At 70.8% G+C, this 56037-nt stretch carries 56 protein-coding genes (2 of these 56 running past the window's edge); 26 read left to right on the top strand and 30 right to left on the bottom strand.

Translation table 11 applies throughout. The features are described 5' to 3' along the window. The 7 genes from Q0Z83_RS31085 to Q0Z83_RS31055 all read left to right on the top strand — a co-directional run. On the top strand, positions 1-298 hold the end of the coding sequence (locus tag Q0Z83_RS31085; RefSeq protein WP_317786793.1) for a hypothetical protein. Its footprint begins 1349 nt before the window's first position; the window shows 298 of its 1647 coding nt (coding positions 1350-1647); the start codon falls outside the window, past its left edge; the stop codon is at positions 296-298. Between the two features lie 74 nt (positions 299-372). Continuing rightward, positions 373-1344: a WxL protein peptidoglycan domain-containing protein gene (locus tag Q0Z83_RS31080; protein WP_317786792.1), complete on the top strand. Its 972-nt coding sequence runs from the start codon at positions 373-375 to the stop codon at positions 1342-1344. Beyond that, positions 1341-2417, top strand: coding sequence for a hypothetical protein (locus Q0Z83_RS31075; protein WP_317786791.1), 1077 nt, complete (start codon positions 1341-1343; stop codon positions 2415-2417). Before Q0Z83_RS31080 ends, Q0Z83_RS31075 begins: the two co-directional genes overlap by 4 nt. Continuing rightward, a complete protein-coding gene (locus Q0Z83_RS31070; RefSeq protein ID WP_317786790.1) occupies positions 2414-3751 on the top strand; it encodes an ABC transporter substrate-binding protein in 1338 nt (445 codons plus the stop codon). Before Q0Z83_RS31075 ends, Q0Z83_RS31070 begins: the two co-directional genes overlap by 4 nt. Continuing rightward, the gene (locus tag Q0Z83_RS31065; protein WP_317786789.1) at positions 3741-4472 is read left to right on the top strand and encodes an ABC transporter ATP-binding protein; all 732 of its coding nucleotides are present in this window, start codon (positions 3741-3743) and stop codon (positions 4470-4472) included. Before Q0Z83_RS31070 ends, Q0Z83_RS31065 begins: the two co-directional genes overlap by 11 nt. Then, positions 4472-7510: an ABC transporter permease subunit gene (locus tag Q0Z83_RS31060; protein WP_317786788.1), complete on the top strand. Its 3039-nt coding sequence runs from the start codon at positions 4472-4474 to the stop codon at positions 7508-7510. The genes Q0Z83_RS31065 and Q0Z83_RS31060 overlap by 1 nt, the downstream gene beginning before the upstream one ends. A 16-nt stretch (positions 7511-7526) precedes the next feature. Continuing rightward, positions 7527-8189: a neocarzinostatin apoprotein domain-containing protein gene (locus tag Q0Z83_RS31055; protein ID WP_317786787.1), complete on the top strand. Its 663-nt coding sequence runs from the start codon at positions 7527-7529 to the stop codon at positions 8187-8189. 87 nt (positions 8190-8276) lie between these two features. On the opposite strand, the gene Q0Z83_RS31050 is transcribed toward Q0Z83_RS31055, so the two are convergent. From Q0Z83_RS31050 to Q0Z83_RS30995, 12 genes are all read right to left on the bottom strand, one after another. Next, positions 8277-9020, bottom strand: coding sequence for a hypothetical protein (locus Q0Z83_RS31050; RefSeq protein ID WP_317786786.1), 744 nt, complete (start codon positions 9018-9020; stop codon positions 8277-8279). Between the two features lie 64 nt (positions 9021-9084). Next, on the bottom strand, positions 9085-9828 hold the full coding sequence (locus Q0Z83_RS31045; RefSeq protein WP_317786785.1) for a hypothetical protein: 744 nt from the start codon (positions 9826-9828) through the stop codon (positions 9085-9087). Between the two features lie 158 nt (positions 9829-9986). Continuing rightward, complete coding sequence (locus Q0Z83_RS31040; RefSeq protein WP_317786784.1) at positions 9987-10748, bottom strand: hypothetical protein; 762 nt, start codon at positions 10746-10748, stop codon at positions 9987-9989. A gap of 37 nt (positions 10749-10785) precedes the next feature. Further along, a complete protein-coding gene (locus Q0Z83_RS31035) occupies positions 10786-11529 on the bottom strand; it encodes a maleate cis-trans isomerase family protein (protein WP_317786783.1) in 744 nt (247 codons plus the stop codon). Next, positions 11526-12167, bottom strand: a complete 642-nt coding sequence (locus Q0Z83_RS31030) for a hypothetical protein (RefSeq protein WP_317786782.1) — start codon at positions 12165-12167, stop codon at positions 11526-11528. Before Q0Z83_RS31030 ends, Q0Z83_RS31035 begins: the two co-directional genes overlap by 4 nt. Beyond that, positions 12167-12979 carry an SDR family oxidoreductase gene (locus tag Q0Z83_RS31025; RefSeq protein ID WP_317786781.1) on the bottom strand — a complete coding sequence of 271 codons (813 nt, stop codon included), beginning with the start codon at positions 12977-12979 and terminating at the stop codon, positions 12167-12169. The genes Q0Z83_RS31030 and Q0Z83_RS31025 overlap by 1 nt, the downstream gene beginning before the upstream one ends. Then, a complete protein-coding gene (locus tag Q0Z83_RS31020; RefSeq protein WP_317786780.1) occupies positions 12976-13896 on the bottom strand; it encodes a hypothetical protein in 921 nt (306 codons plus the stop codon). The genes Q0Z83_RS31025 and Q0Z83_RS31020 overlap by 4 nt, the downstream gene beginning before the upstream one ends. After that, positions 13889-14575 (bottom strand): hypothetical protein, encoded by a 687-nt coding sequence (locus tag Q0Z83_RS31015; RefSeq protein ID WP_317786779.1) that lies wholly within the window; start codon positions 14573-14575, stop codon positions 13889-13891. Before Q0Z83_RS31015 ends, Q0Z83_RS31020 begins: the two co-directional genes overlap by 8 nt. Continuing rightward, entirely contained in the window at positions 14572-15771 is a 1200-nt protein-coding gene (locus Q0Z83_RS31010) for an aromatic ring-hydroxylating dioxygenase subunit alpha (protein WP_317786778.1), read from the bottom strand. Before Q0Z83_RS31010 ends, Q0Z83_RS31015 begins: the two co-directional genes overlap by 4 nt. A gap of 5 nt (positions 15772-15776) precedes the next feature. Next, a complete protein-coding gene (locus Q0Z83_RS31005) occupies positions 15777-16736 on the bottom strand; it encodes an alpha/beta hydrolase family protein (RefSeq protein WP_317786777.1) in 960 nt (319 codons plus the stop codon). Then, positions 16736-17545, bottom strand: a complete 810-nt coding sequence (locus tag Q0Z83_RS31000; RefSeq protein WP_317786776.1) for an oxidoreductase — start codon at positions 17543-17545, stop codon at positions 16736-16738. Before Q0Z83_RS31000 ends, Q0Z83_RS31005 begins: the two co-directional genes overlap by 1 nt. Before the next feature lie 15 nt (positions 17546-17560). Next, positions 17561-19126: a nitrilase-related carbon-nitrogen hydrolase gene (locus tag Q0Z83_RS30995; protein ID WP_317786775.1), complete on the bottom strand. Its 1566-nt coding sequence runs from the start codon at positions 19124-19126 to the stop codon at positions 17561-17563. A gap of 44 nt (positions 19127-19170) precedes the next feature. Here Q0Z83_RS30995 and Q0Z83_RS30990 point away from each other — a divergent pair, with 44 nt between their 5' ends. After that, a complete protein-coding gene (locus Q0Z83_RS30990; protein ID WP_317786774.1) occupies positions 19171-19512 on the top strand; it encodes a Dabb family protein in 342 nt (113 codons plus the stop codon). Positions 19513-19556: 44 nt separating this feature from the next. Here Q0Z83_RS30990 and Q0Z83_RS30985 read toward each other — a convergent pair whose 3' ends face one another. From Q0Z83_RS30985 to Q0Z83_RS30950, 8 genes are all read right to left on the bottom strand, one after another. Further along, positions 19557-20330 (bottom strand): hypothetical protein, encoded by a 774-nt coding sequence (locus tag Q0Z83_RS30985; protein WP_317786773.1) that lies wholly within the window; start codon positions 20328-20330, stop codon positions 19557-19559. 102 nt (positions 20331-20432) lie between these two features. Beyond that, positions 20433-20999, bottom strand: a complete 567-nt coding sequence (locus Q0Z83_RS30980; RefSeq protein ID WP_317786772.1) for a hypothetical protein — start codon at positions 20997-20999, stop codon at positions 20433-20435. A gap of 154 nt (positions 21000-21153) precedes the next feature. After that, a complete protein-coding gene (locus Q0Z83_RS30975; protein WP_317786771.1) occupies positions 21154-22620 on the bottom strand; it encodes an aldehyde dehydrogenase family protein in 1467 nt (488 codons plus the stop codon). 144 nt (positions 22621-22764) lie between these two features. Continuing rightward, positions 22765-23919 carry an FAD-dependent oxidoreductase gene (locus Q0Z83_RS30970; protein ID WP_317786770.1) on the bottom strand — a complete coding sequence of 385 codons (1155 nt, stop codon included), beginning with the start codon at positions 23917-23919 and terminating at the stop codon, positions 22765-22767. Further along, positions 23916-24788: an isocitrate lyase/PEP mutase family protein gene (locus tag Q0Z83_RS30965; RefSeq protein ID WP_317786769.1), complete on the bottom strand. Its 873-nt coding sequence runs from the start codon at positions 24786-24788 to the stop codon at positions 23916-23918. Before Q0Z83_RS30965 ends, Q0Z83_RS30970 begins: the two co-directional genes overlap by 4 nt. Further along, on the bottom strand, positions 24785-26215 hold the full coding sequence (locus Q0Z83_RS30960) for an aldehyde dehydrogenase family protein (protein ID WP_317786768.1): 1431 nt from the start codon (positions 26213-26215) through the stop codon (positions 24785-24787). Before Q0Z83_RS30960 ends, Q0Z83_RS30965 begins: the two co-directional genes overlap by 4 nt. After that, positions 26212-27498, bottom strand: coding sequence for an acyl-CoA dehydrogenase family protein (locus tag Q0Z83_RS30955; RefSeq protein WP_317786767.1), 1287 nt, complete (start codon positions 27496-27498; stop codon positions 26212-26214). The genes Q0Z83_RS30960 and Q0Z83_RS30955 overlap by 4 nt, the downstream gene beginning before the upstream one ends. 4 nt (positions 27499-27502) lie before the next feature. Continuing rightward, positions 27503-28483 carry a flavin reductase gene (locus Q0Z83_RS30950; protein ID WP_317786766.1) on the bottom strand — a complete coding sequence of 327 codons (981 nt, stop codon included), beginning with the start codon at positions 28481-28483 and terminating at the stop codon, positions 27503-27505. Between the two features lie 172 nt (positions 28484-28655). On the opposite strand from Q0Z83_RS30950, the gene Q0Z83_RS30945 reads away from it, so the two are divergent. Beyond that, positions 28656-29462 carry an IclR family transcriptional regulator gene (locus Q0Z83_RS30945; RefSeq protein ID WP_317786765.1) on the top strand — a complete coding sequence of 269 codons (807 nt, stop codon included), beginning with the start codon at positions 28656-28658 and terminating at the stop codon, positions 29460-29462. On the opposite strand, the gene Q0Z83_RS30940 is transcribed toward Q0Z83_RS30945, so the two are convergent. Then, a complete protein-coding gene (locus Q0Z83_RS30940; RefSeq protein WP_317786764.1) occupies positions 29459-30157 on the bottom strand; it encodes a hypothetical protein in 699 nt (232 codons plus the stop codon). The two genes, Q0Z83_RS30945 and Q0Z83_RS30940, sit on opposite strands and share 4 nt — an antisense overlap. Before the next feature lie 53 nt (positions 30158-30210). Between Q0Z83_RS30940 and Q0Z83_RS30935 the strand changes: the two genes are divergently transcribed. Genes Q0Z83_RS30935 through Q0Z83_RS30880 form a run of 12 tightly spaced genes read left to right on the top strand, consistent with a single transcriptional unit; the run spans position 30211 to position 39951 of the window. Continuing rightward, positions 30211-30675 (top strand): MaoC family dehydratase, encoded by a 465-nt coding sequence (locus Q0Z83_RS30935; protein ID WP_317786763.1) that lies wholly within the window; start codon positions 30211-30213, stop codon positions 30673-30675. After that, the gene (locus Q0Z83_RS30930) at positions 30675-31691 is read left to right on the top strand and encodes an LLM class flavin-dependent oxidoreductase (RefSeq protein WP_317786762.1); all 1017 of its coding nucleotides are present in this window, start codon (positions 30675-30677) and stop codon (positions 31689-31691) included. Before Q0Z83_RS30935 ends, Q0Z83_RS30930 begins: the two co-directional genes overlap by 1 nt. Beyond that, on the top strand, positions 31691-32890 hold the full coding sequence (locus Q0Z83_RS30925; RefSeq protein ID WP_317786761.1) for a CaiB/BaiF CoA transferase family protein: 1200 nt from the start codon (positions 31691-31693) through the stop codon (positions 32888-32890). The genes Q0Z83_RS30930 and Q0Z83_RS30925 overlap by 1 nt, the downstream gene beginning before the upstream one ends. Then, a complete protein-coding gene (locus Q0Z83_RS30920) occupies positions 32887-34158 on the top strand; it encodes an MmgE/PrpD family protein (protein WP_317786760.1) in 1272 nt (423 codons plus the stop codon). Before Q0Z83_RS30925 ends, Q0Z83_RS30920 begins: the two co-directional genes overlap by 4 nt. Next, entirely contained in the window at positions 34155-35120 is a 966-nt protein-coding gene (locus Q0Z83_RS30915) for a RidA family protein (protein WP_317786759.1), read from the top strand. Before Q0Z83_RS30920 ends, Q0Z83_RS30915 begins: the two co-directional genes overlap by 4 nt. Then, entirely contained in the window at positions 35117-35575 is a 459-nt protein-coding gene (locus Q0Z83_RS30910) for an FAS1-like dehydratase domain-containing protein (RefSeq protein ID WP_317786758.1), read from the top strand. Before Q0Z83_RS30915 ends, Q0Z83_RS30910 begins: the two co-directional genes overlap by 4 nt. Continuing rightward, positions 35562-35942 carry a MaoC/PaaZ C-terminal domain-containing protein gene (locus tag Q0Z83_RS30905; protein ID WP_317786757.1) on the top strand — a complete coding sequence of 127 codons (381 nt, stop codon included), beginning with the start codon at positions 35562-35564 and terminating at the stop codon, positions 35940-35942. Before Q0Z83_RS30910 ends, Q0Z83_RS30905 begins: the two co-directional genes overlap by 14 nt. After that, a complete protein-coding gene (locus tag Q0Z83_RS30900; protein WP_317786756.1) occupies positions 35939-37054 on the top strand; it encodes a thiolase C-terminal domain-containing protein in 1116 nt (371 codons plus the stop codon). The genes Q0Z83_RS30905 and Q0Z83_RS30900 overlap by 4 nt, the downstream gene beginning before the upstream one ends. After that, positions 37051-37335, top strand: a complete 285-nt coding sequence (locus Q0Z83_RS30895) for a Zn-ribbon domain-containing OB-fold protein (protein WP_317786755.1) — start codon at positions 37051-37053, stop codon at positions 37333-37335. The genes Q0Z83_RS30900 and Q0Z83_RS30895 overlap by 4 nt, the downstream gene beginning before the upstream one ends. 2 nt (positions 37336-37337) lie before the next feature. Further along, positions 37338-38501 (top strand): acyl-CoA dehydrogenase family protein, encoded by a 1164-nt coding sequence (locus tag Q0Z83_RS30890; protein ID WP_317786754.1) that lies wholly within the window; start codon positions 37338-37340, stop codon positions 38499-38501. Beyond that, positions 38498-39322 (top strand): HpcH/HpaI aldolase/citrate lyase family protein, encoded by an 825-nt coding sequence (locus Q0Z83_RS30885; protein ID WP_317786753.1) that lies wholly within the window; start codon positions 38498-38500, stop codon positions 39320-39322. The genes Q0Z83_RS30890 and Q0Z83_RS30885 overlap by 4 nt, the downstream gene beginning before the upstream one ends. Continuing rightward, complete coding sequence (locus Q0Z83_RS30880) at positions 39319-39951, top strand: DUF2461 domain-containing protein (RefSeq protein ID WP_317786752.1); 633 nt, start codon at positions 39319-39321, stop codon at positions 39949-39951. Before Q0Z83_RS30885 ends, Q0Z83_RS30880 begins: the two co-directional genes overlap by 4 nt. A 124-nt stretch (positions 39952-40075) precedes the next feature. On the opposite strand, the gene Q0Z83_RS30875 is transcribed toward Q0Z83_RS30880, so the two are convergent. The 4 genes from Q0Z83_RS30875 to Q0Z83_RS30860 all read right to left on the bottom strand — a co-directional run bounded on the left by Q0Z83_RS30875 (position 40076) and on the right by Q0Z83_RS30860 (position 47802). Continuing rightward, the gene (locus Q0Z83_RS30875) at positions 40076-40963 is read right to left on the bottom strand and encodes a serine hydrolase domain-containing protein (RefSeq protein WP_317786751.1); all 888 of its coding nucleotides are present in this window, start codon (positions 40961-40963) and stop codon (positions 40076-40078) included. A 188-nt stretch (positions 40964-41151) separates the two neighbouring features. Further along, complete coding sequence (locus tag Q0Z83_RS30870; protein ID WP_317786750.1) at positions 41152-43812, bottom strand: M14 family zinc carboxypeptidase; 2661 nt, start codon at positions 43810-43812, stop codon at positions 41152-41154. A gap of 289 nt (positions 43813-44101) precedes the next feature. Beyond that, entirely contained in the window at positions 44102-46033 is a 1932-nt protein-coding gene (locus Q0Z83_RS30865; protein WP_317797166.1) for an ABC transporter ATP-binding protein, read from the bottom strand. A 2-nt stretch (positions 46034-46035) separates the two neighbouring features. After that, positions 46036-47802 carry an ABC transporter ATP-binding protein gene (locus Q0Z83_RS30860; RefSeq protein ID WP_317786749.1) on the bottom strand — a complete coding sequence of 589 codons (1767 nt, stop codon included), beginning with the start codon at positions 47800-47802 and terminating at the stop codon, positions 46036-46038. Between the two features lie 86 nt (positions 47803-47888). On the opposite strand from Q0Z83_RS30860, the gene Q0Z83_RS30855 reads away from it, so the two are divergent. Further along, a complete protein-coding gene (locus Q0Z83_RS30855; RefSeq protein WP_317786748.1) occupies positions 47889-48839 on the top strand; it encodes a lamin tail domain-containing protein in 951 nt (316 codons plus the stop codon). Here Q0Z83_RS30855 and Q0Z83_RS30850 read toward each other — a convergent pair. The 4 genes from Q0Z83_RS30850 to Q0Z83_RS30835 form a co-directional block, all read right to left on the bottom strand. Next, positions 48836-49486 (bottom strand): thymidine kinase, encoded by a 651-nt coding sequence (locus Q0Z83_RS30850; RefSeq protein WP_317786747.1) that lies wholly within the window; start codon positions 49484-49486, stop codon positions 48836-48838. The two genes, Q0Z83_RS30855 and Q0Z83_RS30850, sit on opposite strands and share 4 nt — an antisense overlap. A 39-nt stretch (positions 49487-49525) precedes the next feature. Continuing rightward, positions 49526-50878 carry an NAD(P)/FAD-dependent oxidoreductase gene (locus Q0Z83_RS30845; RefSeq protein WP_317786746.1) on the bottom strand — a complete coding sequence of 451 codons (1353 nt, stop codon included), beginning with the start codon at positions 50876-50878 and terminating at the stop codon, positions 49526-49528. Positions 50879-50952: 74 nt separating this feature from the next. Then, a complete protein-coding gene (locus Q0Z83_RS30840) occupies positions 50953-51369 on the bottom strand; it encodes a MarR family winged helix-turn-helix transcriptional regulator (RefSeq protein WP_317786745.1) in 417 nt (138 codons plus the stop codon). Then, a complete protein-coding gene (locus Q0Z83_RS30835; protein ID WP_317786744.1) occupies positions 51366-52241 on the bottom strand; it encodes an alpha/beta hydrolase family protein in 876 nt (291 codons plus the stop codon). The genes Q0Z83_RS30840 and Q0Z83_RS30835 overlap by 4 nt, the downstream gene beginning before the upstream one ends. Positions 52242-52329: 88 nt before the next feature. Between Q0Z83_RS30835 and Q0Z83_RS30830 the strand changes: the two genes are divergently transcribed. After that, complete coding sequence (locus Q0Z83_RS30830; protein WP_317786743.1) at positions 52330-52668, top strand: L-rhamnose mutarotase; 339 nt, start codon at positions 52330-52332, stop codon at positions 52666-52668. A 9-nt stretch (positions 52669-52677) separates the two neighbouring features. On the opposite strand, the gene Q0Z83_RS30825 is transcribed toward Q0Z83_RS30830, so the two are convergent. Beyond that, on the bottom strand, positions 52678-53118 hold the full coding sequence (locus Q0Z83_RS30825) for a DUF1877 family protein (RefSeq protein WP_317786742.1): 441 nt from the start codon (positions 53116-53118) through the stop codon (positions 52678-52680). A 193-nt stretch (positions 53119-53311) separates the two neighbouring features. Between Q0Z83_RS30825 and Q0Z83_RS30820 the strand changes: the two genes are divergently transcribed. The 3 genes in view from Q0Z83_RS30820 to Q0Z83_RS30810 are tightly spaced (at most 47 nt apart) and all read left to right on the top strand, a layout consistent with a single transcriptional unit that may run on beyond the window. Next, a complete protein-coding gene (locus Q0Z83_RS30820) occupies positions 53312-53572 on the top strand; it encodes a hypothetical protein (RefSeq protein WP_317786741.1) in 261 nt (86 codons plus the stop codon). A 47-nt stretch (positions 53573-53619) separates the two neighbouring features. Continuing rightward, positions 53620-54834, top strand: coding sequence for a histidine kinase dimerization/phospho-acceptor domain-containing protein (locus Q0Z83_RS30815; RefSeq protein ID WP_317786740.1), 1215 nt, complete (start codon positions 53620-53622; stop codon positions 54832-54834). A 19-nt stretch (positions 54835-54853) separates the two neighbouring features. After that, positions 54854-56037 carry the 5' portion of a GAF domain-containing sensor histidine kinase gene (locus Q0Z83_RS30810; protein WP_317786739.1) on the top strand. The gene runs 448 nt beyond the window's last position, so the window shows 1184 of its 1632 coding nt (coding positions 1-1184); the start codon lies at positions 54854-54856; its stop codon lies off the right edge, out of view.

Here is a 56037-nt window from a genome sequence, read left to right as displayed (position 1 = left end):
CGGGTGGGACCTGACCGCCGAGGTCACCGACTTCACCGGGGTACCGGCCGGCACCATCCCGGCCGACGCCCTCACCTGGACGCCCGCCTGCGTCGCGCATCCCGGGGCCACCAACCTCGTGACCGCGACCGCCGGCGCCGCCGGGGAGAAGGTCAACGCCGCAACGCTCTGCAAGGGCCCGGAGAACACCGCCGGCACCGGTGGTTCCTTCGACGCCTCGGCCGAGCTGGCTCTCACGGTGCCCGGGCTGCAGCTCGCCGGCACCTACACGGCGACGCTCACGCTCACGCTGAGCTGACCCGTTCCACGGGTGGGGACGGCCGCCACCGTCCCCACCCTCCCCCCTGGACCGTTCCGCCTGAAGGGACGATCATGCGGATTGCCGCAGCTGCCCTTGCGCTGGCCGCGCTGTTGTTCGTCCCGGCCACCCCGGCCCGGGCCACCGGCAACGGCGAGTGGGCGGTGACACCCACTCCGGCGAAGAACCCCGGCCCCACCCCGCGCCTCTACTTCTTCCTCGACGCGAGCCCCGGCCAGACCATCCAGGAGTCGGTCCGGGTCACCAATCTGGGCAAGGAACCCCGATCGTTCGTGATCTACGGTGCCGACGCGTACAACACGGTCAAGGACGGCGGCTTCGCGCTGCGCACCAAGGACCGCGCCCAGGTCGACCTGGGCGCCTGGGTCAGCTCGGTGGTCGGCAACGTCACCGTGCCGGCCGGGGCCGGCGCCGACATCCCGTTCACCATCACCGTGCCCGCCCAGGCCACCCCCGGCGACCACGTCGGCGGAGTCGTCGCCATGGAGTCCGAGCCGAGCGCGACCGCCGACGCCTCCGGGGCGACCGTGCGCATCCAACGGGCCGTCGGTGCCCGCGTCTACCTGCGGGTCGCCGGCACCGTCGTACCGGGCCTCTCGGTGTCCGGACTGGACGTCGACATCGACTCGCCGCTGCTGCCGGTCCCGGCGCGCGGCGACCTCACCTACCGCGTCGCCAACGTCGGCAACGTGCACCTGATGCCGGCCGCCACGGTCCGGGTGACCGGCCTCTTCGGCCACCAGATCACGACCACCGGCACGCTCCCGTCCAGCGACATGGTGCCCGGTGCCGAAGGACGGTTCAGCATGCGGGCCGAGGGCGTGTGGCCGTTCGACGTGGTCACCACGTCGGTCGTGGTGAAGGCCGACGGCGGTGTCTACGCCCGTAGGAGCGTCCGCTCGTTCGTCTGGTCCTGGACCGGGGTGGCCCTGCTCGTGCTGCTGGTCGGCGGGGTCTGGTGGAGCGCCCGCCGCCGGATCCGCAGCCGCGAGGCCCGGCCGCGCGGTCTGGTGGCCGCCGGATGAGACGCGCTGTCGTGCCGGCCGCGGTGACGCTGCTGGCGCTGCTCGGTTCCGGCGTCCCGGTCCAGGCCGGTGGCCTGGTCGCCCGGCTGTCGGCCACCGAGGCCGCGCCCGGCGAGAAGATCCGGGTCACCGGTGAGGGCTGGGAACCGGGCCGGTTGCTCCAGTTCGTCACCTGCGGCGAGGGCGGCGTGACCGGCTCGGTGGCCTGCGACACCCGTGGCGCGCTGGCCACCCCGGTCGGTGAGGACGGCGCATTCGTCGTCGACCTGACCGTCGGCGAACCGCCCAAGGCCTGCCCCTGCGTCATCCACGTGGCGGCGGTCCAGGGCGACGCCGACGCCGTGGTCGATCTGCCGATCACCCTGACCGGCCACGCCGTCGGCCAGGTGCCGAAGAGCGCCGACCCGGTCCGTCAGCTGATCGTGCAGGACGTGCGGCTTACCGGCGGCACGGTGGCCGCCTGGTTCGGCGCGCCGGACGAACTCACCCTGATCTACACGATCCGCAACCCGACCACGTCGACGCTGGTCAACGCCACCGTGCAGGCCCGGCTCGGCGGGGGCGGCGACGACAACGTCTTCTACCGGGAGACGATCACCGACCTCGGGCCGGGGCAGAGCCGCACCCTCCAGGTGCCGGTCGAGCTTCCGTTCGCCGCATTCGGCCGATACGTGATCCAGGTCGACGTCAGCGGCCTCGCACAGGCACGGGTCACGCTTCAGGCGTACCCCTGGGGCCTTCTCCTGATCAATGTCTTCGGTCTGGTGCTGATCGCCTGGGGTGTGCTGCGGCGGCTCCGCCGGCGCGGCACCGAACCGGCGTGGGCCGACCCCACCCGCACCATGCTGCCGTCCGTGGTCCGGCTCGGCGGCCTCGGCGCCTTCCTGGTCTTCGACGACGCACCCGGCGCCCGGCGGCTGCGCCGGATGGCCGGCGCCCAGCTCAGCCTCGACCACCTGCGGCACATGCTCGGCTCGGATCACGGGCCGGGCGGCGGCGACTCGGTGCTCGACCTGAACGCGCTCGGGCACGTGATGGCCCGCCGCTACCCGCATCCTCCGGAGGAGCAATGACGACCCGGCGCATCGACTGGCCGCTATTCGTCCGGATCGGGGCCGTGCTGACGGTCGCGGTCCTCGCGTACACCAGCTGCGGCACCCTGATGCCCGGCGCCGGCAGTGCCGTCTCCCCGTCCGGCGGGGTCGGTCCCGGCGTCACCGACGACAGCGTCAAGGTCGTCTTCATCGGGACCGATCTGACCGCGACCGCGTCGATGACCGGGTTCAAGAACGCCGACGTCGGCAAACCCGAGGAGCAGGTCGAAGCCCTGGCGGCGTACGTCAACGCGAACGGTGGCATAGCCGGCCGCAAACTCGACGCGGTCTACCGGGAGTACGAGGCCAGCAAGGACTCCCCGGCCACCGAGACGGCGCTGTGCAGCCAGATCACCCAGGACGACAGGGCCTTCGCGGTGGTGCTGACCGGCCAGCTGCAGTCCAACGCCCGGCCCTGCTACGCCCAGCGCCGCACGCTGATGCTCGACGCCACCCTGATCGCCGACGACCGGGCCACGTTCACCCAGCTCGACCCCTACCTGTGGACCGCCACCTACCCGGAGTACGACAGGTTCGCCACGTCGTTCCTGGCCGTGCTGATCCGGGAGAAGTTCTTCGAGGGCCGGACCGAGGCGGGGCTGATCGCGGCGGACACCCCGGCCAACAAGTCGATCTTCGACAAGCTGGTGGTGCCGTCGCTGCGGGAGATCGGGGTCACCGTCGACGTCTCGTGGATCGACACGACCAGCCTGGGCACCCTCAACAGCGGGCTCTCCCAGGCCGCGGTCGACCTGCGCGGCAAGCGGATCGACCGGGTGTTCTTCCTCGGTGGGGCCCGGATCGCGCCGTTCTTCATGACCAGCGCCAAAGCCCAGAGCTTCACCGCCACCTACGGCGTCTCCACCTTCGACAGCCCGATCTTCATGGTGAACAACCCGGGAACGGTGCCGCCGGAATCGCTCAAGGGCATGATCGGCATCGGGTTCGCGCCGGCCGGTGACGTGCCGGACAGCCGGTTGGAGTTCCCGGCCACCGACGCCGAACGCCAGTGCCTGGACATCTTCCGCCAAGCCGGCATCTCGTTCCCGAAACGGGAGAACGCCCGGGTCGCCTTCACCTACTGCGACGCCACACTCCTGCTCCAGAAGGCCGCCTCCGGTCTCGGCCCGAACCTCAACGCCGCCGCCTGGGGCGAGGCCGCACGGCAGGTCGACTTCACCACCGCGGGCGGGTTCGGCGGGAAGATCGGCGCCGACGGGTACGCCGCGGGCACCGGATACCGGGTGCTCAAGTACGACACCGGCTGCTCCTGCTTCACCTACCAGGGCGAGGTGACTCCCCTTGGCGAGTGACGACGTACTCCTGCAGGTCGACGGCCTGTCCGGCGGATACGGCTCGATCCAGGTGCTCTTCGACGTCGGGCTGACCGTCCACCGCGGCGAGACCGTGGCGCTGTGCGGGCCCAACGGGGCCGGCAAGTCCACCCTGGTCCGGATGATCGCCGGGCTGAACCGGCCGAGCACCGGAACAGTCGTCCTCAACGGCCGCGACATCACCGGTGTGCCGGGCGCCGAACGGCCGAGGCTCGGCCTGTCGACGGTCATCGGGCAGCAGGCGTTCGGGTCGCTGTCGGTCCGCGACAACCTGCGCATGCACTGCTATCCGGTGCCCGGCCACGAGGAGAGACCGGACACCGCGGTCGACGGGGCGCTCGCCGTCTTCCCCCGGCTACGGGCCCGCGCCGACCAGCCGGCGTCCACCCTCTCCGGTGGGGAACGGCAGATGCTGGTGCTCGCCAAGACCCTCATTCAGCGGCCGGACGTGCTGCTCATCGACGAGTTCTCGCTCGGGCTGGCGCCGGTCGTGGTCGGCGGCCTCCTCGAACTGATCCGGCGGCTGGCCGCGGTCGGGGTGGCGACGCTGCTGATCGAACAGTCGGTGAACGTGGCGATGTCGGTCGCCGACCGGCTGCTCTTCATGGAGCACGGCACGATCATCGCCGAGCACACCCCGGCCGAGCTGCGCGCCTCGCCCGACCTGGCCCGCCGCCTCGTGCTCGGAGGGCATGCGTGATGAACCTCGGGGGATTCGACTTCGGATTCGACCGGCTCACCGTCGGGCTGTTCACCGGACTCACCTACGGGCTGCTCGCGATCGGGCTGGTGCTGGTCTACCGGTCCAGCCGGTTCGTCAACTTCGCGCACGGCGCCATCGGCGTCTTCGGAGCGGCGGTCCTCGCCCGGTTCGCCACCGGGATGCCGTACTGGCTGGCCTTCCCGATCGCCGTCGCGGTCGCCGGCGGGCTCGCCGCGGGCACCGAGATCGTCGTCGTCCGCCGCCTGTACCGGCGGCCCCGGGTGATCGGCATGATCGCCACCCTCGGCCTGTCCCAGTTCATCCTGGTCCTGGCGCTGCTGGTGTCCCGGGACAGCTTCTCCGGCACCACCTACCCGAAACCGCCGGGCCTGCCCGCCTTCAGCATCGGCACCACCGCCGTCGGCTCCTCGCTGACCGCGATGCTGCTGCTCACCCCGGTGCTGCTGGGCGCGCTCGCGTACTTCCTGCGGCGCACCAGATACGGCATCGGCATCCGTGCCGCCGCCGACCACCCGGACGCCGCCACCGTCAACGGCGTGCCCGCGCCCCGGATGGCCACCCTGGCCTGGGCCGTCGCCGGTGGCATCGCCGCGTTCTCGGCCATCCTGCTCACCCCCACCCAGGGAGTCCAGTCGATCGAGTCGCTCGGCCCCCAGCTGCTGCTGCGCGGCCTGGCCGGTGCGGTGATCGCCCGGATGACGTCGCTGCCGATCGCGTTCGGCGCGTCCCTCGGCGTCGGCGTCCTGGAACAGATCCTGCTCTCCCGCGAGGGCGCCGGTCTCGTCGACGTCGTCCTCGGCCTGGCCATCCTGATCGCACTGCTCAGGCAACGGCCGGGCGGCCGCCGCGACGAGCAGTCCGCCCCCTGGCCCCGGCAGGAACGCCGGGCCCCCACCACCGCCGCGAAGATCGGACCGGCCGTACTCGCGGCGTGCGGCGTCGGTCTCGCCTACGTGGTCAGCAACGCCACCGCGACGATCCTCACCACCATCTGCGGATACACCCTGGTCGCCCTGTCGGTGATCCTGGTGACCGGCATCGCCGGTGAACTCTCCCTCGGCCAGTTCGGCTTCGCCGGCATCGGCGCCGCCGTCTCCGTCCAGATCGCCGTGCTCACCGGCGACATGTTCCTCGGTGTGGTCGCCGGATGCGCCGCCGGAGCCGTCGCGGCGGTCCTCGTCGGCGTCCCGGCGCTGCGGCTGCGCGGCGTCGCCCTCGGCGTCACCACGCTCGCGTTCGCACTCGCCACCAGCGGCTGGCTGCTGCGCCTGCCGTGGCTGCTCGGCGACGGGCTGGACGTCCCCTATCCGGTGTGGCACGACTACCCGGTCAGCGTCGCCACCGACTACTACCTGTTCGCGCTGCTGCTGCTCGGTCTCGGCTGGTGGGTCACCGCGCGCCTCGGCGGCGGCGGCTTCGGCCGCCTTCTCCTCGCCCTGCGCGACAACGAAGAGGCGGGCCGGGCCCTCACGGTCACCGCACCACTGCGCAAACTCCAGGTGTACGCGGTAGCCGGCGCCCTGGCCGGACTCGGCGGAGTCGTGATCGGTTTCAGCCAGTCCCAGCTCAGCATCAACAACTTCCCGGCCGCCGCCAGCATCGACGTGGTCGCCATCGCCGTGGTGGGCGGTCTGGCCCGCACCGGTGGCGCGCTGCTCGGTTCGGCGCTGATCGTCGGCCTGCCGTTGCTCTTTCCGCTGGGGATTCCCGGCCAGGCCGTGTTGACGCTGGGCTGGCTCCTGGTGGTTCTGCTGCTGCCGGACGGGCTGGGCGGCCTCCTCACCGACGGCATCCCACGCCTGTGGCGCCGCCTGACCGCCCGCCTCCGCCTCCGCGCCCGTGCCACCACCCGCCTCCGCCCCGGAGCCCGAGCCACCAGCGCCGTCGCCAGTGGTGAGGCCGGCGCCGGCGCCGCCACCACACCGGCCCGCATCGGTGTCGAGACCGCGAGCCCGTTGCCGGCTTCGATCGGCCGGACCGCAGACCGGTCGACGCCCGCGGACGACGACGCTGAGCGACAGCTCGACGACCCGGCCGCCGTGCTTTCCGCGGTACCCGGCGACGGTTCCGCCGAGGACGTTCCGGACAGCACCGGGGGCGGGGTGGCGGCCTCATCGGCTGGGCGGGAGACGACGGCCGTACCGCCGCGTGGGGTTGATCTTGATCCTCCCCGTCTGTGGAACATCGGGCGGTTGCCGGCCGAACCGCTGGTGCCGGGGGAGTTCTCCGCGCCGTTGCTGGAGGTCGGTGGGGTGCGGCGGTCGTTCGGTGGGGTGCGGGCCGTGCAGGATGCCACGTTCACCGTCACCGAAGGGGAGATCGTCGGGATCATCGGGCCGAACGGCGCCGGCAAGACCACGCTCTTCGAGATCCTCGCCGGATTCACCGCGGCCGACGGTGGGGTGATCCGCTACCAGGGGAGACAGGTCACCTCGTGGACGCCCGAGCGGCGGGCCCGATCGGGCCTGGTGCGGTCGTTCCAGGACGCGCGGCTGTTCCCGGCGATGACGGTCCGGGAGAACGTGATGGTCGCCGCCGAATGCGGGTCGCCGGTCCACCTCGGACTCGACGTGATCGGCGACGACAGATCAGAAACGGTCAAGGCGGCGAGTGCCGACGCCGCCCTGCGCGCGATGGGCCTGGACTGGCTGGCCGATCGGCCGGTCGGGGAGCTCTCCACCGGCACCCGCCGCGTCGTCGAACTGTGCTGCCTGCTCACCCTGCGTCCCCGGCTCCTGCTGCTCGACGAGCCGTCGTCGGGTCTCACCCAGGCCGACGGGAAGGCGCTCGGCGACCTGATGCTGCGGGTCCGGGCCGAACTCGGCACCACGATCCTCGTCATCGAACACGACCTGCCGCTGCTGTCCCGGGTCGCCGACCGGCTGATCGCCATGGACGCCGGAGCGGTGATCGCGCAGGGACCACCGGACGAGGTCCGCAACCATCCCGCGGTCGTCCTGTCCTACCTCGGCACCGACGAGGCTGCCGTGGCCCGGTCCGGCGACCTTTCCTGATATGGAGGTTCCATCGATGGTCCTTGACACGTTTGTGAGACGGGCGGCCGCGGCGGTCGCCGCCGGCCTGATCTGTGCGGCCGCCGTGGTGTTCGTGCAGCCGAGCCCGGCGCTGGCCGCGGCGAAACTGCACGTCTCCAAGACCAGCGGGATCGCCGACGGCGAGAAGATCACCGTCTACGGCACCGGGTTCACCCCCGGCCTCACCGATCTGGCGCTCGGCCAGTGTGTCAAGAACCCGGCGACCGCCACCGACTGCAACCTGACCGGCGGCGCCGAGTTCGTCTCCACCGACACGTCCGGCAAGACGAAGACACTCACCCTGACGATCCAGAAGTCGTTCAGCGGCAAGAGCTGCGACAACGGCTGTGTGGTGGCGGCACAGCTGCTGCCGTCCAGTCACTCCGCGGCCGAGGTCGCCGCGAACAAGGTCCAGGTCACGATCACCTTCGGCTCCGGTACGTCCACGACCACGGCCACCGCGACGGCGACCGCGACCAGGTCGACGACGGCGGCGGCCACCGGGACCACCGAGGAGGACCCGGGCGCCCTGCCGAAGACCGGTCCCGGTCAGGAGTGGGCGACCGTCGTGCTGGTCGGCAGTGCTCTGCTGCTCCCCGGTGCGGGTCTGCTGCTTCTGCTTCCGGCCCGGCGGCGCCGCATCGCCGGTTTCCGGTAGCCGCGTTCCGCCCGCGTCGACGGGCGGAACGGTTCAGGGGTGTGGGCCGGCTTGCGCGGGGCGGGCCCCACACCTCCGATCCGTGCCCTAACTGCCCTGGCGGGGCGGGACGACGACCTGGTCGGCGGGCGGGGCCACGATCGCGTCGAAGGTCGCGCCGAAGTCGCTGAGATCGATGTCCCCGTCGCCCGACGCCGAGTGGAACCTCATCGGGTACGGCTTGCCGGTCGTCGCCACGTACAGGTGCATGTCGGTGAGACTGTCGGTGACGATGACCGCCGGTGTGCCGCCGACCTGCGTGAACGCGCCCTTGCCGAGGAGACCCTCGGGTTTCAGCAGTTGTTCCTTGATGTCGCCCAGGGCGAACAGGCCGCTCATCGCGTCGTCGTCCGGGGCCCGCATCCACCGGCCGCCGGCCACCGCGATGATGGTCCGTGCCTTCTCGGCGCCGACGAAGGTGGTCCAGGCGGCATCGTTGGCCTTGATGTACTTCTTGCCGCCGACGGCGAGGATCTCCAGAACGGCGTCCTTGTTGATCGTGATCCGTCCGCTGAAGTCACCGCCGGAGACCATGATGTCCATGCTCATCGTCTCGTCGACGTCGGTCTTGAAGTCGGTGGCGGTGATGCGGTAGGAGCCGGCCCAGGCGAGGGCGTCGGTGGCCTTGGCCATGATCTCGTCGGCGGTCAGGGCGGTCACCCCGTTGTCGGCCGGCGCCGAGGACGCCGGCACGCCTGACGGCTGGGTGCTGCGGGGGGTACCGCAACCGGAGAGCAACACGGTCGCTGCGGTCAGGGCGGCGAGGCCGGCCCGAAGGATCCTGGTGTTCATCGCGCGGGATTGTATCGATGAACGTGCGGTCCGGGGGCGTGGTGTCCCCGGACCGCCGCGCGACCTACTTGCCCAGCGAGGCCTGGTCGACGACCTGGTCCGCGGCCGGGGCAGCGATGCCGTCGAACTTGGCGCCGAACTCGCTGAACGTGATGCCCTCGCCGGTGGCGGACGGGCCGATGCGCACCGGGTACGGCTCGCCGGTGGTCGCCACGAACAGCTGGGACTCGGCGTCACCGGCGTCCTTCAGGGTGATCACCGCCTGCTCGCCGACCTTGGTCGCCTCACCCTTGGACAGGGCGCCGGTCGGCTTCAGCAGCTCGTTCACGTCGGCCGCCGCGAACAGGCCGCTGACCGAGTCCTTCGCCGGCACCAGAACCCACTTGCCGCCGGTCGCCGTGACCATCGTCTTGGCCTGCTCGGGACCCGCCAGCATCGCCCAGAAGCCCTCGGACGGCTTCATGTACTGCTTGCCGCCGACCGACAGGATCTCGACGTCGGCGTCCTTGCCCATCGACATCTTGCCGGCGAAGTCCTTGCCGGAGACCTTGAAGTCCAGCGACATGGTCTCGCCGTCGGTGGTGGCCGAACCGGCCATGTGGAACGAACCGACCTTGGTCAGGGCCTCCTTGGCCTTCGCCAGGATCTCGTCGGCGGTCAGCGCCGCCACCCCGTTGTCGGCGGCGGCCTGCGCGGCCGTCGTCGTCCCGCCCTTCGGCTCGGTGCTGTCGGAACCGCCGCAGCCGGAGAGCAGCATGCCGGCGGCGGCCAGGGCAGCGAGGCCGGCCCGGAAGGCAATCTTAGTCATCGATCTTCTCTCATCACCGCGGCGTGGACCCCCGCGCCGCGCGGAATCATTACTGAGCTGCGCAAACCTATCGGTACCGGGCAACGAATCGATTACCTTTATGCGGCGAATACGAGCCATATCACACGGTCGCCGCTACGTTACGCACGGTTTCGGCTTCAGGAGGACAGCTCGTCGAAGGTGACGACGTCGGCCTTCGCCGGCGGCTTGATCGCCGGGAACGCGGTGTCGAACTCGGTGATGGTGGCGTTCGAGTTCGCGGTGGCCCAGAACCGGGGGTACCGCTTGCCGGTGGTGAGGATGCCGACCCGCCACTTCCGGTCGGTCCCGCTGGTCAGGTTGACCCAGGAATCGTCACCCGTGCCGGAGATCCGGCCCCGGACGAGTGGTCCGGCCGGCCGGAGATCGGCGAGCAGGACCGGGACGCCGAAGCCCCGACTCACGGTCGAGTCGTAGTCGCTCATCCGGACCCAGCGTCCGGCCGCCTCCCGTTCGGCCGCCGCCGCGCGTTCGAAGCCGATCATGACCGGCCAGAAGTCCTTGCTCGGCCGCAGGTACAGCGCCTTGCCGATGGTCCGGAACTTCGTCGTCCGGCCCTGCATCTGCAACGTGCCGGTCGTGTTACCGCCGACCATGCGGAAGTCGGCGGTCACCTTGATGGCGCCCATTCGGCGGGAGCCGTGGAAGACGTACGACCGGGCCTCCTGCAGCGCGGTCCGGGCGGCGGCCAGGGCCTGCTGCTCCTCGCTCACCGCCGGGGCGGCAGCCGTGCTGGGCGTCGAGCCGGCGGCGGTGCTCGGGGCGGTGGACGGGGCGGGCCGCGGTTGCTCCGCGGCCTCGCATCCCGCCAGCAGCAGCGCGGAGACCGCCAGCGCGGCACCGGTCCGTGTCGGCACGATCGTCATGTCTTCCCCCGTCATGATCATTAAAGTGGCATGACTCTATCGATGGGGGTGATCAGTATTCGCGCAGCAGGGAGCCCGCCCCGTACACCTTGTCCTTGATGCCGTTCTCGCGCAGCGCCATCCACCAGGTCGCCGCGTTGATCGCGATGACCGGTTTGCCGAGCCAGCGTTCCGCCTCGTCGGCGAGGCGGACCATGGACAGGTTGGTGCCACACTGGACGATCGCGTCGACGTCGGGGGCGTTGACGTTGAGGATCGCGGCGCGCAGTTCGTCCTCGGTGACGTGTGCGATGGACACCGCGGTCGGGCACTTCAGGCCCTCGATGGCGGTCACCTCGAAACCGATCTCGCCGAAGAAGCGGACCACGTTGGCGTCGCCGACCGGCTGGTACGGGGTGACCACGCCGATCTTGCGGGCGCCGTAGAGTTTCAGCGCCCGCTCACACGCCTCGGCCCCGGTGGCCACGTCGAGGCCGGTGATCTCCTTGATCTGGGCCGTGAACTCGCGGTTGCCCTCGACGCCGCCCCAGAACGTCTCGGCCGACATGCCCATCACCATGTAGTCGGGTTCGCAGGTCAGCACCCGCTCGCAGGCGAAGCCGATCTCGGCGCGGATCTGAACCAGCAGGTTCTCGAAGTTCGCGTCGTCGGACAGATCCTGGTTGCGGATGTGGATACGGGAGAAGTGCGAGGTCACCCCGGGTACGGCCATCGCGTAGAAGTCGGGTTCGACGATCGTGTTGGTGGACGGGGCGATGACACCGAACTTGCGGCGCCAGCCGAGGGCGTCGGTCATGACGAAGCTCCAACGAGTGCGGGGCGGGTAGCCCGGAGGGTGAGCCAGGCCGCGACCAGCAGGCAGCCCTGCGCCGCGGTGTTGATCGACTGCTCCAGCCACTGGAAGGCGAGGGTGTGGTGCTCGTCGGAGGACCGCAGCGGCACCAGCCCCATCACGAGGACCAGCCCGAGCACGTACAGGCTGACCGCCCACCACTGCCGGTACCGGCCGGCGACGACGGCCCCGAGCACACTGATCGCGGTGACGCCGAGGGTGGCCGCCACGAACAGCGGGTTGAGGCTGCCGGACAGCAGCGACCCGGCCACGCACAGCGCGAAGGTCGACGCGAACGGCCAGAAGTGGGTCCGCCGCCCGCGCCGCACGGTGACCGCGAGGGACCACGACAGCAGGGTGGCGCCCGCCGCCATCAGCGGGAACAGCGACTGTTCGAGTAGCGTCCAGTCGCCGACGCCCGCGGCGTACCCCAGTTTCCAGAGGCATTTGGCGACGCCGCCGGCGCCGATCAGGATCGCGCCGGCGAGACCGGCCCGCTGTGCGGTCGCGGTCGGTGCGGTCCGGCCGAGCAGGGCGAAGCCGATGGATCCGAAGATGACCGGTACGAAGTCCTCGACCGCCAGGATGATCGGGTAGTCCATCACGTGTCCCCGAAGAGGTCACGCTTGCGGAACGCGGCGGTGGCGAACCGGTAGGCGGCTTTCGGCCTGGTCAACCAGGCGACCCGGCCACCGTTCCTCGTTCCGGCCAGCACCCGGGCGGCCAGCCACGGGGTGACCGTCTCGACCCGGTCGGCCAGGATGTTGAAGATCTTCTTGGCCTTCTCCAGTTCGGCCGGGTCGTAGTCCTGCAGCAGCAGGTCGGTGACGACCATGCCGGGGGAGAGCAGGGCGACCTTGACCGGGGTGCCCTTGAGTTCCTTGGCCATCGCGAGGGTGGCGTAGGTGAGGGCCCGTTTGGTCGCGCCGTACGGGGTCAGGCCGGGGACGATCTGGCCGTTGGAGCCGAGGCCCTCCATGTTCCAGAGCGTGCCGTGGCCCTGGGCGAGCATCGCTTTCAGCACGACCGCGCCGGCGTGCAGCGTCCCCTGCAGGTTGAGGCCCACCACGGAGTCGATCTCGGCGGCCGGAAGTTCCCACAGCGGCTTGCGCGAGTTCGACATTCCGGCGTTGTTCACCCAGATATCTACTTTTCCGAATTTGTCGACAGTGGCGTCCCAGAGCTTGCGAACATCTGCCCGATTTGTCACGTCGGCTGCAACGGCCAAAGCGCCCGGCGAAGCATCCTCGACCACATTGCGGCCGCAGTAGGCCACCGACGCACCCTGGGCGAGGAACGCGCTGACCAGGCCCTGCCCGATCCCGCGCGTCCCACCGGTCACCACCACGACGGGCTGTGCCGATGAACTCCCGGAGAAGGACCGGCGCTCATGACGCTCGCTTCGCTCGGTCATGCCGCCCACTCCAGAAGACCGTGCAGCACCGAGTCCAGGGTGCCGCCGTGGAACAGCTCGTAGACCACGGCCAACTGCCTACCGGCCGACATCCCGGGTGCGGCGTCGATCGAGAACTCCCGCGCCTTCACCTTCCCGACGTCGGTGAAGTGCAGCGACTGGAACGACGCCCGCCCGAACCCGACCGCGTTGCCCCACGCGTCCGGGCCCTCGAAGAACAGCCGGTTGCCGTCTCGACGGGTCTCGGTGCGGAACGTCCGGTCCAGGCCGGCGCCCTGCCAGGACACCGTGCGACGGGTCCGCAGCAGGTCGATCGGGTCGAGCGTGATGGACGCCTCGACCGTGCCGCGCAGCTTCTGGTCGGCGCCCCACAGCTCCAGCGATCCGGTGAACGCGCCGGCCTGCTTGGTCGGCAGGATGTACGGCACCGGCCCGTTCCGCGTCTCGGCCTCGATCAGGTCCTCCACCAGCGACGGCGTGCGCGTGTAGAGGCCGTTGAAGCAGCCGACCACCGCCCAGCCCTGGTAGAGCACCGACGAGTAGACCTGCGTCTCGCCGTCCGGCAGTACCTGGTTCCAGGTGTTGAGGTCGACCTGCCAGCCGGGGCCGTAGTAGTGCGAGTCGACGAACGACCCGTACGGCTGCCCGGTCCCGAAGAAGTCCGGCCCGGTGTAGACCCGGTTCGAGTCGGAGTCGATCACCCCGAACGAGAACGGCGCGCCCAGCCGGAACTGCCCGGCCAGTGGGCCGCCCCCGATCAGACCACCATCCATTCGGTACGTGGTGACGCCGTCCACGTACTCCGAGGATCGTCTGATCTCCTCGAATCCACACCAGGTGCCGTTGTGGTCGAACAGCGACGGCCGCCCGTGCCATTCACCGGCGATGCGTTTCTGCCAGACGGACGGCTCAGTCATTGCTCACCAGGGCCAGGCGCACCGATTCGCTCTGCTCCTCGCCGAGCAGCCGGACGGTCTGCTTCCACACCGGGTCGATCTCCGGGCTGAACAGCAGCTCCCGGTGGGCGGCGTCGCGCTCGGCGGTGCCGGCCGCCTCGACGCCCTTCTCGACCAGCGCGGCCCAGTGCTCGAAGTAGGCGTCGACCGCGTCGCCGATGCCCTCGAAGGCCGCCTGAGTCGCCCGGTTGACCAGCATCCAGGGCGACATCAGGGCGTACTGGCGCGGGGTCAGGTGTGCGGGGGACAGGCCGTCGCGCTCGGAGACTGAGGAGTACACCGAGGTCAGCGGCTCGTAGACGGTGTCCAGGTAGGACAGCGAGGTGGCCAGGTCGATCCGCGGGATCAGGTCGAGGTGGAAGGCGTAGTCGTCCCCGTTCGCGACCGAGTCCAGGGTGAAGTGCGGTACGCCCGACTCCGGCGCGGTGAACGCGAAGATCATGTGGCTGTCCAGCCCGATCGGCGGGACCACGAGCGAGACGTCGACGACCTTCACGACCGGTCCGTCGCCGCGCCACACCCGGATCCGGCCGACCGGGCCCATCGCGGAGGTCAGCCCCCGGTCCTCGTCGAGCGAGAGCGCGAAGCTGCTGAGGATCTTGTCGAGCGTGGTGTCGGAGAGTGCTGCGGGCAGGCTCACGGGGTCTCATCCTCTGGTGAAGGGTCCATCAGGCGGGAGGCGGCGACGGTCGGGTGTTCGCCGCGGGCCTTGTGCACCCAGGCGCGGGACAGTTCCGGGCTCTCCCGGCGCGCGGGTGACGGGATGACGGTCGCGGTCCGGCGGGGCACGTCACCGGTGATGAAGTCGTCCTCGCTGAGCAGCCAGCCCTTGTCGGCGAGCTCCTGGCGGCGACGGCGGTACTCGACCGCGATGATGTCGCTCTTGATGTGCAGTTCGGCGCCGAGGTCGAACGGCAGCAGCTCGGGCCGGACCTTGTCGACCACCGCGGCGTCCTCGTAGAAGATGCGCATCGTCCGGTTGACGGCGTCCTTGTCGGCCCACTTGCCGGTGAAGAACGTGCGCAGCGCGACCCACTTGACCAGCGTGGTCGTCTCGTCGATCGGGATGTTGGTGTCGTAGATGACCATGTCACCGATCGGCAGCCGCACGTGCAGCTTGATCATGTTGGGCAGCATCCACCCGGCCGACGTGGTGACCGGCGGCCTCTTCTTCAGGTCGTTGCCGAGCAGGCGACCGAACTTGCCCCACAGGCCGGACGGCTTCGGCGGGTGCAGGTCGACGGTCGCGAACGCCGACCACTCGTCCGGGTGCTCGACCTCGTAGTCGGGAACCTGCGGCATGTCCGGGTTGCCGAACCGGCCGGCGTGCACGAACGGCGCGTGCGCGATGTCGCAGCCGTTCTCCAGGATCCGCTCGTAGTTGGCCTTCCACAGGAACTCGCCAGTCACCGTGCGGAACTTGCCACCGTTCTCCACCAGGTCGTCGAATTCCGGCCACACCGGCATCGGCGGACGCTCTTCCTCCGGAAGATCACCCATGAAGACCCAGACAAAACCATACTTTTCTTGTACGGGGTACGAGTCGACGCGTGCCTTCTTCGGGATGCCCCGCCCCGGCAGGTTCGCCGGAATCTTCGAGCAGGCGCCGTCCGGCTCGTACTCCCAACCGTGGTACGGGCAGACGATCTTGTCGTCGTTGAGCCAGCCACCGGACAGCGCGGCGCCCCGGTGCACGCACAGGTCGCTCAGCGCCACCACCCGGCCCTGCTTGGGCGTGCGGTAGACGACGAGATACTGCCCGAGCACGGTGAGCCGGGCCGGTTTGGTGGTGACCTTGTCGGAGAACTCCACCGCGTACCAGAAGTTCTTGAGCATGGCTGCTACCTCCGCCGCATTCCGGCGATGTAAGGATTTTTCAGGGCTTGGTGCAGTGCGTCGGAATCCGCTCCGCGCAGATGGGTGTCGAGGAACGCCGCGGTGACGTCCACGAAAGCGGCCCGGGTGGCCGCGGGATCGGTGGTCGCGTCGAGGTCGAGGAACGCGCGGGCCGCGGTGTCGTCCACCGGGTGCACGATCCCGAAATGGTTCGCCCCGGCGAAGGTGACCTGCACGTTCGCGCCGTCCGCGTTGGGCAGCGCCTCGTCGAAGGTCCGGCTGATCGGGTCCCTGCGGGTGGCCGCGTCCTCGCCGTACCGGTCTGCCGAGCCGTTGATCACGCCGTCGTTCTCGCCGTTCATCAGCAGCACCGGGCAGTCCACCTGAGCTGGCAGCACGGTTCCGGCCGGCCAGCCCAGCATGGTCGCGACCATGGTGTGGGTGCCGTAGGCGGCGACCGCCTTGACCTCGGGGAAGAACCGGGCGCTCTGCAGGATCACGGTGCCGCCGGCGGAGTGCCCGATCAGCGCCACGTTGTCGAGATCCAGCAGGCCCTCGACCGGGCCGGTGATCGTGCGCAGCGCGTCGATCACCACCGGCACCGACGGGGTGGTGGCCCGGGTCCCGTAGGCGTCCGGCTTCGCGGCGGCCAACTCGACCCCCGGGGTGATGCCCTTCAGCCCGCCGAACAGCTCACCGACCCAGTCGTAGGTGACCGCGACATGACCACGCGAGGCGAGTTCGACGGCCAGCCACCGGTACGCCTCCTGGCCGACGTTCACCCCGGAGACGATGATCACGACCGGATACGGTGCCCGCGCCGGGTCGGCCGGGAACACTCCGGACAGCCGTTCCGCGTCCGAGCCGGTCGGCTTGGACGGGTAGAAGACCCGCAGATGCGCGGTGTCGAACGGCGCCTCGGCTCCGGGGATCGCGGCGGCCCACCAGACGGAACGTACGGTCATCAGCGTGCCCCGGCCCGGGGCAGCTGACGGTCGCCGCCCCACAGTGCCCGGACCAGCTTGTTCGTGGTCTCCTCGCCGAAGAACCGGACGCCCATCACGTTTGCCGGATCCCGTTCGGCGATGTTGCGGCGGATCGTCTCGTCGGTCCGGGCCAGCGCGGCCCGCTCCTCGGCGGGCACCGGCTCGGCCTCGTCGACCCAGCGCAGCCAGCGGTCCACATGTGCGTGCGCCCGCTGCGACACGATCTCCAGGTTGCGCTGCGACCGCTCGAACGAGTAGCAGTACGCCGTCGGCGACAGGCTGGCCCGGATGAACCCGGCCCGGCTCACGAAGTACTCGAACTCACGATCGGCCCGCAGCTCCAGCCACTCCTCGTCGAGGCCGGCGTAGTACTTGTCGAAGTAGTCGGCGTCCTCGACCATGTTGGTCCGCGGCACCGAGTCGAGGTAGAACCATCCACCCGGCCACACCAGCAGCGCGATGCCCAGGTGCGGCACCTTGACCTGAGGGCCGAGCCAGGCGGTCAGGTGCAGGTTGGCGAAACTGGCGCCCGGGTTGCCGATCCACGAGTGGACCATCCAGTCGATCTCCGGCCCGGCGTACGCCTCCAGCGACCCACCCGGCCCGTCCGGGTAGGTGCCGTAGGTCTGCAGGTCCAACGTCGACGGGTCGCGCTGGAGCTCGAACCGGGCGTCGATCTTCGCCTTCAGGTCGGCGAGCAGCTGCCGGTAGTAGTTGAACGTGTCGTGCACGTCGATGACCGGCGAGTTGTCGACCATGTCCTCTACGTGCTGGATCGTCTCGGCCACTATGTGCACCCTTCGTTATCGAATCAGTGCGTCGACCAGGCGCCACGGGCGGCCGTCGACGAGATCGGTGTTGCGGGAGACCTGTCGGTTCGCTGCCTGGGCGGGCGCGACCTCGCCCGCGCCGTAGGCCGCACCGGCCGGGATGTCGGTGCGGACCGGGGTGGAGATGCGGCCGGTGAACGGGCCCTCCCAGGTGGTCCACAGGGTGAAGTCGGGGGTCATCGCGAAGATCGCGGCCGGCTGGTCGAGGGGGGTGGCGACGACCAGGTTGAGGCGGTTCTCGGCGGCTCGTTCGGGCAGGCCGAGCGCCAGCTCCCAGTCCTCCTGCGCGTGGTAGGGGACCGCGACCACGTCGGTGTCGAGTAGCGCCGCCAGCCGGAACGTCTCCGGGTACAGCGCGTCGTCACCGGCGATCACCGCGAGGCGACCCCACTCCAGGTCGACCGGGATCACCTCGGTGCCCGGCCCGCCGTGGATCCGCGGCTGCCGCCCGACGACACCGTCCGCACCGATCACGACCCCCTCGCCGTCGATCACGGTGACCACGTGCGCCTCGCTCCCGGTCAGCGCCCGCACCACGTCGGAGGTCGCCACCCCCGGGGTCGCGGGCAGGACGATCAGTCGGGCGCCCTTCGCCACCGCGTCGCCGATCCGGGCGGTGTCCCGGAGGACGGCGACCGGCAGGGACGGTGCACCCGGCGGGCGCTGCCGGCCCACCGGTGCGGCGCCGATCGGGCCGTACAGCGACGGGCGGCGGGTCGCGAAGATGTCCGTGCCGTCCGGTCGCAGTTTGGAGTCGGCCTGTGCCGGGTCGATGTCGGCGACGATGACGGCCTCACCGGTGCGTGGACCTTTGGCGACCACGGTCCCGTCGGGGGCGACGATCTGCGACTCGCCCGCCCCGTGCAGCCACTCCGGCGGCACGCCGAGCCGGGCCGCGATCGCCGGCAGTTCGTCGCGGGGGAGCAGCGGGCCGACCTTGTTGGCCGCCACCACCCACACCTTGTTCTCCGCGGCGCGCACCGGGATGTGCAGGTCGGCCTCGTCCAGCGCGAAGCTGTTCAGACTGTTCAGCAGGACCTGGGCGCCGCGCAGGGCGAGCCCGCGGGCCACCTCGTTGATCACGCCCTCCATGCAGGCGTACATCCCGAGCCGGCCGAGTGGCGTGTCCAGCACCGGTCCGACCGTGGCGCCCGGCTCCAGGAAGTCGTTCTCGGCGCCCATCAGGGTCTGCTTGTCGCAGGTGCCGACGATCTCGCCGGCCGGGTCGAACAGGAGGTTGGTACCGCCCGTCGTCCCGTCCGGGTGGGCGTGCGTGACGTTGATCTTGATCCAGATGCCGTGCCGGCGGGCCCGTTCGGCGATGGCGGTCAGGAAGTCGTCGCCCGGCCGGGTGGCCCGCTCGTGCGCCTGGGCGCGGGAGGCGTACCAGGACAGGTGGTTGCAGAACTCGGGCAGGACCACGAGTTGCGCTCGCTGCTCGGCGGCGGCGTCGATGACGCGCAGGCAGGCGGCGAGATTTTCCGCGACGTCCTGGCCGGCCTCGATCTGGGCGGCGGCGACGCGTACAGCACCGGGCATCCGGTTCCCCCTAGCGAAACGGCGTTTCCCAAAACTACACTCGGGTGCCGCTTAGCAACAGGGGTTATCTCGATGGCAAAGATATTTTTGAGGAGCACAGGGTGCTTGTGCACGTCGTTCTGATGAAGTTTTCGGATGCCGCGGATGCCGCCGAGGCCAAGACGCGCCTGGAGAAGCTGGTCGGCGCCGTTCCCGCCATCCGCTCCCTCCGGGTCCACCTCGACGAGCTGCACACCGAAGTGTCCTGGCACCTGCATCTGGTGACCACCCACCGAGACGCCGAGGATCTCCGGGCATACCAGCAGCATCCGGCACATCTCGAACTCGGCGTCTGGCTCCGGCCGCTGCTGGCCGCCCGCGCGGTCGTCGACTACACCGAGAACTGAAACGCCACGGGGTCGGCCGCGATCGCGGCCGACCCCGGTCCGGCTCAGGCGCCGAGCAGTCGGTACAGGGCGGCGGTGGCCTTCTTCGCCTTCGGTGCGGACACCTTCTTGACGGCGCCGAACTTGTCGTAGACGGCGGTGCACGACTTCGCATCCGGCGGGCTGAGCGTGAAGCTCGTCGTGGTCCCGGTGGCCTCGTCGACGATCGCCTCGAACGGCACGGCCTTCGCTCGGTCGCCGAGCTTGGTCATGGTGGTGGCCGGGAGGATCCGCTTGGCCTGCTCGATCCTGGTCATGTCGATCGTCCCGGTGTACTTCGCGCCGTCCTGAACCACGCCGGACGCCACCGAGGCGAGGCCGCCGACCCCGAGCGGGTCGAGGATCTCGGGGCTGTAGACCAGCATCTCCCGTGACTCCTCGCCGACCTTCGCCGGATCGACCTTGTGCCAGCCCTTCGGGACGCCGTTGGCGGCGTGCAGGGACGCCGGTTTGAAGGCGATGCTGAAGAAGGACTTGTCCTCGCCGATCAGGAGATAGCTCATCGTGACGGCGCCGACCCCGGGCACCTTCGCGGTGGCCGATGCCCTGGCCGCCTTCGCCGCCGGGTCGACCACACCGGAGATGCTCCCCGAGCAGTCGCCCTTGGTGGCGAACGCGAAGGCCGGCGTCGCCTGGTCGGGTGCCGCGGCCAGTAGTTTGCCGGCCGGGGTGGCGGCGGCCGCGGCGTCGATGGCGGCTTCCGCGACTCCGCAGGCGGCGGCGCCGAGGCTGAGGGCGGTGACAGTGGCCAGGCCGGCGACGCGTCGGTAGAGGCGCAAGTGGGGCTCCGGGGGAGTCGGTCTCACTAGAACGCCGCAAATCGTATTAATTTCCGTGTACGCCTACCAGGCTGCAAAAATCCTGTCAATGCTGGCCGTTCGTCAGCTACGCAGGATTTCGTAGATCTTCTCTTCGGCCTCTTCGCTGCGATCCGCGGGGGTGCCGGAGTACTTCCGGTTCCCGGCGCGGGCCACGCCCACCGCGCTTTCCAGCAGGTCACCGGCCCCGACCGGATCGGTTTCGTCGTCGTCCGCGATCCGGAGCGACTCGACCCGCTCCGGATCGAACGCCACCCACCCGTCCGGGATGCCGAGCTGCTCCCCGATCTCGGCCGGTTCCAGACGAAGCCGGATCCACGCGTCCTCGCCCAGCACCAGGAAACCCATGCTGATAGCGGTGCCCGGTTCCGGTCCGTCGCTGCTGATCGCCATCTGGAAGGCCTGCCCGGCGACGTCGACCACCCCGTCGGCCCGGGCACAGGAGCCGCCCCCGCCGATGTTGAACCGGTAGGCGGGCGCCCCGTCACCGGGCACCGACCGCAGCAGTTCCTCGGCCGGTCCGAGGGCCGGATCGGCGAGTTCCGACTCGTCGATCGGCGGCTCCAGCCAGGTGCACCCACCCATCAGGAGCCCCAGAGCGACAGCGGCGATCCCGCACCCCAGCCTCATGCCCAGCCACCTTCCGATCGGCTGGTCGTGGGTGCTGTTCCAGCGACGCTGAAACAGCTCGCACACCCGGCCGGGTTGGGACCACGAACCGTGACCGGGCCGGGCGGCAGCCCTCTCTTCTGCGCCCGGCCGGTCACGGTTCGCGGCGTCTACATCAGCCCGCCGGGTACGCCGACGGGCCGCCCGCGACCGGTCCGGCGCCCGGGCGGAACGCGGCCGGGGCGTGGATCACGCAGGTCTGGACGTATTCGGCGAGGCCCTCGTGGGCGTATTCGCGGCCCCAGCCGGAGCGCTTCACACCGCCGAACGGGGCGCGCAGGCTCATGCCGGTGCGGTTGTGCGTGTTGACGAACGTGAATCCGGCCTCGAACCGCCTCGCGAACGCGAACGCCCGTTCCTCGTCGGCGCTCCACACCGAGGCGCCGAGCCCGAGTTCGCCGGCGTTCGCGGCGGCCAGCACCTGCTCCTCGCTGGTGTAGCCGAGTACCGGCACGATCGGTGCGAACTGCTCCGCCGTGACGAGCGGCGACGCCGGATCGGGGTCGACGACCAGCGACGGACGCACGAAGTACCCGATCTCCGGGTCCGCCTCGAACCGGCCGAGATCGTGTACGGCCCCGCCATCACGCGCGCCCGCCGGGAGGGCCGCGCCGCCTCGCAGGGCCAGGGCGGCCCGCTGGGCGGCGGCGGAGATCACCGGGCCCATGGTCACGCCGTCGGCCAGTGGGTCGCCGGTGACCAGGACCCGGTCGGCGGCGGCCCGGTAGGCGTCGACGAACGAGTCCAGCCGGGCCGCCGGGACGTAGAGACGTTTCGCCGCCATGCACACCTGGCCGCTGGTCGCGAAACTCGCCATCACCAGCCGGTCGAGGGCGTCGTCGTCGAACGGGGCGTCGTCCAGGAAGACCGCCGGATCGTTGCCGCCCAGCTCCAGCACGGACGGGGTGAGCCGGTCCCCGGCGAGCGACGCGACCGCCCGCCCACCGGCCGCGCCGCCGGTGAACGCGACCTTGCCGACGAGTCCGTGCCCGACCAGTGCGGCCCCGGTGTCGGCGCCGCCGTGCACGACCCGGACCGGCGCCTCGAACAACGCGATCACCCGGGTGACGGTCAGCGGCGCGAGCGGCGACGGTTTGACGACGACCGCGTTTCCGGCGGCGAGGGCCGGGGCGAGTTTCAGCATGGTGAGGATGACCGGTGCGTTCCACGGGGTGATCGCGGCGACCACCCCGTAGGGTCTGCGCTGCTCGACGACCCGGCCGAGAGCGTCGTCGACGACCCGGTCGGTGTAGGCGGCGGGGGCGTGCTCGACCACCCACCGCAGGTAGCGGACCGCGAACCCGATCTCGCCACGGCAGTCGCCGAGGACCTTGCCGGACTCGCGGGCCAGCAGCGTCGCCAGGTCCTCGACGGCGGCCTCGATCGCCGCGGCGGCCCGGCTCAGCACGCCGAGCCGTTCCGGTAGCCCGCGCGCGGCCCAGGTGCGCTGCTCGGCGTCCGCTTCGCGGACGACTTCGGAGACCGCTGCCGCCGGCGTCTCGGCCACCATTCCGACGATCTCGGTGGTACGGGCGGGATTCTCCCGGGCGATGACCCCCGCCCCGCCGATCGGGGTGCTCACGACGAAGCCCCAGGTGTGCCCGCCCCGCCGATCGGGGTGCTCACGACGAAGCCCCCCGGCGCGCGCCGGTGCCCGCTCGACCGCTGGACGCGATGGCCGTATCCCCGCCGGGGTCGAGGGAGGACCGGAATCCTGACGCCGCGTTCACGCCGGGACCGGCCGCAAGGAAGCGATCATGGAGCTGCGCAGCAGCGACTGCCGGGCGAGAGCCGGATCGGCCGCGGTCGCGCGCAGACCGGCGAGATGCGCGGCGCGGGCGTCCGGGTCGGTGGCGCGCAGCCGTTCGTAGTTCTGGTGGGAGACGCTCTGCACGTATTCGAGGGCGATCCGGCGTCGATCCCCGGCCGCGGCCCAGACGGTGGCGTCGTCGCCGGTGGCGAGAGCGGCGGCGTAGGCGACGGCGTCGTGGATGCCGGAGTTCATGCCGAGGCCGCCGAGCGGGTTGTTGACGTGCGCGGCGTCACCGGCGAGCAGCACCCGCCCGGTCCGGAACGACGTGGCGACCCGCTGGTGGACCCGGTACATGCCGGCGTGCGCGATCCGCCACGGCCGGCCGGGGTCGTGGACGCCGCGCAGCCGTTCGTCGAGGCGGGCGTGTTCGTATTCGTCGGGGGTCTCCACCGGGGTCGGCAGCAGCACCCGCCAGTGGTCCGGGGTGCGCAGCAGCACACACCATTCGACCGGGTCGAAGACGTAGTTGACCGAGGCCAGATCGTCCAGCCAGGCGGTGAGGTCCTCGTCGACCGACGCGACCAGGAACCGTTCCGGATAGGTGATGCCGTCGAAGGTGACGCCGGTGGCCCGCCGGGTCGCCGAGTGCGCCCCGTCGGCACCGATCAGCCAGTCACCGGTCTCGGCCCGCCCGTCGGCGGCGGTCACGATGACCCCGTCCGCCTTCTGGCCGACCCCGGTCACCCGGAAACCGAACTCGATCTCGAAGCCGGGCAGGTCGCGGAGGTGCGCGAGCAGGATCGGCGTGAGCTTCGACTGCTCGCACTGCAACCGGTACGGGAAACGGGTGTCGTCGCCGAGAACCGCCAGGTCGAGCATCGCGATCAGGCCCTCGGCGCGGTCCCGGTAGGCGAACGTCGGCGACAGCAGCCCGCGTTCGTGCAGTTCGGCGCCGACCCCGAGGTCGTCGAGCATCTCCAGGGTCGGCGGATGGAAGGTGGAGGCGCGGGATTCGGCGGCCAGCCCGTCCCCGGATTCGAGGACGGTGACGGCGAATCCGCGCCGGGCGAGGGCGAGGGCCGCGGTGAGCCCGACCGGCCCGGCGCCGGCGACCAGGATGCGGTTCACGTTTGCAATCTCCCGGGGACGTAGCGGGCGTCGAGGTCGAGGGCCTCGTCCTGACCGACGAGGGCGGTGAACGCGGCCCACGGCATCCTGTCGACGGGTTCGGCGGTGCCGCCGTCGGCGATGGCGCGGTAGGCGAGCGACGCCGCCCGCATGGCGGCGAGCAGCGCCGCCACCGGGTGCAGGACCAGGCGGACACCGACCTCGGCGAGATCGGCGTCGGAGAGCACCGGCCGGTTGCCGCCGGCCTCACTGCGGTTGATCACCAGGGGTACGCCCGGAAGCGCCCGGTGCACCAGCTTCAACTCGTCGAGGCTGTCGACGCCCTCCGGGAACACGGCATCCGCCCCGGCCTCGGCATAGGCCCGGCAGCGCACGATCGTCTCGTCGAGGCCGCGAACCGAGTACGCGTCGGTCCGGGCGATCACCACGATGTGCGGCGCCTGATCGGCCAGGGCGGTGATCTTCGCGGCCGCCTCGCCGATGTCGATGATCTCCTTGCCGGCCAGGTGACCGCACCGTTTCGGGCTGGCCTGGTCCTCCAGGTGCAGACCGGAGATGCCGGCGCGGGAGTACGCGAGGGCCGTCCACACCGCGTGCAGCGGATTGCCGTAGCCGGTGTCCGCGTCGGCGATCAGCGGGATGTCGCCGAGCGCCGGGACCAGTGTGGACGCCCGGTCGGCGATCTGCGTGCCGTGCACGAACCCGAGGTCCGGGCGGCCCAGCATGATCGCCGAGACGGCCGCCCCGGACAGGTGCACGGCCCGGTGCCCGGCCGCCACCGCGAGCGCCGCGGTGACCGGGTCGTAGACGCCGGGCACGTGGGTGACCCGGTCGGAGGCGAGGATCGCTCGCAAAGCGGAAGCAGTCATGACCGGCTGTGTAGCGCGAAACCGTTCTCGACGCCAACCACGCGCGGGTTGGTGAAGAAGAGAAGCGTCTCGGCGGTGCCCTCCTCCGAGTAGCCGGAGATGCCCCAGGCCGGGCGCGGGGTGAACAGGTGCAGGCTCATCACCGACGACCCGTTGACCTTGACCTCACCGGCCCGGACCCGTTTCGCGACGGCCAGGGCGGCCCCCTCGTCGGTGCCGAAGACGTAGCCCTCCAGGCCGTAGCGGGTGCCGTTGGCCAGCGCCACCGCCTCGTCGACGGTCTCGTAGCCGTGTACCGCCGCGACCGGTCCGAAGATCTCGTCGGTGGTACGGGCGGGGTCGGCGCCGAGGACGAGCGAGGGGGCGAGGGTGTTGCCGGGACCACTGATCGCGGCTTCTCTCACGACGCCACCGAGCCCGTCGCGAGCCTTCACCACAGTCGCCCGATGTCCGGAATGGATCAGCGGGCCGTAATCGGTGGCCTCGTCGGCGGGGTCGCCGGTCGCCAAGGTCGCGACCCTGGCGAGGACAGCGTCGGCAATCGCCTGCTCCCGGCTGGCCGGGACGATCAGGCGGCCCAGCGCCCGGCACCACTGGCCGTTCAGCGTGGTCAGCAGGTCGGCGGCGGCCCGGGCGGCGACCGCCTCGTCGGCGTCCGGCAGCACGATCAGGGCGTTGTTGCCGCCGAGTTCCAGCTGCACCGGTTTGATGTCGTAGGCGCATGCGGCCGCCACCGCCCGACCGCCGCCGAGACCGCCGGTGAACGACACCGCCCGGATCCGCGGGTCGGAGACGATCCGGGAGCCGACGTCCGCGCCACCGTGCAGCAGCTGGAAGAGCGCGGGCGGGGCGCCGGCCGACCGCAGCACGGCGTCGATCACCTCGGCCAGGCGTTCGGTGCCGAACGGGGCGTACTCGCTGGGTTTGAGGATCGTCGGGCAGCCGGCGGCCAGCGCGTTGGCGACCTTGTGGGCGGCCATCGGGGCGGGCGCGTTCCACGGGACCAGGCAGGCGGCCGGGCCCCACGGGAGGCGTTCGACCAGGACCTCGCGACCGTCCTCACGGACCGCCGTGGAGGTCAGGATGCCGAGCCGGAGCTGGCTGGCGGCCAGGGCGAACGCACCGGCCAGGATCATGCCGAGCGGGGTGGTCTGCCGGATCGGGACACCGGTCGCCCGGGACTCCAGCGCGGTGATCTCCGGGGCGGCCCCGGCGACTGCGGCGGCGATCCGGTCCAGGACGTCCGCGCGCTCGTCGGTCGAGGCGGGCCAGGCGCCCAGCTCGTCGGCGGCGGCCGACGCGGCGTCGATCCGTTCGACGGACGAGCCCAGGGCGGGGCCGGTCACCGCGCCGGTGGCCGGGTTCTCCAGATCCACACCGACCGGTGTGGAGCAGGCTTCCCACACACCGTTGACGAGGTCGTTCATGACGCGACGTTGGCGAACAGCTCGTTCGCCTTGTTGCTGGTGATCACCGACGCCGCCTCCAGCCGGCCGCGTTCCGGCGGGAACGTCATGACCAGGCCCATCGACAGGTCACGCAGCGCCCGGCCGACCGTGCCGTTCATCGTCGCGCTCGACGTGCCGGACGCCTTCAGCGCGCCGATCGCCACGTCGAAGGCGGCCTGGCAGATGCTGCCCTTGGCGATCCGCCACTGCGCGTACACCTCGGATTTGGTGGCGATCGGCGGCTCGCAGGTCTCCAGCAGCAGTTGGCGGCGCAGCCACAGATACGCCCGCTCCAGGTTCTCCGTCATGTCGCCGATGATCACCTGATGCATGGGTGATTCGGCGATGGGGCGTCCCGTGTCGGCGAACGTCTTGCGGGTGAGCCGACCCAGCGTGTCGTCGTAGACGCCCTGCGCGGCGCCCACGTAGACCGCGGTGATGGCCAGCTGGTTGCCGACGAAGCTGCCCCGGCTGCACTGCAGCATCTTCACGAACGCGCCGGGGACCGTGAGCGAGTCCTCCTGCGGGATGAACACCCGGTCCAGCCGGATGCCGTGGTTGGCGCTGCCGCGCATGCCGAGCCCGTCCCAGAACGGCCGCTCGGTGACCCCGTCGGCGTCGCGCGGGACCAGGAACATGACCAGCCCGTCGGCCGTGTCGTGCCCGTCGAGGCGGGCCGTGACCAGGTAGTAGTCGGCGATCCCGGTGGCGCAGCCGAACGACTTCTCGCCGGTGATCTCCCAGCCCTGGACGCCATCGCGCTCCGCGCCGGAGGCCGTGGTGGCGATCGCGATGTTCGCGCTGCTCGACTTCACCGACTCGCTGGCGAAGTTGGCCAGCCACGTGCCGCCGGACATCAGCCGCAGCACCTTCTCGGCGAACGCCTTGACCACCGGCACCTCGTCGTCGGCGAACAGCCCCGACTCGATCGCCTCGAGCGGCAGCAGGCCACGCGACGCCGACGTGTTGTGGAAGAAGAAGGCCAGCGCGGTCGACGGGCAGGCGCTGCCCATCGCGTAGGTGGCGGCGGCCAGGTCCCGCAGGGTGCCGCCGAGACCGCCGTACTCCTCGGGGACGATCAGGCCCATCAGCCCGGCGTCGCGGAGCAGGTCGATGTGCTCACGCGGGAACGCGCCGTCCCGGTCGGCCTGGTCGGCCTTCGCGCGCAGCGCGGGCAACACCTGTTCGACGAGGGCGGCGCGGGCCTTCTCCTCGACGGTCATGTCGTCGACGAGTCGCTCGCCGATGAGTCGGTCGGCCATGGCGTCACTCCCTGATCTGGACGAGGTCGGGCGGGCCGGCGACCTCGAGTTGGCGGGACAGGTGGAGCAGGTCGTCGAGCGGCAGTCCGGACGAGCCGGAGTCGGCGGCGACGACGTCGAAACGGGAGACCCCGCTCTTCATCGCGACGAGCGCGTTGACCAGGGCGAGACGGTTGTCGCCGGAGAGCCGCACCCGCAGCACGGCCGGGCGGGCCCGGGCGGTGGCGTCCTGCAGCACCCGGCGGACCTGCAGCGGCGAGGCCGGGGTCTCGGCCGACTCGGCACAGCCGATCTCGTCGCAGCCGAGGGCGGCGAGCGCGTCGACGCAGGCCAGCACCTCGTCCTCGCGGTCCGGGTGGAAGGCGTCCGACACGTAGCCGACGACCGTGACACCCGACTGCTTCGCCGCTCGGACCACCTCGGCCGACGGCGGGCTGTCGGCGGAGAACTCGAAGCAGTCGCCCGTGCCGTGCAGCCGGGTGGTGACCTCCGGCGGCAGCGGGTCGGCGAGCTGTCGCCAGTTGCGCGAGTGGAACAGCAGTGGCGCGGTGACCCGCGGTAGCGCCGCCCCGGTCACCGCGCCGACGAAGATGGTGTGGTCGCCGCCCGGGTAGGCGTGCGCGACGGTGCAGTCCAGCCAGGCCACCGCCTCGCTGAGGACCGGACAGCCGTTCGGTGTGATGGTCCAGTCGAGGCCGGCGAACCGGTCGGTGACACTGCGGTCCTGCCCGGCGAAACGCCGCCCGATGTGCGCCTGGTCCCGGCCGAGGAAGCTGATCGCGAACCGGCCCGCCGCACCGAGCAGCGCCCGGCTGGGCAGGTGGTTGCCGAGGCAGACCGAGACCATCGGCGGATCGAGGCTCACGGAGGAGAATGAACTGGCGGTCATGCCGTGCATCCCGTGCGGGCCGACCGTGGTCACCAGGCAGACGCCGCTCGGCCACTGTCCGAGCACGGATCGGAAGGTCGTGCTGTCGACCGGCACTCGTACTCTCCGTTCCGATGGGGCTGTTTCGCTCTAGGAAACGTCGTTACGCTGAACGTAACGACGGCCAGGTGTGCTGTCAACCGCGGAGCGGTACGTCGTTCCGCTGTGCGAAATGGCAGGCTAGAGTTCGGCAAGGTTTGTTCCGTACCTGTTCCATGGGGGTTTCGCTGTGCCAACGCCTTCGTCTCCCGGGTCTGTCGAAGAAGAGAGCCAGTCGCGCTCCATCGCCGCCGTCGAGCGGGCCATGGACGTGCTGCTCTACTTCGGCCGCGCCGACCAGCCCGACCTCGGGGTGACCGAGATCGCCACCGCCCTCGGCCTGACGAAGGCCGCCGTGCACCGCATCCTCACCGCGCTGCGCAGCCGTGAGCTGATCACCGTCGACCCGGCCACCCGCCGCTACGCCCTGGGGCACGCCGCCGTCGCGTTGGGCCGCGCCTACCTGGCCCGCACCGACGTGCGCGCGATGGCCGCGCCCGAGCTCAAGCATCTCTCCGAGCGCACCCACGAGACGGCCACGCTGTCGCTGCGGCGCGGTGACACCCGGCTCTACGTCGACCAGGTGGTGCCGGACCAGGAGCTGCGCCTCGAAGTGAGCCTCGGCATCCCGTTCCCGCTCAACGCCGGCGCCTCGTCCAAGGCGTTCCTGGCGTTCCTGCCGGACTTCGAGGTCGACGCCTACGTCACCCGGCACCCCCTGGAAGCGGTCACCGACAAGACCATCGTCGACCCGGCCAAGCTGCGCAAAGACCTGGCCGCGATCCGCAAGCGGGGGTACGCGACGTCGCTCGGCGAGCGTCAGGCCGGAGCCGCCTCGATCGCCGCCCCGATCTTCGACCACGACGCCCGGGTGGTCGCCGTGATCAGCCTGGCCGGCCCGGCGCTGCGGTTCCGGCCGGACACCGAGCAGGCGGTCGCCGACCTGCTCGGAGCGGCCGGCCGGATCAGCGCGCAACTCGGCTACCGCCCGAGCTAGAGGTCCGCGAGGGGCTTGGCGACTCCGAGCAGTCCGGCCAGGAGCACCGAGCCCCAGATCACCCAGACGTAGGGGAGGCAGCCGTTGACGCTGCGCGTGACGGTCGCGTTGTCCTCGTCGGTCGCCGTCCCGGTCATCACCCTGCCGAAGAAGGCCGCGCCGAACGGCTTGAGCTGCCGCCGGATGCCCAGCCCGGCCGCGATGGCCAGGGCGTAGAGGATGACCTTGCCGCCCAGCCACTTCGGGTTCGTGGTGACGCCGAACGGCTCGGCGGCGACCAGGGTGAAGACGCCGACGCCGACCATGCCGGCCACCACCGCGATCCGGATGGCCCAGTCGACCCGCTTCACCGTCGGGTGCCTGCCCGGCTCGTGGTGGTCGGTCCACATCAGCCACACCCAGACGAACGCGAAGATCCAGATCGGCACGAGCAGCCACCAGGGCAGCAGCGGGACGCCCCAGAGTTCGGCGCCGTGCGCGTCGAGCGACATCAGCGTCAGGCCGCTGGGCAGGAAGAGGATCAGGCAGATCTTCGGCCCGAGATCGAGCCCCAGCATGATCTTCAGAGCGGTGTGCCGGGCGGCCGGGGTCAGTGCGGAGTCGATCACGTACCGGCTGGAGTAGAAGACCCCCAGGTCGCCGCCGAGCCAGAAGACCATGAGCACGATGTGCAGGTAGAGGAAGATCTCGAGCATGCGGCCAATGGAAACACCTTTTCACTGTGCGAAACAAGTGCTAGCTTCGCCGCATGCTCGGCCGCTATTACGAAGACTTCACCGTCGGTGACACGTACCGCCATCCGCTCGGCCGCACCATCTCCGAAACGGACAACACGTGGTTCACGCTGCTGACGCTGAACACCAACCAGAGCCACTTCAACGCCGACTACGCGGCCCGCACGCCGTATAAGAGGCTGCTGGTCAACTCCACCCTCACGGTGGCCGTCGTGACCGGGCTGTCGGTGCCCGACGTCAGCCAGCACGCCTTCGCCAACCTCGGCTGGGAGCAGATCACCATGCCCGCCCCGGTCTTCGTCGGCGACACCATCTACGCCAGGTCGACGGTGCTGGAGCTGCGCGAGTCGAAGTCGCGGCCCTACGCCGGGATCGTCAAGGTCTTCACCACCGGCTTCAACCAGGACGACGTCGACGTCATCACCTGGACCCGGACGATGCTCACCTACAAGCGCGGCCACGGGCCCGGGGCCGAGTAGTGCGTCTCGACGTGCAGCCGTGGGGCGAGACGATGGCCGAGCTGGTCACCGCCGCCCGGGCCGCCGAATCGGCCGGCGCCGGCGTCGTCTGGGCGCCCGAGCTGCACCGCAACGCCTTCACCACGGCCGCCGCCCTGGCCGCCGGGACCGACCGAGATCAAGATCGACATCGGATCGGCATCGGTACGGGCATCGCGCTCGCCTTCGCCCGCAGCCCGATGCTGACCGCCCTGGCCGCCGCCGACCTCGACGAACTCTCCGGCGGCCGGTTCCGGCTCGGCCTCGGCACCGGTGTGGCCCGGCTCAACCAGGACTGGCACGGCGCCGAGTTCGAACGCCCGGTGCCCCGACTGCGCGACACGGTGGCCGTCATCCGGGCCGTCCTCGCCGGCGGCGACCCGATCATCCACCAGGGGGTCCGGTCGATCCGGGTCCGCGGATGGCGTCGGCCGTACCCGCCGGTGCGCGAACGTATCCCGATCTACCTGGCCGGGGTCGGCCCGGCGATGGTCGCGCTGGCCGGTGAGGTCGCCGACGGCTGGATCGCCCACGAACTGTGCCCGCCGTCCGAGCTGCGCGACCGCATCCGGCCCGCCCTGCTCGCCGGCCGGGCCCGAGCCGGATCGCCGGCCTTCGACGTCGTCGCCGCGGCCTGCTGCTCGGTCGACCCCGATCCGACCGTGGCCCGCCGCCGCGCCGCCAACGTCGTCGGCTTCTACGCGTCGGTCCGGTCCTACGCCGGTATGTTCGAGGCCGCCGGCTTCGGCGCGGTCTGCGCGTCCGCCGCCGAGGCCCTGCGGACCGGTCGCCCCGCCGACTCGCTCGGCGATCTGATCCCGGACGCGATGGTCGACGCGTACACCATCGCCGGCACCCCGGACCAGTGCCGTACCCGGATCGGGGCGTACGACGGCCTGGCCGACGCGATCAAACTCTCCCCGCCCTCCTACGGCCTGCCGGCCGGCGAGGTGCGGTTTGCCCAGGACCGCCTGCTCGACCTCGTGGGGAGCGTGTGATGAGGCCACTTGAGGACATCCGGATCGTCGCCGTCGAACAGTACGGCGCAGGCCCGTTCGGCTCGGTGCACCTGGCCGACCTCGGCGCCGACGTGATCAAGATCGAGGAACCGGGCACCGGCGGCGACATCGGCCGGTACGTGCCGCCGTACCACGACGGCGAGGACTCACTGTTCTTCGAGACGTTCAACCGGGGCAAGCGCTCCCTGTCGCTGGACCTGGCCACCACGTCCGGCCGGGAGGTCTTCGAAGACCTGGTCCGGCACTCCGACGCGGTCTACTCCAACCTCCGCGGCGACGTGCCGGTCAAGATCGGCATCACGTACGACCAGCTGAAACACATCAACCCGAGCATCGTCTGCTGCTCGCTGACCGGGTTCGGGATGACCGGGCCACGGGCCGCCCAACCCGGCTACGACTACATCCTGCAGGGCCTGGCCGGCTGGATGGACCTGACCGGTGAACCGGGTGGCCCACCCGCCAAGTCCGGCCTGTCCATCGTCGACTACTCGGGCGGTTTCGTCGCCGCCATCGCCCTGCTCGCCGGGGTGCACGCGGCCCGCCGGGACGGCCACGGCATGGACTGCGACCTCAGCCTCTTCGACACCGCGGTCGGGATGCTCACGTACCCCGCGAGCTGGCACCTGAACGCCGGCTTCGAACCGGTCCGCACCCGCCACTCGGCCCATCCGTCGCTGGTGCCGTTCCAACTGTTCCCGTCGGCGGACGGCTGGGTGGTGGTCGGCTGCGCCAAGGAGAAGTTCTGGCAGCGCCTGGTCGCGGTCCTGGACGTGCCGGACCTGAACGATCCGCGGTTCGCCACGTTCGCCGGCCGCCGTACCCACGCCGATGTGCTGTTGCCGCTGCTGGAGGAGACGTTCGCGACCCGGACCACCGAACAGTGGCTGGCCGTGCTGGAACCGGCCGGCATCCCGTGCGGTCCGGTAAACGACGTGGCGGCCGCCCTGCGGGACCCGCACACGCTGGCCCGGGGCCTGATCGTCGAGACCGAACACCCACACTGGGGAACGGTCCGTCAGGTGGCCTCCCCGGTCCGGGTGGGCACCGAGCCTCCGTCCTACCGTCGCGCCCCGCGCCGAGGCGAAGACCTCACCTACGTGGCCGACCTGCTCGGCTACGACGAGCCCCACCTGAACCGTCTCCGCACCTCAGGTGCCTTCGGCAAGGCCCTCGAGTGAACCCGGCCGCCGTGGCGCTGGCCGGGTGGGCCGCCGGACTGGAGACCGGCACGCTGCCGGAGGCGGTCGTCGAGGCGGTACGGGAGCACCTGATCGATGCCGTCGGCTGTGGTGTCGCCGGTATCCGGCGCGGTGCCGCCGACCCCGCTCTCATCGTCGCCCGTGGGCTCGGCGGGCCGCCCGAGGCACGACTGTTCAGTGGTGAGCGTGTCGGTGCGGTGGCCGCGGCCTTCGGTAACGCCGTGGCCGTGCACGCCCTGGACTTCGACGACACGCACGCCGGTGGGCTGGTACACGCGAGCGCGGTGACCGTACCGGTGGCGCTCGCCGTGGGAGAGCAGACCGGGGCCGGCGGCAGCGACATGATCACCGCGACGGCCGCGGGTCTGGAGATCGTCTGCCGGCTCGGTGCCGCGGCGCCGCACGGCTTTCACGCGCGCGGCCTGCACGCCACCTCGATGTGCGGGGTGATCGGCGCGGCCGTGACCGCGGGCCGTCTACTCGGGCTCGACGCGACCCGGCTCACCCACGCGATCGGGATCGCCGCCAGCGGGGCGAGCGGCCTGCTCGAGTTCCTGCACAGCCCGGCCGGCACGAAACAGCTGCATCCGGGCATCGCGGCGGCCAACGGCATCCTCGCCGCCCGGCTCGCCGCCGCCGGAGCGACCGGCCCGGCCGGCGCCCTCGACGGCGAATACGGCCTGTTCCCGGCGATGACCGGCCGCGCCCCCGACCGAGACGTCCTGCTCAGCGAACTCGGCGGGCGGTGGGAGGCCACGCGGATCGGGATCAAGCCGTATCCGGCCTGCCGGCTCACCCACGCCTCGATCGACGCGGCCGGGGAGTTCACCGGCTCGACACCGTCGGCGCTGACCGTGACCCTGCACCCGGACGCCGTACCGATCGTCGCCGGCCCGGAGAAACGGCGGCCGCGCAGCCCGTACGAGGCGAAGTTCAGCGTCTACTGGTGTGTCGCCGCGATGATCGTCGACGGCTGGGTGGACCTGGACACGTTCGAGGATCTGGACCGCCCCGACGTGCTGGGGCTCGCCGCCCGGATCACCGTCGTGACCGGTGCCGCCGACGTGGCCGCCGCCGACGCGCCGGGCGTCGTCGCCGGTGACGGCCGGGTGGTCCGGGTCGAACGGCCGGCCGGCGGCGGAGTGCGCACCAAGGCCGCCGCCAATCTCGGCCCCGGCGCCCCGGCGGTGTTCGTCGCCGACGGCCCGGCGGCTCTGCTCGATGCGATCGAAGGGTGTCTGAAGTGACCGTGTACCTGCCGGCGGTGCCCGGCTACCACCATCTCCATGGGCCGGTGGGTGACATCGTGCACGTGACCGAGTACGTCACCGCGGCCGCCCTGGCCGACCCGGCGCTGCTGGACGCGGCCCGGTTCGCCGCGCTCGGCGGGCACCGGGTGCCGGTTTCGCGGGTGCCGGTGGAGGCGATCGTCGGTTCGGACGCCCCGTACGCGGTCGCCGTGATCACTCACCCCGGCGGCGGTGACCCGCTCGCCGACGGTGACGACGTGATCCGGGTGGCCGACGGCGTGGTCTTCCTGCCGAGCGTGCACACCACCGACGGCGACTTCCGCGACCAGTACCGCTGGTGCCTGGACCGGATCGCGGCCCTGCTGGCGACGGCCGGGCTGGACACCGGCGCTCTGGTCCGGACGGTCGACTACACGGCCACCGCCACCCGCGCCGAGTATCCGCGGTGCGGGCGGCCGCGTAGGGAAATCCTCGGACCGGGCCCGGTGCACCCGGGAGCGGCCGGCATCCTGGTCGACGTCCCGGTGGCGCCGGGCGCGCAGGTGTCTCTGGACGCGCTGGCCGCCACCGGCCCGCTGACCGTGCTCAATCCCGGCTGGGCCCGCTACGACACCCTGACCTACAAACCGGCCGTGCGTGCGGGCCGGAACATCTTCCCGGCCGGCTTCGGCGCGCTCGACCCGGTGAGCCGGCGGGCCATCCACGAGGGTGACCTGGTCGGCCAGGCGTCGTTCGTCTACCAGAGCATCGAGGCGGTGCTGGCCGAGGCCGGCGCGACCGGCGAGAACGTCGTCCACCTGGTCGAATACCTCACCCCGGCGGCGGTCGCGGGCTATCCGCGGACCGCCGATCTGCGCCTGAAGCACTTCCCGAACGCGGTGGTCACGTCGGTGGTCTGCTCGGCCCTGCTGCGCCCGGAGTTCCTGCTGGAGACGGTCCCGACGGCGGTGCTCGGATGACGCTGCTGACCGAAGCGCTCCGGGCGCGGATCGGCGAGGAGCGGGTGTACGTCGCCCCGGAGCCGCTGGGCCGGGCCGCGATCCGCTACTTCGCGCTGGCCACCGGCGACACCGACCCGGCGCATCTACACGGTGAGGTGGCCCCGCCGACGCTGATCTGCGAGACCAACCAGTACGCGAACCTGCCCCGCGACGCCGACGGTCACGCCGGGCACGGCTGGCACCTGGAGGTTCCGGGAACACGGCTGGTGCGGGGCGGGAACGCGTACCGCTTCGAACGGCCGGTCGGCCCGGACGACGTGATCACCGCCCGGTGGCGGCTCGCCGACATGACCGAGCGGGTCACCGGCGCGGGCCGGCGAATGCTGGTGGTGACCTCGGTGGCCACCTACACCGACCAGAACGACCGGATCCTGGCCGTCAACGAGGAGACGCTGATCTATGTCGAGCGATGAGCTGGTGTTCGAGCGCACCATCGAGCTGCCGGACATGATCGCCTATGCGGGCGCGACCTGGGACTGGCACCGGCTCCACTACGACATGTCCTATCTGCGGGAGATCGATCTGGACCGGCCGGTCGTCGACGGCCAGGTCTTCGGGGCGTACCTGGCGATCGCCATCCGCGAATGGTTCGGCCCGGACGCGGTCATCACCGCATTGAGTCTCCGGTTCAAGAACCTGGTGTTCGCCGGTGAGACCATCCGCTGCCTGGGGCGGACGGCGGTCGAGGAACCCGGCCGGGTCGAACTGGACCTGCGCGTCGAGACCACCACCGGCCGGATCGCGGTGGCCCCGGCGAGCGCCACGGTCCAGCTGCCATGACCGGCGTCGCCATCGTCGGCGCCGCCGAATGCGACCTCGGCCAGACCGGAAAGTCCGTCCTGGAGCTGCAGACCCAGGCGGTGACCAGGGCCCTCGCCGACGCCGGTCTCACCCTCGGTGACGTCGACGGCATCGCCACCAACGGCATCTCCCGCTTCTCGGCGACCCAACTCGCCGACTGGCTGGGCCTGCAACCGTCCTGGTGCGACTCGACATTCGCCGGCGGCGCGGTCTTCGAGATGTACGTGGCCCGCGCCGCCCAGGCCATCGCCGCAGGTCAGTGCTCCACCGTGGTGATCTCCTACGCCTCGGACCAGCGTTCGGCGCGCCGCCGCCGACTGACCGCGATCTACGACGAGGGCACCCCGGAAGCCGACTGGGAGGCCCCCTACGAACCGCTCTACCCCATCTCCTACTACGCGATGGTCGCTCAGCGTTACCTCCACGTGCACGGTCTGACCCGCGCGGACCTCGCGTCGGTCGCGGTGGCCGCCCGGGCGAAGGCTCAGATCAACCCCAAGGCATGGACGTACGGCCAGGGGCCCCTGACCTCAGATGAGGTTCTGAACGCGCCGACGATCTCCTCCCCGCTCGGCCGGCTGGACTGCTGCCTGGTCACCGACGGCGGCGCAGCGATCGTGATGACCTCCCTGGCCCGCGCGCGGGACCTGCCGAAACGCCCGGTGACAGTGCTCGGCTACGGCGAGGCGCTGACCCACACCGGCATGGCCACCGCCCCCGACCTGCTGCGTACCGGCGCGATCGACTCCGGCCGGCGCGCGTTCGCACGGGCCGGTCTGACCCCGGCCGACGTCGACGTGGTGCAGCTCTACGACTCGTTCACCATCTCGGTCCCGCTCGGTCTGGAGGCGCTCGGGTTCGCCGCCCCGGGTGAGGGCCTGTCGGCGACCGTCCCGCACAACACCACCGGGGGTGGCCTGGCCTACTGCCATCCCGGCCAGCTCGGGGTCCTGCTGCTGGTCGAAGCGGTCCGCCAGGTGCGCGGCGAATGCGGCGACCGGCAGGTCCCGGGAGTGGAGACGGCGCTGGCCCACGGCACCGGCGGCATCTTCTCCAGCCACGCCACGGTGCTCCTGGGGGTGGACCGATGATGCTGCAGCACTGCGTGACCTGCCGTACCGCCCAGTTCTATCCACGCCCGATCTGCGCCACCTGCGGCAGCGGCGACCTGGTCGAGATCGAGCCGGTCGGCACCGGAACCGTCGACAGTTTCACGATCGTGCACCGTGCCGAGAAGCCATACGTGCTCGCCCGGGTCCGTCTCACCGAGGGCCCGATCGTGCTCACCCACCTGATCGACATCCCCGCCCCGTACTGCGATCAACCGGTCCGGCTCGTCCCGGGCTCCGACCCACAGGTGTTCACGGAGTGACGATGGACTTTGAACTCAACGACGAGCAGCGGATGTTCCGCGACGTGCTCCGCGACTTCGTGGACCGGGAGATCCGCCCGGTCGCACAGGAGTGGGAGGCGTCCGGCCGCTACCCGGCCGAGATCGTCGAGACGATGCGGGAGCTGGGACTCTTCGGCCTCACCGTGCCCGAGGAATACGGCGGGCTCGGTGCCGACATGGTCAGTTTCGCCCTGACGTTCGAGGAGATCGCCAAAGGCTGGATGGGGATCGCCGGCATCCTCGGCTCCCATTCCCTGTCGTGCTGGCTGATCGCGAAGCACGGCACCGAGGAACAGAAGGCGCGATACCTGCCGGATCTGGCGAGCGGCGTACGGCGTACCGGAATAGCCTTGACCGAACCGGATGCCGGCACGGACCTGCAGGGGATCGCCACCGTGGCCCACCGCGACGGTGATTGTTATGTCCTGAACGGTCGAAAGACCTGGATCACCAACGCCCGCCACGCCGACCCGCTGCCGGTCCTCTGCAAGACCGACCCGTCGGCTAGCCCCGCACACCGGGGCATGTCGGTGATCCTGGTCGAGGCCGGCACACCGGGCTTCACCGTCGAACGTGACCTGCCGAAACTCGGCTACAAGGGCACCGAGTCATGCGAGGTGCTGCTGGAGGACGTCCGGGTCCCGGCGGCGCAACTGCTCGGTGGGGTCGAGGGCCGCGGCATGCAGCAGGTGCTGTCCGGGCTGGAGACCGGACGGATCAACGTGGCCGCCCGCGCGCTCGGCATCGCACAGGCCGCCTACGACGAGGCGCTCAAGTACGCCGGTCAGCGGCAGGCGTTCGGCCGACCGATCGGTGACTTCCAGGCGGTCCAGCTGAAGATCGCCGAGATGGCCGCGCAGGTGCAGGCGGCCCGGCTGCTCGTCTACTGGGCGGCGTCCCGTTCCGACGGCGGCCACCGGGTCGACATGGAGGCCGGCATGGCCAAGGCGTTCGCGTCCGAGGCGGCGGTGTTCTGCGCGTTGAACTCGATGCAGGTGCACGGCGGCTACGGCTACTCGAAGGAGTTCGTGGTGGAACGCCTCTACCGGGACGCGCCGCTGATGATGATCGGCGAGGGCACCAACGACATCCAACGGGTCGTCATCGCCCGCGCGCTGCTGGCGGGTAACGCGGCGATCGGATGAGATCTTTCCTGTACGTGCCCGGCAACCAGCCGAAGATGCTGGCCCCGGCCTTGAAACGGGGCGCCGACGCGCTGATCGTCGACCTGGAGGACGCGGTCCCGCCGGACGAGAAGGAGGCGGCCCGCTACACGGTCGCCGAATGGTTGCGCTGGCTGCCCGCCGACGCCCCGGTGTGGGTGCGGATCAACACCGGCCCGGCCGGTCTGGTCGACGCGCGGACGGTGATCGCGCCCGCGCTGCGCGGCCTGGTGGTGGCCAAGGCCTCGGCCGAGCAGGTGACCACCCTCGCCGCACTACTGGACGAGCATGATCCGGCGGGCGCGATCGGCCTCGTACCCCTGCTGGAGACTCCCCGGGCCATCCTCGACGCCGCCGCCATCGCAGCCGCGCCGCGTGTCACCCGCCTCCAGATCGGCGAAGCCGATCTCGCCGCCGAGCTGGGCGTGACCCCGGGAGATCAAGAGCTTCTGCTGGTACGGTCCACCGTCGTCCTCGCCTCGGCGGCAGCCGGAATCGCCCCGCCCGCGGCCGCGGTCACCACCGATTTCCGCGACCTGGACGCCCTCCGCCGATCGACCCTCGCACTGAAACGCCTGGGCTTCCGCGGCCGAGCCTGCATCCACCCGGCACAGATCCCGATCGTCCACGAGGTCTTCACCCCCACCGACGCCGAGCTGGCTCAAGCCCGTGACCTGGTGGCACGCTTCGAACAGGCCGGGGGCGGGGTGTGCCTGGACGCGCGCGGCCGGATGGTCGACCTGGCGGTGGTCCGCGAGGCACGTAACGTCCTGGCGATGGCCGGTGGCAGACTGCCGGAGTGACGTTCCGTGGCTGGCCGAGTGAGGCCCTCGAATTCTACGAGGGTCTCGTCGCCGACAACTCGAAGACGTACTGGACCGCGCACCTGCCGGTCTACGAGGAGCAGGTGAAGGCGCCCGCGCTGGCCCTGCTCGCCGATCTGGAGCCGGAGTTCGGGCCCGGCAAGATCTTCCGCCCCTACCGGGACGTGCGGTTCAGCCACGACAAGACGCCCTACAAGGACCACCTGGGCATCTGGCTGGAGTTCGGTGGTTACCTTCAGCTCGGCGCGGACGGCCTGGCCGCCGGCTGCGGCATGTACCAGATGGCCCCCGACCAATTGGAACGCTACCGCCGCACGATCGTCGACGAACACCTCGGCCCGACCCTGGAGAAACTGATCGCCGACATCGAGAAATCCGGTGTGACGGTCCACGGCCACGGCACCCTGAAAACGGCCCCGCGCGGTTTCCCGAAGGACCATCCCCGCATCGATCTGCTCCGCCACAAAGGCCTGACCACCTGGCAGGAATGGCAGCCGGCCCCGTGGATGGGCACCGCGAAGGCCCGTGACCGGATCGTCGAATTCCTCCGCACCAGCCGCCCGCTCCGGGCCTGGCTCGACCACCACGTCGGTCCCAGTTCCGGTTGAGGCGGGCCTGGCTCGATCACCGCGTCGGTCCCAGTTCCGGTTGAGGCGGGCCTGGCTCGATCACCGCGTCGGTCCCAGTTCCGGTTGAGGCGGGCCTGGCTCGATCACCATGTCGGCCCCAGCTCTAGCTCAGCCGGGCCAGGACCAGGTCGTGCAGGGCGGTGAGCTGGGCCGTCTCGTTGTCGTTGTGGGCGGTCACGGTGATCGCGGCACGGCGGGAAGCGTCGATCAGCGCGATCTGGCCGTAGGCGCCGTGCATCCGAAGATGGCCGCCCGGCTCCAGCCAGATACCGAGGCCATATCCGTCGGTGTGCGCGTCGCCCTCTTTCATGTCGACCCGGTCGGTGGCCATCCGACTGACGAAATCGGCGGGGATGAGCTGCTTCCCCTCCCACTCCCCGGACTGCAGGATCAGCCGCGTGAAACGGGCCAGCTCAGCGGTCCGCAGAAACAGGTCGCTCTCCGCGAACGGGAAACCCAGCGGGCAGGTGTGCCAGGCGGGATTGTGCAGATCGAGCGGTCGGAAAAGGCGAGGCAGCAGATAATCACGGACATTCGCGCCGGTCACCCGGGCGATCACCCGGCCCAGAGCATAAAAACCACTTCCGGTATACGCGAAACGCGTGCCCGGTTCGGCGACGAGCGGTTCCGCGACGAATTCGTGCAGCAGGTCGGCCGCGTCGACGCGCCGGTCCGCGAACCACAGGTGGCCGCTGCCGCTCGTCATCGTCAGCAGATGACGCAACGTCACCTTCTCGAATCCGTCGGCGGCCCTCAGCTCCGGAAAATGGTCCACCAGCCGGTCCTCGATGGTGAGGCGGCCCTCGGACTCGGCGATCCCGATCGCGACGGCGGTGAACGTCTTGGACACCGAGTAGAGGTTGACCCGGTCGTCGGAACGGAACCGGTGCTCGATCGGTGGGCGGCCCTGCCGGTGGACGTGGATCCCGTAGGTGCCGAGGCTCTGCTCACCGTCGGCGCGGACGAAGTCGGCTAATAGATCGTCGGTCACCCCCGGACCTTATCCGGCCGGGGGACGTCGTCGACGCGACGACGGTAGCCCCAGTTGAACAACGCGGGTACTGGTATCCGGGGCCGGGAGAAGGATTCCGGCAGGGCCTCCCTGACCGCCGCCGAGGTTTCTAGGCTGGATCCGCGGCAGGTGGTGACGAGGTCGGGAGGTCCAGGTGCGTGCGGTTTTCATCCACGGTGACCACGACATCGGTGTCCGGGAGATGCCCGATCCGGTCCTGCCGCGGCCGGCGGCAGGACCGGGGATCTCGGGGCTAGCTCGCGGTCCAGAGGAGGGCGCGGGCGTATGGGGCGTAGAGGCCCTTCGGATGGGCTCGGAAGAGCGGCTCGGTGCCGAAGAGGACCGCGTTGCCGCCGCCGGCCGTCACGCCCGAGACGACCGCCGCCTGCCCGGCCGCCTGGGCCGGGCCGTTGGTGCCGTCCTCGGTCGGCAGCCAGTGGCCGGCCACCAGCGGGGTCGTGCCGTAACGCTGTTCGACGGTCACTCCGGCGCCGGTGAACCAGAGAGGGGAGTAGATGAACGAGTGGGTGGGGGAGCCGGCCGACGACTCGGCCCTCGTTCGTCACCGTGACGACACCGTTGGCGTCACCGCGGCCGACCGTCGCGGTCACCGGGAGGACCTTGGCGGCGGCGTTGAAGTTCGCGCCGGTCGTGCCACGGGTCAGGACACCTCCGCCGCGGGCCAGGTATGCGTCGACCGCGGCCCGGGCCGTCGGGGTCAACGCCGTGTACGACAGACCGGAGGAGACGATGAGGGTGTCGACTGTTGACAGGTCGAAACCGGCGTTGAGGAGCGCCGTCGACACGGGCTGCACCGCGAAGCCCATCTCCCGCAGGGCGAACGACTCGTCGGCGGAGACCGCGGCCGCGATCACCGGCGGATCGATCACGACGCCTTTCTCGTGGCCACGGGCGGCGGTGAACCGTACTCCCAAGGTCTTCGAGAGAGCGAGCGCCTCGGGCCGCGCCTCGGCCGGGACCACGACGGTGGCCGCGTCCGTGCGCCGCAACTTGACACCCCGGGTGAGCAGTTCGTTGACCGCGCGTACATCGTTGCCGTCGCGCAGCGACAGGCTCAGGTCACGACCACGCGGGGCGTCGACCGACCCGGTCGGCGCCGCCCGCGTCACCCTCGTCACCCGGACCTTCGGCAGCGTGCGGAGGCTGCTGTCGACGGTGGCGCCCCAGAGCAGGCCGTGACTCCAGCCGGAGATGTCGTACATCTGCGGAACCAGATCTGAGATGTCCCGGCCGGCTTCCAGCAGGACGTTCGCGAGGCCGCGCTTCGGCTGGTGCATGTCGACGATGTAGGTGCCCTTGGCGTAGTGGCGCCCGCCGTTGCGGAAAGCCGAGCGGGCGGCCGTGACCCGTACATCGTGGGAGATCAGATGGTTGACGAGGCGTGCGGCGGCGGGAGTGCCGGCCGGGATGACGTAGGAGCGGGGAAACGTCGTCGAGTACCGGTCCTCCGGGCCGAACCCGTCGACGAAACCGTCCAGGATCGTCGGCGACGGCTCGCCGGCCCAGCCCCGGCGGAACTGTTCGATCTGGTCGGCGAGCAGCGTGCCCCGGTTCGTGTCGGCGTAGGTGAGGGCCGCCTCGATCGTCGCCGCGGCCACGTCGGTGTTGATCCGGGCCCGGCGCTGCAGTTCCTCGACCGGCAGATTGTTGTACGCGGCGTTGTTCACCTGCAGCGGGATCTCCACGGTGTGCCCGACCGCGCCCTGGTAGATGGCGTACATCGGGGTGAAGATCGGTGGCCAGTCGTCCCAGTCGCCGGGAGCGTAGTCCCGGAACGGGATGTCGGCGCGGGTCGTCTCCGGGTATCCGAGCTGCTGGATGGCCTTCTCCATGCCGAGCGCGTTCGGCAGGGCGTGCTTGATGTACAGGTCGTACTCGTAGTTCTGCCCGTGCGGCGGCGTCGCCGGCTCGATCAGGGTCGTCCCGGTGTAGCCGTGTTCGTCGAGCATCAGGAACGGCTGCGTCGCGATCACCACGTCCCGGACCGCCCGCGACTCCGGCTGCGAACTGGTCGCGTGATCCCGGTTGATGTCGAATCCGGCGCCGTTCGCCCGGGTGCCCGCGACCCGCCCGTCCGGATTGTTGGTGACCGTCACGTACACCCGGCTGCGCCTCAGGAAGTCCCTGGTCGCGGCGTCGGTCGCGGTGGCCAGGCGCTCGATGACACGCAGCGCGCCGTCGGTGCCCTCCCACTCGTTGCCGTGGATGTTGGCATTGATCCAGACCGGCGTCTTGTAGCCGGCCTTCAGGCTGCGGTCCCGCTTCGCGGCGGCCGGATCCTCCTCGATCAGCTCCCGCCAGCGGTCCTGCCTGGCCGACTCGGAGGCTGATTCGGGTGCGGTCACGGTCACCAGGTAGAGATCACGGCCGCCGGCCGACTTCCCCACGATCTCGGCGGAGACGCGGTCCGAGGCCTTCTGCAGCGCGTTCAATCGAGGAGCGATCAGGTGGTACGGAATGAGCCCCAGCTTGATCGACCGATCCTCCGGGTTCACCGGCCAGACCGGCAGTTCGTTCTGCCGCGGAAATCCCGACCGCCGCCCGACCGTCCAGGCGGCAGCCGGTTCACCGACGGCCGGCGCCCGAACCGACAGCTCACCGATCGTTACATCGTCGAGGGCGGCGATCTCGTTGCGCTCAGGCCCGTTCCCGAAGTCACGGGTCGATGCGGCACCACCCGAAGCCCGAGCGTCGCCCGGCGAAGCCAGGGCCTGGACGTCGTCCGGCACTGCCGACACCGGATCGGCGAGCAGAGCGGTGGCGAGCAACGCGGCACCGATGCCGGCCAGCGTTCGTGACAGATCCACAAAGCACCTCCGTCTGGGATGCCCCGACCCTCCCCGCCTCATCAATGAATGCGCAACCTTCGATGCCAGCGTGTCGCCATACCGTTAAGGTCATCCCCGCCTCGCGGCTTCGTGCGCTGCGCCTTCGCACGCTGCGGCTCGCAAGGGCGAGGGCGACGGGCGACGGGCGACGGGCGACGGGCGACGGGCGACGGGCGACGGGCGACGGGCGACGGGCGACGGGCGACGGGCGACGGGCGACGGGCGACGGGCGACGGGCGACGGGCGACGGGCGGCGGGCGACGGGCGGTCAGGGGGTGGTGTGGGACTGCCAGGTGGCGTACATGGTCGCGTAGCGGCCGCCGGCGGCGACCAACTCCGCGTGCGTGCCCTGTTCGATGATGTCGCCGTCGTCGACGACGATCACCCGGTCGGCTCGGCGGGCCGTGGACAGGCGGTGGGCGACCAGGATGGCGGTCCGGCCTTCGAGGAGGCGCTGGATCGCGGCCTCCACCCGCAGTTCGGAACGCAGGTCCAGGCTTGATGTCGCCTCGTCGAGGACCACCACCCGGGGCTCGGCCACGAAGACGCGGGCCAGGGCGATCAGTTGGCGTTCGCCGGAGGAGACCGACTGGCCTCGTTCGTGCAGGATCGTCTGCAGGCCGTCGGGGGAGCGGTCCACCAGGTCGCGCAGGCCGACCGCGTCGACGGCCGCCAGTACCACCTCGTCGGAGACCTCGGGGCGGGCGAAGGCGATGTTGTCGCGCAGCGTGCCGGCGAACAGGAACGGCTCCTGCGGCACCACCCCGACCTGCCGGTGCAGCGAATCCAGGGTGACGTCGCGCAGGTCGTGGCCGTCGATCAGCACCGTTCCGGAGTCCGGGTCGTAGAGGCGGGACACCAGTTTGGCCAGCGTCGACTTGCCGGCGCCGGTCGGCCCGACGCAGGCGATCGTCTCGCCGGGTGTGATCCGCAGGTTCACGCCGCGTAGCACGGGGCGGCTGGGATCGTACCCGAAAGTGATCTCCCGCAGCTCGATCCCGCCGGACGCCGGCGGCAGCGGCAACGCCCCGGTCTTCTCCCGGACCGCGGGGACCGTGCCGAGCAGGCCGCGGAGTTTGCCGAGCGCGGCGCGGGCCTGCTGGTAGTTGGTGTAGAGCTGGACCAGCTGCTGAACCGGCTGGAAGAACGCGTTCAGGTAGAGGACGAAAGCGGTCAGTTCGCCGATCGTCAGGGTGCCGTGCAGCACCATCCGGCCGCCGATGAGCAGCAGCGCCGCCAGGCCGAGCAGGCCGATCACCGACGTGCCGGGGCCGTAGACGGCGTTGATCCGGCCGGTGTGGTCGTTGGCGTCGCGGTAGGCGCCGACCACCTCCCGGTGGGCGATCACGTTGCGGTCCTGCTGGTTGTGGGCGGTGATGACGCGTACGCCGTTGAGGCTCTCGGTCAGGTGCGAGAAGAGCCCGGCGATGGTGTCCCGCTGCCGGTGGTAGCCGACGTCGGCGGCCTTGCGGAACCAGAGCGTGAGCAGCAGCAGCGGCGGCACCACCAGGAGCAGCGTGATCGCGGCGAGGGTGGCGTCGTAGTGGACGAGGACCGCGGTGACCACGACCATGGTCAGCCCGTGGATGAGGAACTGTGCGAACCCCTCCTGCAGCAGCTGCTGCAACGCCTCCACGTCGGAGGTCATCCGGGTCATGGTGACCCCGGCCTTCTCGGTCGTGTAATGGTCGAGGCTGAGCCGCTGCAACTGGGTGAACACGCGGACCCGCAGGTCACGGGTGCTGTAGGCGGCGAGTCGCCCGCTCATCCGGATGCGCACGGCGGTGGCCGCCGCGGTCAGCGCCACCGAGGCCAGGAACGCGACCGCCGCGAAGACGAGGACCGGCACGTCTCGCGCCACGATGCCGTGGTCGATGCCGACCTGCACGAGGTACGGCCCGGACTGCAGCAGCAGCGCCTCGACCCCGACCGCGACGGCCGCGGTGACCAGCAGCGCCGGTCGGCCGGACAGCAGCGACCACAGGGTGAGCCGCCCGCTGTCCGGGGTGTGGCTGAACGTCTCGGCCGGTTCCGGATGCTCCGGCTCGCTGGCCTCCAGCAGGGTGACGCCGGCCGCGAGTTCGGGCGGCACCCCGGCGAACGGCGTGTTGCCCTGCCGTCGGGTGCCGACACCACCCATCCCGGCGATCGCGCCCGACCCGGGACCGCCGCCGGGACCGCCGAAACCGCCTCCGAACATGCTCACGCGTGCACCTCCGTGGCCAGGACCCGCCCGTAGCGGGGTTCGGTGGCGAGCAACTCGGCATGGGTTCCGGTCGCGACGGCCTGACCGTTGTCGATCAGCACGACCCGGTCGGCGAGGCCGATCGTGGCCAGCCGGTGTGCGACCACGATGGTGGTGCGGTCGCGCATCAGGTCGCGCAGCGCCTCGTGGATCTCGTGTTCGACCCGCACGTCGACGGCACTGGTGGCGTCGTCGAGGATCAGCACCGGCGGGTTGACCAGCAGCGCCCGGGCGATCGCGACTCGTTGCCGCTGGCCACCGGAGAGGGTGTAGCCGCGTTCGCCGACGACGGTGTCGTACCCCTCCGGAAGCTCTTGAATGAAACCGTCGGCGCCGGCCGCGACGGCGGCGGTGACCACCTGCTCGCGGGTCGCCGAAGGATGTCCGAAAGCGATGTTGTCGTGCAGCGAGACGGAGAACAGGAACGGCTCGTCCGGCACGATCCCGACCCGGTCGCGCAGCGTCGCCGGGGGGTAGTCGCGCACGTCGGTGCCGTCGATCAGCACCCGCCCGGCGTCGGTGTCGTAGAACCGGGCCGCGAGCCGCGCCACCGTGCTCTTGCCGCTGCCCGTCGCACCGACCAGCGCAACCGTCTCGCCGGGCCGGATATGCAGGTCAAGACCATCAAGACCAAGAGTTCCATCGGGGTACGCGAACCGCACTCCCGCGAAACGCACGTCGCCCCGAGGTGGGGGGACCACCGGATCGGCCGGATCGGTCAGCTCGGCCGGCGTGTCCAGGATGTCGTAGATGCGCTGCGCCGACGCGGCCGCCCGCTGACCCATCATGATGATCATGCCGAGCATCCGGAACGGCGGCTGAAGCATCAGCACGTAGGAGTTGAACGCCACGATGGTGCCCACGGTGGCGTTGCCGTCGAGCACCATCAGCCCGCCGACCAGCAGCACCAGCGCCAGCCCGAGCCGGGGCAGGTTGTCCATCACCGGCATCCAGCGGCTGCGGATCCGGGCGTCGGTGGTGTACGCCCACCGCACCCCGTCGGCGGCCCGGGCGAGCGTGTCGATCTGCCGTTTCTCGGCCGCGAACGCCTTCACGATCCGGACGCCCTGGATGTTCTCGTCGACCACCGTCGCCACCCCGGCCAGCCGGGACTGGATCAGCCACGACACCGGGAAGATCGCCTTGCGCATCCGGACGCCGAGCACCGCGATCACCGGCATGGTCAGCATCGCGATGATCGCCAGCGGCGCGTTGATCGACACCATCAGGGCGAACGCGATCCCCGCGATGGTGCACTGGACCAGGATCGACGGGCCGAACGCCAGGTACATCTGGACGGCCCGGATGTCGCTGGTGGCCCGGGAGATCAGCTCGCCGGACTGGACCCGGTCGTAGAAGCCGTACGACATCCGCATGAAGTGGCCGAAGACCAGGTTGCGCAGGTCGTACTCCATCTCGTACGCCGTGCGCAGCAGGTAGAGCCGGGCCAGGAAGTTGATCACGCCTTGGACGACGGCCAGCCCGGCGATCAGCCAGACGTACTTCTCCAGGCCCTCGGTCTGCTCGACGAGGGCCTGGTCGATGCCGATCCGCACCAGGTCGGGGATCTGCACCTGGACGATCAGGCCGAGGAACGACAACGTCAGCGAGGTGATCAGCAGCGCTCGGTGGGCACGGACGATGGGCCAGGCGCGGCGTAGCCAACTTTTCGTGGGGTCCGGGTGGATGCCGGCCCTGGGGGCGCGGCGCGGCGGCGCGGTCAAGCGGTACTCCTCACGAGAGATACTGCTTAGCCTAGCTAACTATCTGGTCTTCTCAAGCCCGGCTTTCCGCGGTCGATGAAGGCGGCATGCTTCGCCGCCTCGCTGCTCTCGCCGCCGCCACCACGCTGACCGCCATCGGGCTCGCCACCCCCGCGCAGGCGGCCACCACCGCCTGCCGGGCGGAAGCCGGCAGCCCTCGCTGCCAGGTCTGGACCGGCAAGGTCGACTGGGCGCCGGACGGCGACACGATCCGGGTCGACCTCGCCGGGGACGGCACGAAAGACCTGGTGTCGGTACGGATCCTGGGCATCCAGGCGATGGAGATGAAGACCTACTCGCACTACCCCGAGCGGCGTAAGGGCGACTGTCACGCGGTCGCCGCCAACGCCCGCCTGGAGGAGCTGCTCGCCGCCGGCGGCAACTACGTGCGGCTCACCTCGCTGAAGGCGTCCAGCAAGAGCGAGGGCCGGCCGCTGCGCTCGGTCGCCGTCAAGGTCAACGGCCAGTGGCGGGACGTGGGGGAGCAGATGGTCCGCGAGGGCTACACCCTCTGGCAGGCGTGGCCCGGCGAATGGGCGATGGACGAGGCGTACCACCGGGCCGCCCAGGTGGCCGCGGCAGCCGGGCGCGAGCTCTACGACACCGACAGCTGCAAGCCCGGCCCGGCCCAGAACAGCGGAATCACCCTGACCGTCAACCCGGACGCCGAGGGGATCGACGAGAAGAACCTGAACGGCGAATGGTTCCAGGTCCACAACCCGTCAGCCGCGGACGTGCCGATCTCCGGCTGGTGGGTACGCGACTCGGGCCTGCGGCGCTACACCTTCCCGGCCGGAACCGTCGTCCCGGCCGGCGGCGACGTCTACGTCCACATCGGCAAGGGCCGGGACACCGCGACCCACAAGTACTGGGGTCTCACCAAGCCGATCTTCACCAACGTCGACCCGGCCAACCACGCGGTCGGTGACGGCGGCTACCTGTTCGACGTGCACGGCGACCTGCGCGCCTGGATGATCTACCCCGAGGCGCAGGGCTAGACCGGCCCGGCGTCCCCGTTACGCCAGTGGCGGCGGCAGAGCACCCGGTACGTGACCTCGGCCGCGTCCGACGTGTCGCCGACCGCCACCTGGGCACCCGAGCGGGCCACCCGGCCGTCCTCGATCCGCGCGTTCTGCCGCCCCGGCCGCCCGCACCAGCAGGTCACCTCGACCTGCAGCGACACGATGTTGTCGGCCAGCTCCAGCAGCCGCTGCGCGCCCGGGAACAGGTGCGACATGAAGTCCGTCGAGATCGCGTAGCAGTCCACGTCGACACACAGCTCGTCGACCGCCCAGGCCAGCTGCTCCACCTGCTCCGGCCGGAGGAACTGCGCCTCGTCGACGATCACGAACCCGCCGGCCGGCACCTCGTCGGCGATCAACGCGGTCAGCTCGGTGCCGTCGGTCACCTCGATGGCGTCCGCGGCGACACCGAGCCGTGACGACATCACCCCGGTGCCGGCCCGGTCCATGCTGGTCAGCAGGATCCCGGGCCGGCCGGCCTGTCGGCGGTTGTACGCGTTCTGCAGCGCGAGCGTCGACTTGCCCGCGCCCATGCTGCCGTGGAAGAGCGTGAGCTCGTGAAAGACCGGAGCGAGACTCCTGGCGCGGGGCACCACGGGGGTGCTGACGGTGACCGGAACCAAGGTGAGCCTTTCTCAGGACTTTCGGCGGGCCGCCATACGCTACCCGACCTTGTCCGCCTCCTCCGCAGCCCGGCGGAACGGGTCGCCGTACGCCCGGATCGCCTGCCGTGCGAAAGCCTGCTGCTGGGTGGCGACCCGCTCCGAACGGCCGCGGCCGAGGAAACTGACGAACCAGTGCAAGACCGCGGTCACCCGGTTCTTGAAGCCGACCAGGTAGAACAGGTGCACCGCCACCCACACCACCCAGGCCGGGAAGCCGGACAGCCGCAGCTTCCAGATGCTCGCGACCGCCGAGAAGCGGGAGATCGTCGCCAGGCTGCCCTTGTCGAAGTAGCGGAACGGCTGACCCGTCTCCTTACCGGCCAGGCGGCGCTTGATCTGGTCGGCGGCGTGCCGGCCGCTCTGGATGGCCACCTGCGCCACCCCGGGCAGCGGTTTCCCGTCGTCACCGGCCAGGTTCATCATGTCGCCGAGCGCGAAGATCTCCGGGTGGCCCGGCAGTGACGTGTTCGGCTCGACCAGGATCCGACCCGCCCGGTCGGTCTTCGCGCCGGTCGCCGCGGCCAGTTTCGCGGCCAACGGCGGTGCCGCCACCCCGGCCGCCCACACCTTCGTCATCGTCGGGATGCGCTCGCGCTCGCCGTTCGACTCGACCTCGATGCTGTTCGCGTCGACGCCCACCACCATCGTGTTCGTCCGCACCTCGACGCCGAGCTTGTCGAGCTGCCGCTCGGCCTTGGCCGAGAGCTGGTCGCCGAACGTGTTGAGCACCGCGCCGACCGCGTCGACCAGCAGGATCCGCGCCTTGCGGGAGTCGATGTGCCGGAACTGCCCGACCAGGTTGCGGTGCGCCAGCTCGGCGATCTGCCCGGCCATCTCGGTGCCGGTCGGGCCGGCGCCGACGACCACGAACGTCATCCAGCGCTCGATCGTCTCCGGGTCGGTGTGCAGATCGGCCACCTCGAACGCGCCGAAGATCCGGGCCCGCAGCTCCAGGGCGTCGTCGATGCTCTTCATGCCCGGCGCGTGATCGGCGAACTGGTCGTTGCCGAAATAGGACTGCGAGGCGCCGGCCGCGACGATCAGCGTGTCGTACGGCACCGTGTAGTCGATGCCCGGCCCGGCCACCGACACGACCTTGCGCTCCACATCGACGTCCTGCACCCAGCCGAGGCGTACGTCCACGTTCTTCTGCCGGCGCAGCACCTCACGGATCGGCGGCGCGACCTCGCCCTCCGACAGGATCCCGGTCGCGACCTGGTAGAGCAACGGCTGGAAGAGGTGGTACGCCGTACCGTTGATCAAAGTGATCTCGACGTCGGCGTGACGCAGCGCCTTGATCGCGAAGAGGCCGCCGAAACCGGCCCCCACGACTACCACTCGATGACTCATCAGTACTTCCTCACCCTTGGGGGCACCCGCCAACCACTCTGGTATGCCCACGGTTCCAGCGGAAGTACCGGCGATCAGGTCAAGCGCTGTGTGATTTGTCCCAGCCAGCGCGCCACCACGTCCAACTCGGCGTCGGTGAAGCCGTCGGAGATCTCCGCGTTCAGCTCCCGGACCACCTCCTTGGCCGCGGCGACCGCCTCCCGGCCGGCCGGGGTCAGGGCGAGCCGCACCGCCCGGGCGTCGGCCGAATCCGGCGTCTTCACCAGAAAACCGCCCTTCTCCAGGCGGCTGACCAGCCCACTGATCCCGGACGGCGACGCGCACAGGGCCGCGCTCACGTCACCTACCAGCGCGTTGTCGTGCGCCGCCAGATGGAACAGCACACCCGCCCCGGCCGCGCCGAGACCGCTGTCGCCGGAGCGCGCGTCGATCCACCGCCGGACCGAACGCTCGGCGATCATCATCTGGAAGACGAGGCGGTGGCCGCTCATCGAGCCGTGTCGTCTCTCCCGGGAGTGTCGGCGATCCGCTTCTGCAGCCAGGTCAGCAGCTCGGGCCAGAGGGTGTCACGGGCGGAACGTCGCATGAACCCATGGTGGCCGATCCGCGGCACGCCCGCCTCGGCCGGGGTGTGGGTGCGCCGCTCCACCTGCGCGTTCGGCAGCCGGGCGGCCAACTCGTCGACCTGCCGCGGCGTCGCCCACGGGTCGTCGCTCAACCCGATCACCAGCACCGGCTGGGTGACCGCGGCGGCCCGCTCCGCGCCGCGCATCACCGGATCGTCGAACAGATAGTTCGGCAGCGCGCCCCAGCCGGCCCACTGCCGCACGGCGGCCACCGAGATGTCCTCGCCCAGACCCAGACGGCGCGCCGGGACATATCCGAGAAGACCGGCCAGGGCCGGCCCGATCAAGGACAGCACGAGGCGTACGCGGAACCGCTCCACCCGGTCCGGAATGGCGCCGATCGACGCCACATGCGAGGCCACCAGCGCGAACGCCGCGGGCCCGGACCCGCCGCGCCCGAGCGCGAGGGCATGCCCGCCCACGCTGTGCCCGACCGCGAGCTGCGGCAACCCCGGGAACCGTGCGGCCGCCCACGTGGTCATCGCCGGCACGTCCTGCTCGATCCAGTCCCGCATACCGACGTCCCGGTGGTCCCGTGGCGACCCGGACCGCCCGGTGCCCCGGTAGTCGTAGGTGACCGCGGCGATCCGGTTCTCGGCGAGGAACGTCGCGAACGCGGCATAGAACCCGGCCGGCGTCGCCGTCGCCGGATGCACCACGAGCACCGCGACCGGCTCCTGGTCCGGCTCGAACAGCGTCCCGACCAGCCCGCCCACGTCGACCAAAGTATTTCGCATGCGACATAAATTAGCACGGGCCAAGGTCGGTCGAGGAACGCGTCCGGATGGATTGAAACGTTACGGTCGAGGCGGCAGGATGGCCGCCATGACGTACGTGTGCTTCACCCTGCAGGTCGACCCGACGAAGCTGGACGCCTACCGGGAGGCGCACGCCGCCGTCTGGCCGGACATGCTCCGGGCACTGCACGAGACCGGCTGGCGTGACTACCGCCTCTTCCTGCGGCCGGACGGCCTGCTCGTCGGCACACTGCAGACCGACGACTTCGCCGCCGCCCAGGAGGCGATGGCCCGCACCGAGGTCAACGCCCGCTGGCAGGCCGCGATGGCCGAGTTCTTCCCCACCCTCGGCGAGTCCCGCCCGGACGAGGGCATGCTGGTCCTCGACCAGGTCTTCCACCTGGAGGAACAGCTCGACCGCAGCTGACCGCGCCGGTCAGGCGCGCCAGGCGACCACCTGATCGCCGGCGGCCGCCGCGTCGCGGAACAGCGCGACCACACGGACGTAGGCGTCCTCCAGGTAGGACAACGCCCAGTCGGCCTCCCACAGATCCGCCGGGTAGACGCCGATCGACTCCATCAGCGCCCGGTCGTATCCGGCGGCCGCCGCCGTGAACGGGGTCGCCCCGAAGAACGCGGCCGCGGCCTCGACCTGTTCGGCGCTGAGAATCAGGAACGGCTCACCGGGCTCGAACACGTCCACCGGCGGGTCCAGGTCGAGCAGCAGGAAGTGCAGCCCGGCCCAGGCCTTGTCGGTATGGGTGCCGGGCTGCCCGTCCGCGAACTCCAGGGCCTTACCGACGTCCTCGCCGAGCAGCCGCCTCAGCTCGGCGACGGCCTCCGCCCCGCTCCGCCGGAAGTAGGTGATCACACTCATCGGCGCATTCTGCCGGACGCCCGCCGCCACCGGACCGGACGGGAGGGCGGGGCGCGGGGGGATACCGGACGGGTGAACGGTCGGCTCACCGGAAACCGACAGCGAACGTACAGGTCAGGGGTGGAACTGGCGCCCTACCCTGGAATCCGGACGGCTCGCGGATCGTGGGCCGGGCAGAACGAGGAGACGTTCGGTGGGCTTCGTCAAACGGTTCGTGCTCTCGATGGTCGCGTCGAAACTTCAGCGGATGTCCCACAAGGGCCACAACCCGATCGCCGACGGCATGCTGCGTGAGGTCAACCGCAAGCTGTACGGCCACGGCTACCACCCGGGCGGCCACGGCTACCACCACCCGGGTGCCTACGGTCACCCCGGGGCGTACGGGCATCACGGCCACTACCGGCACCACGGGCACTACCGCCACCACGGCCACTACCGGCGCCGCTGGTTCTGACCCGGCGGGATCGTCAGATCCGGCCTCCGGTTGCCGATGGGGAGCAGGTGGGGAGCGAACGGGAGCGGCGACGCGTCGCGGTCCTGCGCGAATATCACCTCCTCGACACCCCGCCCGCCGCTGAGCTGGAGGCCGTGGTCCGGGTGGCCGCGACCGTCGCCGGTGTGCCGACGGCGACGCTGAACCTGCTCGACGACCGGCGGCAGTACCAGTTGACCACGGTCGGGTTCGCCGGGCGGCACTGCGACCGCGAGGACTCGATGTGCGCGGTGCGCCTGGACCGCGGGGTCTTCGTGCACCTGCCCGACGCCCGGGAGGAACCGGACTACCGGAACAACCCGTGGGTGACCGGGCGGCTGGGGCGGATCGTGTTCTACGCGTCCGCGCCGCTGATCAGCCCGGGCGGGCACGTGATGGGCACGTTGTGCGTCTTCGACGATCGGCCGCGGCGGCTGTCGCCGGAGCAGATCGACCGGCTGACCGATCTGGCCGGCATCGTGGTCGCGTTCTTCGAGCGGCGTCGGCTCGCCCGGACGTCGGCCGGGCTCAAGGAGACCATCCAGGCCCGGGAACAGTGGACCCGGACGGTGCTGGACAGCATCGACGAGGCGGTCATCGCGATCAACACGACCGGCGCGGTCACCCTGATCAACCGAGCCGCCCAGAACCTGCACCCGGACACCGATCTGGCGGCCGGACCGGCCGGGTCGGCGTCCCGCTACCGGCTGTACGAGCCGGACGGCCGCACCCTGATCCCGGACGATCAGGTGCCACTGGCCGTGGCGATGCGCGACGGCCGGTCGGTCCAGGGCCGGGAGATCCTGATCCGGGTGCCGGGCCGGGAACCGCGGTCGGTGCTGGCCAACGCGTCCCCGCTGCGGACCGCCGACGGCACGGTGAACGGTGCCGTCCTCGCTCTGCACGACGTCACCGCGGAACACGCCCGGCGACGGATCCTCGAGGAGGCCCACGAGCGGCTGGCCACGGCCAACGCCGAGCTGCGCCGCTCCAACGCCGACCTCACCAACTTCGCCGGGGCGGTCAGTCACGACCTGGTCGCACCGCTGGCCTCGGTCGGTGGCTATCTCGAGTTGCTCGCCGATCCGGACGATCCGCCGGCCGACCCGCGGGTGGCCGAGTGGGTCACGTCGGCGGCGCAGGCGGTGGTCCGGATGCGGGACCTGATCGACGCCCTGCTCGACTACGCCCGGGCCGGCAGTGCCCCGGTGCGGCTGCCGGAGAAAGAGTCAGATCACCGGTAGTGGTGCCGATCGGACTGAGGTGGACCTGGCTGAACGGCTTCCGGAACGGGAACGCCTGCGGCTCGCCGCGCTGCACGAGTACCGCCTGCTCGATTCGCCGGCCGGCGACGAGCTGGAGGCGGTCGTGCGGGTCGCGGCGACCGTGGCCCGGGTGCCGCACGCCACCCTCAACCTGATCGACGAGAACCGCCAGTGCCAGCTCACCACGGTCGGTTTCGAGGGTGGTGACTCGGAGCGGTCCGACTCGATGTGTGCCGTCCGGTTCGAGTCCGGCCAGTACACCCACGTCCCGGACGCCAGCACCGACCCGGTCTTCATGCACAACCCCTGGGTCACCGGGGTGCTGGCCGGTGTCCGGTTCTACGCGTCGTTTCCGCTGGTCACGCCGGAGGGGCACGCGCTCGGGTCGCTGTGTGTCTTCGACACCGAGCCGGGTCTGCTGGACGGCGGGCAGATCGAGCGGCTCAAGGACCTGGCCCAGATCATCCTGGCCCTGTTCGAGCGGCGGCGGCAGGCCCGGATCAACGCCGAGCTGGCCGCGCTGGCCGAGGAGCGGCAGCGGTGGACCGACACGCTGCTGGAGACGATCGACGTGGCGGTGGTGGCGGCCGACCAGACCGGGCGGCTGACCCTGTTCAACCGGGCCGCGCGCGAGTGGCACGGGATGGACGATCTCCCCGGCCGGTATCAGCTGCTGGAGACCGACGGGCACACCCCGTTGCGGCCGGACCGGGAGCCGTTGTGCCGGGCCCTGCGCGACGGCGGCGTCAAGGACGCCGAGATGATCATCAAGCGGCCCGATGGCGAGTCGCTGCAGGTCAGCGTCAGTGGCCGGGCACTGATCGGGCCGGGCGGCGTCCCTCAGGGCGCGGTCGTCGCGATGAACGACGTGACCAGCGCCCGCGCCCAGCAGCGGGCGATCGAGGAGGCCCGTCGCGAGCTGGCCGGCGCCAACGCCGAGCTGCGCCGGTCGAACGCCGACCTGAGCAACTTCGCCGGGGCGGTCAGCCATGACCTGGTCGCACCCCTGACCTCGGTCGGCGGTTACCTGGAGCTGATCGGCGACGAGGTGGAGGGCCGCCCCAAACAGTGGGCGGACGCGGCGTCGCGGGCGGTCACCCGGATGCGCGATCTGATCGGGTCGCTGCTCGGCTACGCCCAGGCCGGCAGCGCCCCGGTGCGCCGGGCCACCGCCGACCTGGC

This window comes from Actinoplanes sichuanensis, assembly GCF_033097365.1.
GTDB lineage: Bacteria > Actinomycetota > Actinomycetes > Mycobacteriales > Micromonosporaceae > Actinoplanes > Actinoplanes sichuanensis.
This window is presented reverse-complemented; position numbering and strand designations above follow the sequence as displayed.

What these genes read in the sequence shown, in the direction of transcription:
- Q0Z83_RS31055 (WP_317786787.1), top strand. Translation starts at nt 7,527, where the DNA reads ATGGTCCTTGACACGTTTGTGAGACGGGCGGCCGCGGCGGTCGCCGCC.
- Q0Z83_RS30885 (WP_317786753.1), top strand. Translation starts at nt 38,498, where the DNA reads ATGAGATCTTTCCTGTACGTGCCCGGCAACCAGCCGAAGATGCTGGCC.
- Q0Z83_RS31075 (WP_317786791.1), top strand. Translation starts at nt 1,341, where the DNA reads ATGAGACGCGCTGTCGTGCCGGCCGCGGTGACGCTGCTGGCGCTGCTC.
- Q0Z83_RS30935 (WP_317786763.1), top strand. Translation starts at nt 30,211, where the DNA reads ATGCTCGGCCGCTATTACGAAGACTTCACCGTCGGTGACACGTACCGC.
- Q0Z83_RS31060 (WP_317786788.1), top strand. Translation starts at nt 4,472, where the DNA reads ATGAACCTCGGGGGATTCGACTTCGGATTCGACCGGCTCACCGTCGGG.
- Q0Z83_RS30845 (WP_317786746.1), bottom strand. Translation starts at nt 50,878, where the DNA reads ATGAGTCATCGAGTGGTAGTCGTGGGGGCCGGTTTCGGCGGCCTCTTC.
- Q0Z83_RS30855 (WP_317786748.1), top strand. Translation starts at nt 47,889, where the DNA reads ATGCTTCGCCGCCTCGCTGCTCTCGCCGCCGCCACCACGCTGACCGCC.
- Q0Z83_RS30825 (WP_317786742.1), bottom strand. Translation starts at nt 53,118, where the DNA reads ATGAGTGTGATCACCTACTTCCGGCGGAGCGGGGCGGAGGCCGTCGCC.
- Q0Z83_RS30840 (WP_317786745.1), bottom strand. Translation starts at nt 51,369, where the DNA reads ATGAGCGGCCACCGCCTCGTCTTCCAGATGATGATCGCCGAGCGTTCG.
- Q0Z83_RS30955 (WP_317786767.1), bottom strand. Translation starts at nt 27,498, where the DNA reads ATGGCCGACCGACTCATCGGCGAGCGACTCGTCGACGACATGACCGTC.
- Q0Z83_RS30890 (WP_317786754.1), top strand. Translation starts at nt 37,338, where the DNA reads ATGGACTTTGAACTCAACGACGAGCAGCGGATGTTCCGCGACGTGCTC.
- Q0Z83_RS30835 (WP_317786744.1), bottom strand. Translation starts at nt 52,241, where the DNA reads ATGCGAAATACTTTGGTCGACGTGGGCGGGCTGGTCGGGACGCTGTTC.
- Q0Z83_RS30940 (WP_317786764.1), bottom strand. Translation starts at nt 30,157, where the DNA reads ATGCTCGAGATCTTCCTCTACCTGCACATCGTGCTCATGGTCTTCTGG.
- Q0Z83_RS31050 (WP_317786786.1), bottom strand. Translation starts at nt 9,020, where the DNA reads ATGAACACCAGGATCCTTCGGGCCGGCCTCGCCGCCCTGACCGCAGCG.
- Q0Z83_RS31035 (WP_317786783.1), bottom strand. Translation starts at nt 11,529, where the DNA reads ATGACCGACGCCCTCGGCTGGCGCCGCAAGTTCGGTGTCATCGCCCCG.
- Q0Z83_RS31030 (WP_317786782.1), bottom strand. Translation starts at nt 12,167, where the DNA reads ATGGACTACCCGATCATCCTGGCGGTCGAGGACTTCGTACCGGTCATC.
- Q0Z83_RS31040 (WP_317786784.1), bottom strand. Translation starts at nt 10,748, where the DNA reads ATGACGGGGGAAGACATGACGATCGTGCCGACACGGACCGGTGCCGCG.
- Q0Z83_RS30895 (WP_317786755.1), top strand. Translation starts at nt 37,051, where the DNA reads ATGATGCTGCAGCACTGCGTGACCTGCCGTACCGCCCAGTTCTATCCA.
- Q0Z83_RS30830 (WP_317786743.1), top strand. Translation starts at nt 52,330, where the DNA reads ATGACGTACGTGTGCTTCACCCTGCAGGTCGACCCGACGAAGCTGGAC.
- Q0Z83_RS30925 (WP_317786761.1), top strand. Translation starts at nt 31,691, where the DNA reads ATGAGGCCACTTGAGGACATCCGGATCGTCGCCGTCGAACAGTACGGC.
- Q0Z83_RS30995 (WP_317786775.1), bottom strand. Translation starts at nt 19,126, where the DNA reads ATGCCCGGTGCTGTACGCGTCGCCGCCGCCCAGATCGAGGCCGGCCAG.
- Q0Z83_RS30910 (WP_317786758.1), top strand. Translation starts at nt 35,117, where the DNA reads ATGACGCTGCTGACCGAAGCGCTCCGGGCGCGGATCGGCGAGGAGCGG.
- Q0Z83_RS31080 (WP_317786792.1), top strand. Translation starts at nt 373, where the DNA reads ATGCGGATTGCCGCAGCTGCCCTTGCGCTGGCCGCGCTGTTGTTCGTC.
- Q0Z83_RS30865 (WP_317797166.1), bottom strand. Translation starts at nt 46,033, where the DNA reads ATGTTCGGAGGCGGTTTCGGCGGTCCCGGCGGCGGTCCCGGGTCGGGC.
- Q0Z83_RS31070 (WP_317786790.1), top strand. Translation starts at nt 2,414, where the DNA reads ATGACGACCCGGCGCATCGACTGGCCGCTATTCGTCCGGATCGGGGCC.
- Q0Z83_RS30905 (WP_317786757.1), top strand. Translation starts at nt 35,562, where the DNA reads ATGTCGAGCGATGAGCTGGTGTTCGAGCGCACCATCGAGCTGCCGGAC.
- Q0Z83_RS30960 (WP_317786768.1), bottom strand. Translation starts at nt 26,215, where the DNA reads ATGAACGACCTCGTCAACGGTGTGTGGGAAGCCTGCTCCACACCGGTC.
- Q0Z83_RS31010 (WP_317786778.1), bottom strand. Translation starts at nt 15,771, where the DNA reads ATGCTCAAGAACTTCTGGTACGCGGTGGAGTTCTCCGACAAGGTCACC.
- Q0Z83_RS30965 (WP_317786769.1), bottom strand. Translation starts at nt 24,788, where the DNA reads ATGACTGCTTCCGCTTTGCGAGCGATCCTCGCCTCCGACCGGGTCACC.
- Q0Z83_RS30980 (WP_317786772.1), bottom strand. Translation starts at nt 20,999, where the DNA reads ATGAGGCTGGGGTGCGGGATCGCCGCTGTCGCTCTGGGGCTCCTGATG.
- Q0Z83_RS30900 (WP_317786756.1), top strand. Translation starts at nt 35,939, where the DNA reads ATGACCGGCGTCGCCATCGTCGGCGCCGCCGAATGCGACCTCGGCCAG.
- Q0Z83_RS31005 (WP_317786777.1), bottom strand. Translation starts at nt 16,736, where the DNA reads ATGACCGTACGTTCCGTCTGGTGGGCCGCCGCGATCCCCGGAGCCGAG.
- Q0Z83_RS31020 (WP_317786780.1), bottom strand. Translation starts at nt 13,896, where the DNA reads ATGACTGAGCCGTCCGTCTGGCAGAAACGCATCGCCGGTGAATGGCAC.
- Q0Z83_RS31025 (WP_317786781.1), bottom strand. Translation starts at nt 12,979, where the DNA reads ATGACCGAGCGAAGCGAGCGTCATGAGCGCCGGTCCTTCTCCGGGAGT.
- Q0Z83_RS31045 (WP_317786785.1), bottom strand. Translation starts at nt 9,828, where the DNA reads ATGACTAAGATTGCCTTCCGGGCCGGCCTCGCTGCCCTGGCCGCCGCC.